Origin of the sequence: Nocardia sp. NPDC004604 (assembly GCF_040609795.1) — a bacterium.
GTDB lineage: Bacteria > Actinomycetota > Actinomycetes > Mycobacteriales > Mycobacteriaceae > Nocardia.
This window is the reverse complement of the sequence record NZ_JBEXLC010000019.1, coordinates 1-57,424: the sequence shown is the minus strand read 5'-3', so window position 1 is coordinate 57,424 and position 57,424 is coordinate 1. Positions and strand designations below refer to the sequence as shown.

The window sequence follows — 57,424 nt, the reverse complement described above, 5'->3', positions numbered from 1 at the left end:
CAGGGTGCGCAATTGTTCGCACAGCTCGGCATCGGAGATCGCGGTGCCGTCGGCATAGCTGGTCGTGAGCAACATATCGAGAATGTCCGTGCGCACCGCGCGGCCGTCGGCCACCGCACGTCGGCATGCGATATCGGTCAGGATCAGCTCGTCGAGTCGCTCGCGCGCCGCGCGGAACCGGTCCCACGGCGCATGGCCGAACACCCCGTGGCGCAGGGCAGGCACCAGCATCAGCGGTCCGGAGAAGGCGGTGAGGAATTCCGCGACTGCGGCGGTGTATTCGGCGCGCCGCTGCTGGCTGTCCACTCCGAATACCGCCTCCAGAATGACCCGCAGTGTGATCGCCCTGGCCGCCGCGCGCGAGTCGATGCGGCTGCCCGGGCGCCAGGCGGGGCGGGATTCGCCTGTGCTGCCGGACATTTCGGCCATGACAGAGTCGCGGATGAGCTCGCCGTAGGCCCGGATCCGGGCGCTGTGGAACGCGGGCACAAGCAATGCCCGGTCGCGTCGGTGCCGTTCACCGGCGGCCAGAATCAACGAGGCGGCGCCGACGAGTGGTTCGATCGGATTCGGCCGCGGCGGTTCCAGCAGTTCGATCGGCGCGCGAAAGATTTCCCGGGCGCCGATCGCGGTGCCGGTGAACAGCACGGCGCCGAAGCCGGGAAACCGGACATAGAACGGATCCCCCTCGTGGCCACGCCGCCACCGGAAGTACCGCTCGAAATCGATGCCAGCGGCCAGCGCGTGCGCGAGCACCATCCGGGGTGCGCGCGGCGTCGAATACGCGCCGTCCAGCGCCGTTTCGGGTGGTGCGTCCGCCTGCTCCATATCTATAGCTACGAATTCACCGCTCGCCGGGTTCGACCGCCCGCTCCGATTTCGCTCTGCGCGCGATGTTGCTGGTAATGGCGGCCAGGCGCGCGAGGCGGGCATCCCCGAGCGCGGTCACCGCATTGCCGAGGCGATTGGTGACGAAGGCGATCGACATGCCGAGATCCGGATCGGCATAGGCACCCGAACCGCCGAGACCGTAGTGGCCGAAGGCATTTCGCGGCTGCTGCTTGGACATCACCACCGGTCGGTGATAGCCGAGGGTGAATTTCAGCGGCAGCCCCAGCACATAGTCGCGGCTGTCGGCCCGCTGGGTCTGGTTGACGAGCTCGATCGTCTCCGGTTTCAGAAATTGCACCGCGCCGATGCCGGGTCCGCCGCGTCCCGGGGCAAGCGCCTCGACCCGGCCACCATTGGCAAGCGCCCCATACATCCTCGCCAGTGCGCGCGCCGAGAAGACGCCGTTCCAGCCCGGCATCACTGCATCGTGCACGCGCGGATCGCGGACCAATTCGTCGAAATTCTCCGGCATACCCGCCTCGGCGAGCCCGCGCACCGGCCGCACCCAGGACAGCACCGATGACGCGGTATTCCAACGGATTCCGGGCGGGCTCAGATGCGGAAAGATCTTGGCGATCCGGTAGCGCTCGGATGCCGGTACCTGGAACCAGAATTCGTCATAGCCGAGTGGCTCTGCGATCTCGCGCCGCACCAGATCGGTGAACCGATCGCCGGTAGCGCGCTGCACGATCTCGGCCACCAGCCAGCCGAAGGTGATGGCGTGATAGCCGGAGGTGCGGATCCGCCGCGGATCGGCCGGGCTCTCGGCCAGTGCCGCGACGACGGCGTCGTAGTCGAGGATGCCCTCGCGGCCGGGGACCAGGCCGCGGACCCGATGCAGTCCGGCGCGGTGCGAGAGCACATCGCGCACGGTGATGTCTTCCTTGCCGTGCGCGCTGAACTCCGGCCAATACGTCGCGACCGGGGTGTCGTAGTCGATCAGCCCCCGCTCGGCCAGCCGGTGCACCACGGTGGTCGCGACGCCCTTGCCGGTGGAGAAGGTGAGTGCCACATTGTCGCCGTTCCAGCGGCGATCCTTGGCCGCCCAGCCCGCCCAGATATCGACGACGGGCCGACCGTCGAGATAGATGGCGAGTGCGCCGCCGCCGCGCGTCGGCTGGGTGAACATGCCGAAGAAATGGTCGGCGAGCCGGACGAACCTCGGGTCGACGAGCATTTCCCGCGGCGCGGCTGGTCGCCGGTCAGGTGCCGGGATGGCAGAAACCACGGTCGCACCTCCTGCTGGTCAGCGGGACCGAAATATCAGCCTAGCTCGGATCTCGGGGTTTGCCAGCGCCCGAAAGGCGTGGTCAGACACGTCCTACCGGTCGCCGAATTCCAGGCGAAGGCCGCCGTGCCGAGGCACACCACCGAACTGTCGGCGGTCGCGACCTGAGCGCGCGAGCCCTCGAAGGCGATCGATATCGCGAACAGCGGTATGGCCGCCTGTGCTCTGCCGATCTCGGAATCGGTTGCCGGAGCGGTGATCGTGGTCAGTGCAACCGCATCCGGGCCGTAGCCGAAGGCGATCGGGATGCCGCCGACCCCGTCGCTGGCGCCGACCCCGCCCGCCGCGCCGACACCGAGTGCCGCCGCGCCGGAGGCGGCGTGCGCGTAGCCGACCCCGTCATATCCGGCCGACAGCGCCCGGCCGGAGGCTTCCGCCGCGGCCCGGCAAGCGGTGTTTCCGTCGATTACGGTCACATCCGTGCCGGTGTCGGATGCGCAATACACATCGGTTGCTGATGCCACCGCGGGCAGTATGAGCGAGGTGCCGACCGCGGCGGTGGTGTAGGCGATTGCGCTGATCAGCTTCACGGACGGTCTCCTTTCACACCGGAACCCCAACCATACCCAGATCGGTTGCTGGACCGCTGATTCCGCTGGTACGCCGTCCCGCCGGGGCGATCGAGCAGGTATCTCGGCGCGCACTGTGCCGCTGCGGCGTCGAAGCTGTCGACTCGACGCATGCGCGGTCGGTGGTGTAAGCATGGCGTGGTTATCTCACGCATTGCTAGATCAACTTCGGATTCCCACGGGGGTATGAGTTCGGAGCGTTACAGCCGGGAGGACTGTACGTGTCTCGTCAACTGATCTCGGGTCGCCTCGCGATGGCGGCCGTCGCCGCGGTTGCGGTGGTCGCCGCGCTCTCGCTCGCGGGCTGCGGCAATAAAATCAGCGGCACCGCCCAGCCAGCGATAGGGAACGGGACCATTGATGCGGTCTCGTCCACCAATACTCCGAAAACCTCACCGGCCAGGCCCACTTCGGGTCGGCCGACGACCACCGCCCGCCCGTCCTCGGGCAAGCCGACCGCGACCACCTCGGCGACCAAGGGCGGTAGCACCGACTTCCAGGCCAATGTCGGTGATTGCGTAACTCTCGGCGGTACGACCGATAACGCCACCATCGCCAAGGCGTCCTGCGGCAGCCGGTCGTCGAACTACAAGGTGATCGGCAAGGCGACGACCAGTTCGCAGTGCGTGGCCGACCGCGACTCCGCCTACTTCGAAACCCTCAACGGCACGCAGCAGGGCGCGATCTGCCTGGATATCGACTGGGTTGTCGGCGGCTGCATGGATATCAGCGGTGAGGACCCCAAGCGCATCGACTGCACCGAACGCGCCAGCCAGGGTGTCAAGGTGACCAATATTCAGCAGGGTGCCGACGATGCGAGCGTCTGCGGCAGCAGCAGTGGGTTCGAGTACCCGACGCGGCACTTCGTGGTCTGCGTCCAGAATCTCTGACCTGACCGAAAACCGGCCCGCGAAGGTTACGTTGGGCCGGTGAGTACGCAAGAACTACCCCGGCTGAGTTCGGCCACCGGCCGCTGGATTCTGTTGGCCACCATCCTCGGTTCCTCGGTGGCGTCGCTGGACGCCACCGTCGTCAATATCGCGCTGCCCCGCATCGGTGCAGCTCTCAATACCGATGTCGCCGGATTGCAGTGGACCCTCAATGGCTACACGCTGACGCTGGCCTCGTTCATCCTGCTCGGTGGTTCGCTCGGCGACCATCTCGGTCGCCGCAAGGTCTTCGTCTGGGGTGTCATCGGTTTCGCGCTTGCCTCGGTGCTCTGCGGTGTCGCGGTGAATATCGAGATGCTGGTGGGCGCGCGAATTCTGCAGGGGGTGGCGGGTGCCCTGCTCACACCGGGCAGCCTGGCCCTGATCTCATCGTCCATCGATCAGCGCGATCAGGGTGCGGCGATCGGTCTGTGGTCCGGCTTCGGCGGTGTCGCCGGCGCGCTCGGGCCGTTCCTCGGCGGCTGGTTGATCGAACTGGCGGGCTGGCAGTCCATCTTCTTCATCAACGTGCCGCTCGCGCTGGTCGTCGTGCTCGTCACGCTGAAGCACGTGCCGGAGAGTCACGACCCGAATGCCGCTGTGCGACTGGATATTCCGGGTGCGGTGCTGGTGGCACTGGCCTTGGGCGCGTTGACCTTCGGTCTGATCGATAAGATGCCGCTGCTGGTGGTCGTCGGTCTGCTGCTGCTCGCCGTCTTCGTGGTGATCGAAATGCGCAGCGATCATCCGCTGGTACCGCCGGCACTGTTCGCCTCCCGGATCTTCACGGCGGCCAACTTCGTCACCCTCGCGGTCTACGCCGCACTCGGCGGGGTCTTCTTCCTACTCATCCTGCAATTGCAGCTGGTGGCGGGGTATTCGCCGCTGATGTCGGGGATGGCGACGGTTCCGGTGACACTGATCATGCTGGTGCTCTCCGCGCCTGCGGGCCGCTGGGCGCAGGTGCACGGTGCGCGCATTCCGATGACGGCCGGTCCGCTGCTCGCCGCAGCCGGGCTGGTGCTCCTGCTGCGCATCGGGCCCGACACCACCTATCTGACCGATGTCCTGCCCGGTGTGCTCGTCTTCGGGCTCGGTCTGTCGGTGCTGGTCGCCCCGCTCACCGGCGCCGTACTCGGCGCGGTGCCGTCGAGCGAGGCGGGTATCGCGTCCGGGGTGAACAATGCCGTCGCCAGGACGGCCCAGCTGCTCGCCGTCGCCGCACTGCCCGGACTCGCCGGAATCTCCGGATCCCTCAGCGATCCGGTCGAATTCGACCGGGGCTTCGGTGTCGCGATGTGGATCTGTGTCGGCCTGCTGGTGACCGGGTCACTGCTCGCCGCCGTATTGCTGCGGGCGCCGCGGCACACACCGACGCTGGACAATGTCGACTGCATGCCGCAGTGCGGGGTGGCGGGCCCGGCGCTGGCCCCACTCCACAAAACAGAGTGAGCGGGTCGTTCGACCCGCTCACTCGGCGTTTCACTGATCCGGCAGTCGGCTAGATCGGATTGAAGCCAGCCCCGATGCTGCCGCGGGCATTGATATCACCCATGATCGAGCTCATATTGGTGCCGACCTCGGGGCCGAAGCAGGCGATGGCGAGATAGGCGTTCACCATGCCGACCAGGGTGGTGCCGACGACGACCGGCGCGCCGGAATCACCCTCCACCACGCACATCTGCGCCCAGGTCTCCATATTCGTGCCGAAGAGATCGCCGTAGGCGAGGCCGCAGGTGTTGCCGGTGGTACGGCCTTCCTTGCAGACGATCATCGGGAACTGGGCCGGGCCACCGATCCCGGTGATGGTGACGTTGCCGATCCGGTTGACCGGGACGATCTTGGCCGGATCGAACTGGATGATGGCGTAGTCGAGATCGTGGTTGGAGTAGACGAACTTGCCGATCACGCCAGCGCCACGGTCGGCCTCGGCCCATACCTGAGCGCCCGGGTCGCCGCAGTGTCCGGCGGTCAATCCGACCAACCGGCCCCCGCCGTCGTAACCGACCGTCGTGACAGTGCATTCGAACTGATTATCGATGATGATTCCCGACCCACCGCCGACAACGGTGGGTCCCGGCGCGGCATGCGCGGCCCCTGACCCCGTTGCGACCAGCGCCGCACCGAGAGCTACGGCGAAGGCGGCATTGGCCACCTTGGCGAGTTTGCTGAACATGTCCCTCCAGACGTCGGAAGTCCGCACGATATCAATCTGTCGCACCCATCGTGTCAGTATTCGGTTCCGGGCGCGTGTCGTATCCGTCGCGATCTGCTCGCGAGTCGCTCGAGAGGGTCCCTGGCGATCGCTCGCGGGTCGCTCGAATGGATCTGCTCTTCGATGTCGATCGCGTCGGCGAGGCCTCACTTTTCGACATTTCGGATGCAGCGTCTCATTCTGCACAATAGCGAATCTCTATAACAGTGTGCATCAGAAAGCGCGCAATGGTGTTTCAGTTCTGTCGAACGGTGATTGCGCGAGCTATTCCAATCGGGACTTATTTTACATGAATATCGTCCGCGCAAATAGTCGAACATGTCATATGCGGGGCATATAGGACCTGGTCAAACTGTAACTTGTTCCAGAAGTATCACGGTTAACTTTGGGACCTGTCCCAAGCTTCGAGCCGCTGCTCATAGCGTTTCTCCAACAGTGACTCCGATCTATGACTGCAATCACACGAGGATGGTGTGTTCTGCACTACTCCGTAGTAAGGTGCGTCAAGCAAACAAGTCGTCGGGGTTTGGTTACCGGCGTCGAGAGGGGTTAGCCAGTGCAGTCGACCACGAGTCCACCAGCACGGTCACGGATGAGTGATGCGGTCGATTGGACGAAGGCCTACTGGGAAGACCATCCGAAGCGCTCATTGGAGACCTTCGGTAGACAGATCACGATGGGGTTCGCGGCAGTCGCGGAGTTGTTCATCGCGATATTCCGCCGCCGCTTTCCTTATCGTGAGTTCATCCGTCAGTGCGCCTTCATGTCGAGTGTCGCCGCGGCGCCGACGCTACTGGTCGCGATCCCCATCGGCGTAATCGTTTCCATCCAGGTCGGCGCGGTCGCCAGCCAGGTCGGGGCTACCTCGTTCATCGGTGCCGCGAACGGCCTCGGCATCATCCAGCAGGGCGCGCCGCTGGTCACCTCGCTGATGATCGCGGGCGCGGTCGGTTCGGCGATCACCGCCGATCTCGGTTCCCGCACCATCCGCGAGGAGATCGACGCGATGCGGGTAATGGGCGTGGATCCGCTGCGCCGCTTGGTCGCGCCCCGGCTCGGCGCGGCCATGCTGGTCAGTGTGCTGCTCTGCGGCTTTGTCGTTTTTGTCGGATTCTTGACCGGTTACATTTTCAATATTTTCGCGCAGAACGGCACCCCGGGTTCCTATGTCGGCACCTTCTCCTCGTTCGCCGTCACCATCGATCTTCTTGTCGCACTGGTGAAATCGTTGATCTTCGGGTTGCTCGCCGCGATCATCGCCTGCGATACCGGACTCAATACCCGTGGCGGTCCCGGTGGTGTCGCCAACTCGGTGAACTCGGCGGTCGTCAGTTCCGCGATCATGTTGTTCGGCGTGAACTTGATCATCACCCAGATCTACAACGTTCTTCTCCCCCCACAGGTGGTCTGAGCCGGTGTCTTCAACCTATATACCGCCGCTGCTGCGGCCACTTCAGCAAATAAAGAAGTCCGCGCAGGCTCCGGTCGATATGGTTGCGCGCCTGGGCCACCAGGTGTTCTTCTTCCTGCGGTCGGTCGGTTCGATCCCGTTGGCGCTGCGGCACTATCCGAAGGAAGTCTGGCGGCTGCTTTCGGATGTCACCTGGGGCAACGGCAGCCTGGTCGTCGGTGGCGGCACCATCGGCGTCATTCTCATCCTCAGCGCGTTCGGCGGGATGACGGTCGGCATCCAGGGCTATACCTCACTGAACCTGCTCGGCCTCAGCCCGATCACCGGCGCCATCTCGGCATTCGCGACCACCAGGGAATTGGGGCCGCTGCTCGCGGCGCTGGCCTTCGCGGCACAGGCCGGATGCCGATTCACCGCCCAGCTCGGTGCCATGCGGATCTCCGAGGAGATCGACGCGCTCGAGTCGATCGCGATCCGGCCGCTGCCCTATCTGGTCAGCACCCGGATGTTCGCGGCGATGGTCGCCATCGTCCCGCTCTACTGCCTCGGCCTGGCCATGGCCTACATCTCGTGCTCGCTCACGGTGCAGCTCATCGGCAACACCTCCAGCGGTACCTACGCGCACTACTTCTATCAGTTCCTGATTCCAGGAGACGTCCTCTACTCACTGCTCAAGGCGATGGTGTTCGTCGCGATCACCACCTTCATCCAGTGCTACTACGGATTCTTCGCCTCGGGCGGTCCGGAGGGTGTGGGTGTCGCGGCCGGTCGAGCCATCAAAATGTGCATCATTGTCGTGGTATTCGCTGACCTGTTCATGACATTGGCGATCTGGGGCGTCAATCCCGGCATCCGGATCTCGGGGTAGGACGAGATGATCATCGATCCCAGTGGGCGCGGGCCCACCATGCGGCAGCTGCTGATCGCGGGCGTCTGCGGACTCGTTGTCTTCGCGCTGATCCTCGGCTTCCTGATGGCCAGGTACCGCGGCTATTTCGTGCCCAAGGTGCATGTGGTCGCCGATCTGCGAACCACCGGCGACGGGCTGCCCAGCGAGGCGGATGTGAAGTTCCGCGGCGTGCTGGTCGGCGCGGTCAAGGAGGTCGAGGTCGCCAACAAGGGCGAGCTGCAGAAGGTGCAGATCGACCTGAAGCCGGAGTTCGCGGGCGACATTCCGTCGAATGTGACCGCGCGGGTGGTGCCGAGCAACCTGTTCGCCGTCACCTCGGTGGAACTGGTCTTCAACGGTCCCGCGGACCAGTACCTGCACGAAGGATCGGTTATCCCGGAGGATCAGAGCCAGGGCACCATCGCGCTGCAGGACACCCTCACCACCGTCCGGAGCATCCTCGCCAAGCTCGACCCGGTGCAGTTCGGCCGGGTGCTCGGCACGCTCTCGCAGGCATTGGACGGCAGCGGCCGGATGCCGGGCTCCACCATCGAGCGGTTGGACAAGTGGCTGACCTCGGTGGACGAATCCATTCCGAATCTCGGTGTGCTGCTCGATGATTTCTCGGCCTCGTTCCGCGCGCTCAACCAGTCCGCGCCCGAACTGCTCGATGTGCTGGGCAGTTCGGTGAAGACCGCACAGACCATTGCGGATCACCGCGCCGCCCTGGTCGCCTTGATCAGTGGCACGGCGGGCACCGTGGATACGGTCAACGGCCTGTTCGCCCGCAACGGTGATATCGGCAAGCAGGTCACCGCGGGCACCAGCGATATGTTCGGCGCGCTCGCCGCGGATGCGAACTCGATCCCGGAAACCATCGCCTCGCTGAACAACTCGCTGCGCAAGCTGAGTACGACCTTCCACTGGGGTCCGCAGCGGCAGATGGTCTGGAACGCGGGCGTCACGCTCACCCCGTACCGCCCATACGAACAGGCGGACTGCCCGCGCTACGGCGACCTGCCCGGTCCGAGCTGCGCCACTGCACCTGCGGTCTCCGATCCCGGATATCTGCCACAGTCGATGATGCCGCGTTCGCTGGAAACGGCGCAGGGCCTGGCGAAACTGCCACTGCCCGCTGGCTTCCCGGAGATCCCGGGTCTGACCTCGCCGGGTGATCCGCTCGCGCCGACGGCCGAGCCGATGCCGGTCAGCCCGTTCGCCGGTACCCCGCTGGAGGGTCTGTTCCCGAATCTGGTGCAGCCAGCACCGGGGGCGCAGCCCTCCGCCGGTCAGCCCGCGGCTCCGGCCACGCCCGCGCAACCGGCAAGTGCGCCGGTGACCGCCGGTCCGATTTCCTACCAAGGGGATGCCGCGATCGTGGCGCTGCTCGGTCGTCGGCCGACAGCGGCCGAATATCTGCTGCTGAGCTCGGCAATGCGCGGCGGCACCCTGCAGGTCGGCGAAAGCGGTACTGCCAAATGAGCATTCGTAAACCACTGATCGGCTTCGGCCTCTTCGCGATCGTCTCGATCCTGGTCACCGTCGTCGTCTGGAATACGCTGGCGCGGGTCGTGGAGGGTGATACCAACACCTACACCGCGACCTTCAGCGATGTGCTCGGCCTGCGCGAGGGCGATGATGTCCGGATGGCTGGCGTGCGGGTCGGCAAGGTCGAGAAGATCGAGCTCACCCGCGATTCCAAGACCAAGAAGTCCGTCGCCAATGTGACGTTCATCGTGCAGCGCAACCAGACGGTGTACGACGACACCAAGGCACTGGTGCGCTACCAGAACCTGATCGGCCAGCGCTATATCGCGCTGTCGCCCGGCAAGGCGGCGAGCCCGGCGGCCTTGAAGAACAAGGCCACCATTCCGCTGGAGCGCACCGAACCGTCGTTCGACGTGTCCGGACTGCTCAACGGATTCCAGCCGCTGTTCCAGGTGTTGCAGCCCGAACAGGTGAACCGGCTCTCGGAAACCTTCATCCAGGCATTGCAGGGCGACGGTGTTTCGTTGAGCGCGTTCATCACTCAGGCTGCGACCCTGGCCACGGATTTCCAGCGCAGGGACGCGATTCTCAGCGATGTGATCACCAACCTCAGCGGCGTCATGTCCGGGTTGGCCAAGCGAGGTGATGAATTGGAGACCCTGGTTACCCAGACCCGGGCACTGATCGGCGGCCTGTACGACCAGGGCCAGTCGCTGCAATCGTCCACGGTGCAGATCGCGGATGCGACCAGTGGCCTGGTCGACATGTTGGCCAAGATCAAGCCGAAGCTGGCGACCGCACAGGATTCGACGAGTGCGGCGCTGACGCTGTTGATCGCCAACGGCGCGAAGCTGGATCAGGCCGCGATCGACCTGCCCTCGGTGCTGGCCGACCTCGGCAGGTTCACCCAGGACGGCGCCTACGCCAACGCGTACTTCTGCAAACTGGATGTCTCGCTGTACGGCATCCTGCTCCCCCGCGGCCTGCTCACCCAGATCGGCGGCAACGGACAGTCGGCGGTGTGCCGCCCATGATGACCAAGATCAAGGACAGGTTCAACAGCAACCGGTACTTCTGGTTGGGTGTCATCGGCGCCGTCGTCATCATCGCCCTGCTGATCGGCTCGAGCGTGTACAAGCTGATCGGCGTCGGTGAGCAGACGGTCAAGGCCGAGTTCGCGCAGACCGCCGGGGTCAAGGTCGGTGACAAGGTCAATGTGGCCGGTGTCCCGAGCGGCCATGTGGCCGGTGCGAAGCTCGAGAACGGGCATATCCTGCTCACCCTCAGCGTGAACAACGACGTCGAGCTCGGGCCCGATGCCAAGGCCTCGATCAAGATGGCGACGCTGCTCGGCGCGCGCTACGTCGATCTCGACCCGGGTGACGGATCGGGACTGAAGGGCAGCCGAATTCCGTTGTCCAACACCTCGGTTCCGTACAACCTGGCCGATGTGGTCGAGTACGGCACCCCGAAGTTCGAGGCGCTCGACACCAAGCAGCTGGCCACCTCGCTCGACCTGATCAACAAGCAGATGGGCGATTCGCCCGCGCTGACGGCGCAGGCGCTGGACAGCGTCGGCGCGCTGGCGAAGGTGCTGGATTCACGCAAGGCGGAGGTCGACAGCCTGCTCAAGGATCTCGACCGGGTTACCAGGATTCTCGGCGACAACCGCAACAGTGTGCTGTTGGTGATCACCCAGGGCGAGGCCATCGCCAACCGGGTGATGGAACGCCAGAACCTGCTGCGGCAGCTGCTCGACAATGTATCGACGCTGAGCCGTCAGTTGCAGGCGATCGGCGCGGCCAATAACAACCAGCTCGGTCCGACCATCGCGCAGTTGAACACCATGGCCGAGGGTCTGCAGAAGAATAAGGACAACCTCGACCGGCTGCTGCAGATCATGCCGGTGTCGGTGCGCTACTTCAACAATGCATTGGGCAACGGTCCATACGGTGAGGTCGGCACGCCGTGGGTCTTCCCCGACAACTGGTTGTGCTTCGCCCACATGATCGAGGGGTGCCAGGGATGAAACTGACGCGAATCAACCTGCGGCGGCCCAAACTTCGGCATTTGGCCAAACCGTTGATGATCAGTGCCGCGGCCTTGGCAGTCGGCAGTTGCTCGCTGGTGCCGAGTTCGGTGAACAGCGCACTGGGCAACACGATGACGATCACCGCGGACTTCGAGAACATCGCGGGCGTATTCGAGGGCAACCCGGTCACTGTGCTCGGATTGCAGGTCGGCAAGGTCGACAAGATCATTCCCAAGGGCACCCTGGTCGAGGTGCACATGACGATCGATAAGGACGTCAAGATCCCGAAAGACGCGATGGCCGCGATCGTTTCGCCGTCCATCGTGACCGACCGGCACGTCGAACTCACCCCGGTCTACACCCAGGGCGCGACCATGTCCGACGGCACGCATCTGCCGAAGGCGAAGACCAAGACGCCGGTCGAGCTGGACACCATGCTCAAGACCATCGATCAGTTCGCCGCGGCGCTCGAGCCGAAACCGGGCACCGAGGGTATCGGCCCGCTCTCCGGCCGGGTGCTCTACCCGATGCTGAACGGCAATGGCGAGAAGATGCGCGACACCCTCAATGCGCTCTCCGGTGCGTTGAAGGTCGGTGTCGACAATAAGGACGCGGTCGCCAATATCATCGTCAAGCTGAACGAGCTGACCACGATGCTTGCTGAAAACGACCAGTCCGTACGCGATTTCAGCAATCGGGTGACGCAGATGACCGGGCTGCTGGCCGATCAGGCCCCCGGGCTGCAGGCCACGCTGCAACAGCTCAACGACTTCCTGTCCAATACGAGTTCGGTATTCGTGCAGTACCAGGATCAGCTGGGGAGTTCACTCGCCGGTCTGACCGCGGTGACAGATCAGTTGCGCGCCAACGCCCGCGGTATCACCGAGGTCGCCGACTTGACGCCGCTGCTGATGCAGAACCTGGACCGGTCGATGAACCGGGAGCTGGGCTACGTCCGGCTGCACGGCAACCTGCCGACCTTCCTCAACGGCGAACTGCTGAGCGTGTTCTGTGAACGGATTCAGATGCGCTCGGATGGCTGCCGGACCGGCAAGATCGAGGACCTTGGCCCTGACCTGGGGATTACGGCGGCACTGCTGGGGATGACCAAATGAACGCACGGTTCACATGCAAAGCCCGCCGCGCGCTGATCGCACTGGCCGCGGCATCCGGGGTGGTCGTCACCTCCGGATGTGGTCTCACGGTGGAGAATCTGCCGCTGCCCAAACCGGGCATGGCCGGTGAAACCTACACCATACAAGCGAAATTCGAGAACGCGCTGAACCTGCCGGATCAGGCGAAGGTGAAGATCGGTGGCTCCGATGTCGGTGTGGTCTCCAATATCAAGACCAAGAACTTCGAGGCCATTGTCGATCTGAAGATCAGCAAGGATATCGAATTGCCGGTCGGCAGTACGGCGGAACTGCGCCAGGCCACCCCGCTCGGCGATGTGTTCGTCGCGGTGTCCAAGGCCAAGGCGGAGCCGGGTACGCCGATGCTGCACGACGGCGACGTCCTCGGCCGGGACAAGACCTCGGCGGGCGCCACCGTCGAGGAACTGTTGATCTCGGTCTCACTGCTGTTCAACGGCGGCGGCGTGGCCGCGCTGACCAAGCTGACCTCGGAGTTGGATTCCATCGTCGGCGGTCGCGGTGATCAGATGGCGCATTTGATCACCGAAATGACCGGCGTGGTAGGCAGTTTGAACGACAACAGCGCGCGCGTGGACAGCGTGCTCGCCCAGTTCAGCTCGTTGGCCAACACCATCGAGGGCAGACATGCGGAATTGGGTCAGGTCGCCGATACGCTGCCGCAGATGATCGGCGCCATCGCGGAGAACAACCGCGCCATCGGCGATCTGCTGCAGAAGATTTCGGTGACCAGTGCGGCGCTCGGTGACTATGCCAACACCTCCAGCGATAAACTGGGCGACCTACTCGACAATGTGCACAAGCTGATGAACGCACTGTCGCAGACCGAGCAGAACTTCGGTCCTGCCTTGGATGCGCTGCATGATATCCGCGGCGGGGTCGACGCGTCCTTCCGCGGTAACAGCCTCGCGGTCTACGCCACCATCACCAATCTCCACAACCTCAGCTTGTTGTCGGATCCGGGGCAGGGCAAGTTCTTCGATGGCCGCGATCTCAGCGACTTCGCGGGCAGCCTGATCACCGTCCTGCAGGCGATTCAAGGACGACTGCAGGGGGGTCACCGATGAGTTGGCTCGGCAAATTGATGCAGCGCAAGATGCTGTTGTCCACCGTCGGCCTGGTGCTGGTGTTCATCGTCGGGGCCAGCTATCTGCTGGTGAGCGTCATGCGGGTGAATCCGCTGAAGTCGACCTATGCCGTGACAGTCAACCTGGACCGTTCCGGTGGTCTGCAGCCGGGCAACGATGTGACCTTGCGTGGCTATCGCATCGGCAAGGTGACCTCGATCGAGTTGGTCGACCGCGGACAGTCGATCGCCGCGAAGACCGAAATCGATTCGAAGTACAAGATTCCCTCCGACACCAATATCTCGGTGGGCGCGCTGTCCGGCGCCGGTGAGCAGTACCTCGACTTCCGGCCGAATGTCGAGCAGGCACCGTATCTGCGCGACGGTTCGGTCATCAAATTCGATGCGGCCAAGATCAAGACGCCGACCCCGATCTGGGCGGTGCTCGACAACTCCAGTGCGCTGATCTCCCAGATCGATCCGGATAAGTTCAGTGTCATTCTGACCAATCTGGATATCGCGCTCAGCGGTGGCCCGGACCAGTTGCGCGGCATGGTGAACGGCATCAGCCTGGCCATGGCAGGTTTCGACAATCTGCTGCCGCAGACCAAGAATCTGATCTCCAACCTGCGCACCATCGCGAACACCACCTCGAACGCGCAGCCCGATCTCGCGACGCTGACCCGCAATTCGGGCCAGCTGTTCGACCAGTTCAACAATGCCAACGCCGAATTGCTGGCGGTGCTGGAGAAGGCACCGGGACAGCTGACCAGTCTCGGTGCGGTGCTGGACAAGACGAGCGACCCGATCACCAGTCTCGCGGCCAACTTCGCGGCGATGACCAAGGCCGCGCAGCTGCGGATTCCGGCGCTGCAGGCGCTGTTCCCCTCCCTGAACATCGGGTTGTCCGCCGCCGGTGTGCCCGCGCACGACAACGAGTTCTACGCTGTCGCGGATATCTGGATTCGGCCGATCTGCCAGTACAAGCACACGCCGATTCGCAATGAGGTGGTCCAGGACGGCTCGCTGCCCAAGTGGAACTACTGCGAGAATCCGCCGCCCGGACTGCAGGTTCGCGGTTCGGCGAATGCGCCGCGGCCGAATGTGCCGGATAACGGTGCGCAGATGCCGCCGGGCGCGAATCCGAATGACATGACCCCGCCGCCGCTGCGGTGAGTCAGTTGACACAACGAGCGGTACGTATTCGACGGTGCGTTACCCCGGCCCGGCAGTGAAATCCGAGGCCGGGAATACTGCCCCGCAGAGTGCGAACGGTTCGTTCGACGCGGGCCGACAACGCAATATCGGTGCGCTCGGGTGCGCCGGGAAAGTGCAGGATTGTATCGATGTCCACTGATGATGTCGGCGCCGAGAACCAGGACTCGGACGCCCCGAAAGAGGACGCCAAGGCCGACGTGCCCGCCGAGGACAAGACCGTCGAGATCGGGAAGTCCGGCGATGCGGCTGCCCCGAAGTCCGAGCCGAAGCAGACGGACACGCTGGCCAAGGGCGCGGCGCAGCCGGGTCCACCGAATGGCGGCAGGGAACGGGGCACGATGGTGCCCATCGTCGCCGCATTCGTCGCCGGCGTGCTGCTGGTCGCGGCGGTGACCGCCGTTATCGTCTTCTACCGGCAGGCGAGCAATCGTGGCGACCAGTTGGACGCGCACGCGGCGGCCACCACGGCCGCGTGCGAGTACGGCAAGCTGATCTCCACCTACGATCCGCAGACCATCGACGGCTACCTGAAGAAGGTGGACGCCGCGTCGGCCGGTGAGTGGAAGGACCAGTTCGCCAAGCTCGGTCAGGATCTCAAGGGTGTGGTCGTCGACGCCAAGGCCTCCTCGTCCACCTACGACATGCAGTGCGGCCTCCAGTCCGGCGATACCGAAAGCGCGAAGGTGCTGGTGGTGATCGGTCAGACCACCACCAATGTGAATATCGCCGCCGCGAACAAGCCGCCGAGCAAGGTCGAACTCGTGGTGGTCGCCGGTCTGCAGAAGGTCGGCGACAAGTGGCTCGTCGACAAGTTCGACCTGCCGATCCTCAAGCAAATGGGCAACTGAGTTGCTGCCGAGCTGGCGCTAGGCCCCGGAGTTGGGCGGACCAATAGCGGCCCTGGTTCGGAGTTGGCCACGATGAGTTCGCGAAGGACTCCTACCGATAGCCCTGATGAAACGCCTCCGGGCGGGTGGGAATGGCACCACCCGCCCGGAGGTCTTTTCCGGCGGTCTTGCGCCCGGTCGCGCCGGCGGTCTCAGAACAGGGTCAATGCCTGAGGTGCTGGCGCGACCGGCTTCCCCGCGGACCGCGGCCGGGAGGTCTTGGCTGCCCCGGCCGAATTGCCGAGAGCGGTGGTCTTTTCGGTCTTGTGCTCGACTACCGGCGGCAGTTCGGGGAGTTCCGCGGTCGGCACCTCACCGGCGGCCGCGGAGGCCGCGGCCTGTCTGGCCGCCTCGCCGGCGAGGGTATCGGCCATCTCGTTGAAGTAATTGCCGACATGTCCACGCACCCAACGGAACCGGACCGGTCCCGGCCGGGAGGCGATGGCCCGGTCGATCTGCTTGATGAGTTCGACGTTCTTCACTGCGCCGCCGGTGGCGGTGCGCCAGCCATTGATGCGCCAGCTGGCGATCCATTCTGACGCGCACTTGATCGCGTATAGCGAATCACTCTCGATGAGCAGCGGCTCCTCGCTGGGATGGGCGACTATCGCCTCCAGCAGCGCGCGCAACTCCGCGACCTGATTGGTTCCGGTGGCGGCTCCCCCGCTGCGCGAGCCGCCCTGATGATTGACCCAAGCCCAGCCGATGGCGCCGCCGGGATTACGGAGGCAGGATCCGTCGGTGCTCACGATGATCATGGCTGGCACCCTACGCAATCCGACCGACAAGATCGGTACCGTGGAATTCCTCTATCTCCCTTCGCAACTGAGACTCGGTGCGGCGCAGCGCCGAGCGCACGGCGGAATCCACCAGGCGCAGGCACAGGCGGCCGAAGAGTCCACTCGGTGGAGCGTACTCCGCCTCCGACGTCAGCACCGAGCGTCCATAGCCGAGTGGGTCGAAGCGCAGCCGCAAAGTTCCTGACAACCGTCCGCGTAGCGTGTAGCCGATCACCACATTGCGCCGGTATTCGGTGATCTCGCATGTCATGGTCGGCCGCCACGGCCCGAACCCGGCGCGGGTGCTGAAGACTGCGCCGAGCCCCTGGTCGAGCTCGCCTTTCGGCTCGAACGCGGCGACGCCGAACATCCAATCCGGCACGAACTGATGGTTTTCCGTATAAGTGAAGGCCACCTCGACCGGGGCTCCGACGTCGCTCGCGTACTTGATGTGGCCCATAGGCCCTCCCTGTTGGCTGTCGCTAAAAGTACTACAGCTTTCCTCTTTATTGGAGTGGTTGCCCGCAATTTGGTTGGGCCGCTTTCCACATCGGCGACCGGTTGGTCGCTTGGTTTGCTGGGATGGGCGACTCAGCTACCGAATCGGGTCAGAGTTGGTCGACGATGTATTCGGCGATCGGCATCGCGGAGGTGGCCGCCGGGGACGGGGCATTGAGCACATGGACCGAGCGCGGCGTGCGCTCGATCATGAAGTCGTGCACCAGGGTGCCGTCGCGCAGTACCGCCTGCGCGCGGATCCCCGCCTCGCGCGGCCGCAGGTCCGCGACCGTCAACTCGGGGCAGTACCGTCGGCATTCGGCCAGGTAGCCGTGCTTGAACAGCGAGTTGCGCAACTCCCGCAGCCCGGTCCGCATATGCGCGCGAGCGACCCGGTGGAAGCCGGGAAAACCGAGTACCGCACGGGCGTCGCGGGCGTCGAAACTGCCCTTGCGATAGCCCTCCCTGGCCAGGCCGAGCACCGCATTGGGGCCGACGGTCAGCGCGCCGTCGATCGTCGGACTCAGGTGTACGCCGAGGAAAGGCAGTGCGGGATCGGGGATCGGATAGATCAGCGTGCGCACCAATCCGGTTCGGCTGGACGGTAGCTGGTAGTACTCGCCGCGGAACGGCACGATGCGAAAATCGGTTTGCAGGCCCGCCAGCGCGGCCATCCGGTCGGCCTGCAGACCCGCGCAGACCACCAGGGTGCGCGCGGTCCAGGAGCCCGCGGGGCCGGATGCGGTGACCGCGTCGGTGGTCTCGGTGAGTTCGGTGATCTCCGCGCCGAGCACGATATCGCCGCCGGTGGCCCGGACCTCATCGGCGAGTGCCGTGGTGACGCGGGTGAAATCGATAATGCCGGTGGCGGGCACGAACAGGGCGCCGACGCCGGTCACATGCGGTTCCCTGCGGGTGAGTTCGGCGGCGTCGATCAGTTCGACGTCGACGTCATTGGCGACCGAGCGTTCGTGCAGCGCGAGCATTCGCCGGTGCTCGGCGGCATCGGTGGCTACCAGCAGCTTTCCGCAGACCTCGAACGGTATGCCGTGCGCGGCAGCGAAATCCTTGGTCCAGGCGGCGCCCTGCCTGCACAGCCGTGCCTTGAGACTGTCCGGCGGGTAGTAGATGCCGGAATGGATGACACCGCTGTTGTGCCCGGTCTGGTGCGTGGCCAGGGCGCTGGCCTTGTCGACGAGCACGAGGCTCGCGCCGGCATGGCGTTGCAGAATCCGATGCGCCGTCGCGACTCCGACGATCCCGCCCCCGATGACACAGAAGTCGTACATGGGACGCAGAGTAGGCGGACTACACCGCGATGGTGCGGTTCGCCGGCATCGTGGCGGGATTCGGTGCCGCGTCGGCCGTGGTCGGCGCGTCGGTGGCGGGTGCGGTCGAGTCGTCAACGCTGGGCGCGTGTTTCGTGGTGGGCGCGGGATAGCGCTGCAGCCGGAGTTCGTGTTCACCGAGGGTCGGATCCGAGAAGGCCAGTGTCACTTCGCCATTGTGTGTATCGACCTCGGCGCGCAGCAGGGTGATACCGCCGGGATCGGCGTGGATGCCGAAACGCTCCCGGACCGGTTCGGCGAGTACGAGATCCGCCAGTGTGGTCAGTGCATCGGTATCCACCGTGACGGCGACGGAATTCGTGCGGCCGGTGGCGACCTGCGCGCCGACATATGCGGTGCCGACCCGCAGTTTGCCGCCGATTCCGGCGGGCACCGCGGTCGGCGAATCGGTATTGGTCGCTGTGGTTTTCGCGGTGTCGGCCACGGACTCGGCGGGAAAGCGGGCGAACAGTGCGGGCAGATCGCGACTTCCGCCGCTCAGCAGTGCATCCGGGAACTCGGGTCCGGAGTCGGTGCCGATAGCCGGGATGGTGCGCGCCGGTGCTGCCGCGATTTCGCCGGTGGTGTGCCGGGTTTCGGCCATCTGATGGACGATATAGGCCCCGGAGGCCACCGTGAGGCTGAGGCTGGCGGTGCCCGCGAGGACGATGGCAGCGTGCCGCGCGATTTGGGCAGGCTTGCGTGCTGTGTTGGATCGGCGGCGCTCGCGGTGCCCTCCGTGCGCGCGTATACCTTGCGGGGTACCGTCTCGACGGCCCCCACCGCGTTCCTCCGGGCCCGTCGCTCCCACCGCTGGCACGATGCGTTCCTTTCCCTCCGCCCCTGGTCCCCTCGTCGGCACGGCCCGCATCGTTGAAAGCCGTACAGGTGTCCAGGTTACCGCGGTGGCGGCAGGTGACGCCGCGTGGGGGAGATCAGCATCACAATCCCCAGGTGGCCGGCACGATGGTGAACTCGAGCCGATCGGCGTCGTTCATGTTTCCACCAGCTGACAACGGGGTAAATAGACATAGCTGGCGAGCGTCATTCTCGACTGCCACATCGAGACACCCGGCCAACGGCGTCCGGCCGACACGAACGGCGCACCCAAGTGTGGCGCTCGCCCGCTCCGCCTCCATCGGTGGACCGGGTGTTTCGGATTCGGCGGGTCAGTCGAACTGGCCCGCTGCCCGTCCGGTTCCCGTCGGTCCCGCGAAAGCCTGTGCGATGGTGAGCCATTCGGCAGCGTCCGCACCTTCGGTTTCGAGTGCGAGGTCATCGCGGTGGCGGCGCTGCGTCACCAGCAGACAGAAATCCAGGGCCGGACCGGTCACGCGTTGCGTGGCGTCCTCGGGTCCCCACGACCAGATGTCACCGTCGGATGCGGTGAGTTCGACCCGGAATTCCTCGGCCGGTGCGTTCTTGCCGTGCACCGTGTAGGCGAAATTCCTGGTCCGCACGCCGATATGGGCGACCGTGCGCAGCCGGGCGGTCGGTGTTCTGGTCACCCCGAGTGCGTCGGCGACGTCCTGGCCGTGCGCGAAGGTCTCCATAATGCGGGCGCTGACCATCGAGGCCGGGCTCATCGGCGGTCCGAACCACGGCAGCTTGGTGCCGGACGGGACCGCGCGCAGGGCATCGATCAGATCGTCGCGGCCCCGGCGCCAGCGGTCGAGCAGTTCGGCGGCGGGTGTGCTGGCCGCCTCCTCGGCGGCCGCGTCGACGAAGGTCAACACCTTCGGGGCGGCATCCTCGAGCAATTTCGCGAAGCCATCGGCGTCGGCGGCGGCCATCGTGGCTACCTCATCGGTCCAGGCCAGATGCCCGATCTGATGGGCGATACTCCAACCGGGGGCTGGCGTGGGCTGCGACCAGTCCGCCGGTGCCAGTGCGGCGACGATTCGTTCCAGTTCGGTGCATTCGTCGGAGAAATCGCGCAGCAGCGCGTCGAGGTCAGCCATCGGTTTCCTGTCTCGTTCGCGGCGTGCTCGAATCCCTGCGCAGGCTGCCTCCTCCTGGCCCATCGCTTGCGCCGGGCCCGGCGAGGCGCACTACTTCGTACGCCGTCGCGGTTCAGCATCGCAGCGGCTCCAAAAAAATGCAAGCATGCGTGCTTGTATTTGCGACGGACCGCTCTACTGCCGGCACAAACGCGACCCCGCCCTCGAAATCCAGCTCATCGACCACGTGGACATCGCCTTGATGCAGGTGAATCGCACGGCACCAATCCCGGCTGGACGACCTGTGGGGCCCGCTACCAGCCGAAAATCGTCAGGTGGGCGGCGCCGACCAGCAGGCCGAGCAGCGCTCCGTGCAGGTACAACAGCCAGGCATCCTGTTCGACCGAGGCGTAGAACATCTCCATGAACTCCCCCGGGGTGAGGTCCTGGAGCTTGCGCGCCGCGAACTCATCGATCTTCTTCGCCTGTTCGAGGGTGAACGCCTCGTCCTCGACCAGACTCGGGGCCAGACCGACCGCGGCACCGGCCGCACCGACCTTGAGATTGTCGAACTGGCGGCGGCCGAAGGCGACGCGCACGATCGAGGTGGTCGGGCCGAGCTGGCGATGGATCTCATCGGAGACCAGCCGCTCGATCAGCTGCCGGGTCTTATCGCCATTGGGGCCGTCGAGCAGTTCCTTGGACAGGTTCGGCAGCGTGAGCACCTGGTAGGCGAGGATGTGCGCGAGATCGGTGGCGGCCTGCGGCTGCCGCTTGGCCAGCAGCGCCTGCTTCCACAGGTATTTGTAGCGCGGCTGCGGATCACCCGGTTCGAAGACCATTTTGACGGCGATGACATTGACGATCACGCCGATCGCCGCGGAGGCCAGCAGCACGATCACCCAGCCCGGCACCCACCCGAGCACCGGAATGGTGTGGTGCACATGCATATACAGCGCGAGCAGCAGGCCGAACGGCGCGCCGAGCAGGCCGATCCGCACCATGAATCGCAACTCCGGTGCGGCGATGGTGGTGGTCAGATCCTTCAGGATGTACGGGTTTTCCCGCAGATAGCGGATGACAAAGGATTTGATATCGATCAGCTGGTCGACATTGTCGCCGAGCGATTCGAAGGCCCGCTTGGTCAATGCGGGCAATTCCCGATCGACCCGTTGATAGATGATCTGTTTCATGGTCTTGGGCACGCCGCGCCACAGATCCGGATTCTCCCGATACATCAACTCGTCGACCAGGGGCTGCACCTGCTTGCTCGCGAGTATCGCGAGGTAGTCGGCAATACCTTGCAGATCCAGTTCGTGTATGAAATCGCGCGGACTGCCGATGCGCATGAGCGCCTTGTCGACACAAATACTGGCCATCTTCTCGGCACGCGCCGGAATGAAGCCCTGGAATCCGAACCGGCGGCCGTCGCCGGAGAATGTCGGCAGCACCTGGACCCGGCGCGGAAAATACGGATACAACACCTGCAGGCCCGGAATCCGGATGCCGCGGAATATGATGGGCCAGAACAGCATCAGCACACCGGTCCAGTTCGTGAGCCATCCGGCGAGCGCACTGAAGATCGGGAAGGTGATCAGATCGACGCTGAACTTGGACAGGCCGGTCAGCTGTTCCCAATCGATGAACACTCCGGAGGCGAGTGTTGTCATCGTGGGATCCCCCTAAGCCTTAGCGACTGCCTACCGGTCGCTAGATATCCCGGTTCTGAGATATCTAGTTGCCAACATTCTCATCGGCTCGGACGGGGTGTCAATGCTGGCCCGTCGCTGGTGGTGTCATCGGGCCTGTTCGAGTGGGCGGCCGGTATCCGCCTGCGCATCGGATTCCGCTGGGGCGGGCGACGCGCTGTGCCACTCGATGCACCCAGGTGACCCGACTCACTCGATGAGGCCCGCGCGAAGAGGCCGCTGACGTGGGGGTTATTCGCCGAGAGCGAACGGGCGGGGAGGGCCGGAACAAACGCGATCACTGCGGGGTTGACTGGGCATCGCTCAACTTTTGGAAGGGTCGAACACGTGACTACACCACAGAACCTGCCGGTGCTGTTCCTGACCGATCCGATCGTGCTGCCGGGCATGGTCGTGCCCATCGAACTGGACGAATCGGCGCAGGCCGCCATCGACGCTGCGCGCGCCGCGAATACCGACGCGGTGCTGCTCGCACCCCGCTTGACCGAGGGCTACGCCTCCTATGGCGTGGTCGCCACCATCGAACAGGTCGGCCGGATGCGCGGTGGCGCCCCCGCCGCGGTGCTGAAGGCCGAACGGCGCGCCAAGATCGGCCACGGGGTCACCGGGCCGGGCGCCGCGCTGTGGGTCGAGGCCGAACCGGTCGAGACACCCGCCGCCGACGGGCGCACCAAAGAGCTTGCCGCCGAATACAAGAAGCTGGTCGTTTCGGTGCTGCAGCGCCGCGAGGCCTGGCAGATCATCGACGCAGTCAATCAGCTGACCGATCCGTCGGCGATTGCCGATACCGCGGGCTACGCCCCGTACCTGACCGCCGACGAGAAGCGTGAGCTGCTCGAAACTCCGGATACCGCACAGCGTTTGACCAAGCTGATCGAGTGGACCAAGGCGCATATCGCCGAGGCCGAGGTCACCGAGAAGATCAGCGAGGATGTCCGCGAGGGCATGGAGAAGAGTCAGCGCGAATTCCTGCTGCGCCAGCAGCTCAACGCCATCCGCAAGGAACTCGGCGAGGACGAGCCCGACGGCGCCGACGATTACCGCACCCGGGTCGAGCAGGCAGATCTGCCCGATAACGTGCGCGCCGAGGCGCTGCGCGAGGTCGGCAGGCTGGAGCGGGCCAGTGATCAGAGCCCGGAATCCGGCTGGATCCGCACCTGGCTCGACACCGTGCTCGAACTGCCGTGGACGGTGAAAACCACCGACAGCACCGATGTTTCGGCCGCTCGCGCGGTACTCGACGCCGATCACCACGGGCTGGACGAGGTCAAGGACCGCATGGTCGAGTACCTGGCCGTACGCTCCCGGCGGGCCGCGCGTGGACTCGAGGTCGTCGGCGGACGCGGCTCCGGCGCGGTGCTGGCGCTGGTCGGTCCGCCCGGTGTCGGCAAGACCTCGCTGGGTGAATCCGTCGCACGGGCCATGGGCCGCAAATTCGTTCGCGTCGCGCTCGGCGGTGTGCGCGATAAGGCGGAGATCCGCGGTCACCGGCGCACCTATGTCGGCGCACTGCCCGGCCGGATCGTGCGCGCCGTGAAGGAGGCGGGTTCGATGAATCCCGTTGTCCTGCTCGACGAGATCGATAAGGTCGGCTCGGACTTCCGCGGTGATCCGGCCGCGGCGCTGCTCGAGGTGCTGGATCCGGCGCAGAACCACACCTTCCGCGACCACTACCTGGATCTGGATCTGGACCTGTCCGATGTGCTGTTCATCGCGACCGCGAATGTCATGGAGACCATCCCCGGCCCGCTGCTGGACCGGATGGAGCTGATCACCGTCGACGGCTACACCGAAGACGACAAGGTGGCCATCGCCCGCGACTTCCTGGTGCCCCGGCAGCTGGAACGCAATGCGCTGACCGCGCAGGAGGTTTCGATCACCGACGAGGCGTTGCGCGAGGTTGCGGCCAACTACACCCGGGAAGCCGGTGTCCGGCAGATGGAGCGGTTGATCGCGAAGGCGTTGCGCAAGGCCGCGACTCGGCTGTCCGAGGACGGCAGCGGTTCGGCCGCCGACGACACCGAGGTGTCACTGGGCTACGACGCCGGGCTGGGCTACGACTCGTCGGTGGAATCGGAGTCGTTGACCATCGATCTGGGCAATCTGAAGGATTACCTGGGCCGTCCGCGCTTCACCCCGGATTCGGTGGAACGCACCGCCGTCCCCGGTGTGGCAACGGGTTTGGCGGTCACCGGTCTGGGCGGCGATGTGCTCTACATCGAGGCCAATGCCGCCGAGGGCGAGCGCGCGCTCACCCTGACCGGTCAGCTGGGCGATGTCATGAAGGAGTCGGCGCAGATCGCCCTCACCTACGTGCGCTCGCACCTGGAGGAGATCGGCATCGAGCCGTCGGTGCTGGATCGCAATATCCACATCCACTTCCCGGCGGGCGCGGTGCCGAAGGACGGTCCTTCGGCGGGCGTCACCATGGTCACCGCCCTGGTTTCGCTGGCGCTGGGTCGGCAGGTGCGTGCGGATGTCGGCATGACCGGTGAGGTCACGCTGAACGGCCGGGTGCTGCCGATCGGCGGTGTGAAGCAGAAGCTGATGGCCGCCCAGCGCGCGGGTCTGAAGACGGTGTTCATCCCGGCCCGCAATGAGCCGGATCTGGACGAGGTGCCCGCGGAAGTGTTGGCCGCCTTGGATGTTCGCCCCGTCGCCGATGTGGCCGACATCCTGGCCTACGCCATCGAACCGGTTGCCGAACCGGTCCTGAACGCTCCCGTCTTCGCGGCGAGCGCCTGATATTCGGCCGAAACGGGCCGTGCACCTGTGCACGGCCCGTTTCGCGTGCATGGTCACCGTGACCGCGGCGCAAGGGCAGTGCAAGCCCGGGCGCACAGGATCGGGACATGACTACTACAGAGCACACTCCCGTACTCGTTGTCGGCGGCGGCCTGGTCGGACTGTCGGCCGCACTGTTCCTCGAGTACCACAATGTCCCTTATGTTCTGGTCGAGCGCCGGGCCAAGGCGTCGGTGCTGCCAAGGGCGCGCGGTCTGCACACCAGGACCGCCGAGCTGTTCCGCCAGGTCGGCGTCGAGGATCGGGTCCAACAGGCCGCCGCGACCGCATTGCGGGCGGGCAGCTTCGGCGGTGCCAGCATGGGCACCAGTCTGATCGCGGCCGAGCCGCTGGATATCAGCCATTTGGGGCGGGCAATGGCGGCTGCCGATCCCAGCCCATCGCGGTTCTGCTTCCTGCCGCAGGTGCTGCTCGAGCCGGTGCTCGCCGAGCAGGCCCGCGAGCGCGGCGGGGACCTGCGATTCGGGGTCGAGCTGGTCGAATTCGAGGCCGATGATGCTGGCGTCACGGCAACCCTGCGCGACGCGACGGACAATACCTCGGTGATCCGGGCCGACTACCTTATCGCCGCCGACGGTGCGGCCAGCCCGATTCGTCGGGCATTGGGTATCGAGGGCTGGGAGGTGCCGCCGACCCACCACTACATCAATGCCTTTGTGCGGACCGATCTCACGGGCTTACTCGGTGGTCGCACCTTCAGCCAGTGCGAGATCAGCAACGACACGGTGCGCGCACTCGTCCTGTCCAAGAACAACACCGACGAATGGTCGTTCCACCTGGAATACGATCCCACGCGCGAGAGCGCCGCGGACTATTCGGACCAGCGATGTGTCGAGCTGATCCGCGCCGCGATCGGCGTGCCCGAATTCGCGGTCGAGCTGCTGGCGCGAAGTGCTTGGGACACCGGCAGTTTCGTGGCAGACGAGTACCGGCGCGGCCGGGTGTTCCTCACCGGCGACGCGGCGCACCGGCACGCGCCGTGGGGTGGTTACGGCGGCAATACCGGTGTTGCCGATGCGCACAATCTGGTGTGGAAGCTGGCGGCGGTGCGCTCCGGTACGGCCGCGCCCGCACTGCTGGACTCCTATCAGGTCGAACGCTGGCCACGTGCGATCATCGGCGCCGAACAGGCCAACCTCGGCGCCGACTTCCGTGCCCGCTACGGCATCGAAACCCCGGACAATGCCGACCGGATCGCGCGCATGGTGGAGTTCGGGGCGGTGATGTCGCGCTTTCGCTACTCATCGGATGCGGTATCGCACCGGGCCGTTCGAGGCGTCGAATGGGTCGAGCCGCATGTCGATCGGCTGACGGGGCAGGTTGGCACGCGGTTGCCGCACGTCTGGATCGATGCCGAGCAGACCACCTCGACCCTGGATCTCTGCGGGCCCGGCTACGCGCTTCTGATCGCGGGCAGCGCCGCGGCCTGGCGTGATGCCGCCGCGCATGCGCAGCGGCAGACCGGAATCGAAATCGCCGTGCACGGTTTGGCCGCCGACTGGCGTGCCTGCACCGGTCTGCCCGAGGGCGGTGCGCTGCTGGTGCGTCCGGACGGACATGTGGCGGCGCGCTCGGATGAGGGTCTGCATCCGAGATTGCTGACCGGAACCTTGCGGGCGCTCACGGGCTGGTCATCGGATACCGCGTCGGTGCTCGACATCAAGGCGACTGCTTGATTTCGAAGCGGGTGCTGCACCGGAGATCGTGCAGCACCCGAAGTCGACTGTGCTGCAACATGATCCGCGGCATCAGGCCGCGTGGCGCGCTCGGCTGCCTTGCGGGCCCAGTCGCGTGCGAGCAGGCGGCGGCCGAGCGCGCGGCCGAGGCCTGGACGAGACTGCCGTGGCGCGATTCAAATCGCGCTACCGCTCACGCATTGCCGTTCGCCCCCAGTTCGCGCTCGACCGAGCGTGCGGTGCCCTGGGCGACCACGCACAGCACCGGCTCCGCATCCGCGCTCTCGGCATAGATTTCGCAGGAGACGACGGCTTGGCGGCGCGTCGATCCGGTGATGGTGGCCTCGGCGCGCAGCCGGGTGCCCGCGGCCGGGCGCAGGTAGGTGATGGTGAAACCGCCGGTGCGGACATTGGCGCCGACACCGTACCGGCCGCGAAGGTGAGTGCGTTATCGGCCGCATAGGACACCACGCCGCCGTGTTTTGCTGGCTCAACTCGGGCCGGATGGGAATGATCAGGGTCGCGGCGCCGTCGCCGAATGCGGCGATCTCGGTGCCGACCAGCTGTGCGAACGACTGTGCGGCGAGCACCTGTCGCGCCAGGTCCAGGTCGAGGGTGATCGTGGGCCTGAGGTCTCCGTTGGCGAGTGGTTCAGTCGTTTGTGGTGCCCAGTGCCTGCCAGGCGGCATCGGCGAGTTCGCGCGCGACAGCAATGGGGGCCGTGGCGCAATGCCCGAGTGGTCGCTATGCAGTGGTCAGGCGGTCGGACGGGGCCGACGCAGCAGCCAGGCCAGCAAGGATCGCCGCGGCGGGCGCGGATACTTCGCGACCACCGTCCCGGACCCGATCTCGCCATCGACCCGCAGCAGCGGCGCCCCGGGCAGACCGCCCTCGGTCACCTTGTTCTTGATGCTGCCGCTCTTGGTCCGTAGCCGATCGAGATCGACCCGCCAGCCGCGCGGCACGATCAGCTGGACGGTGCCGGACCGAGCGGATATGTGCACCGCGACCTCGCGATGCGGGCACAGTGCCCGGGTGAAGTCGAATTTGATATCGCCGGAACTGCATTCGGCCGTGATCTCGGCCGGGACGATCCACTCACCGTCCTTCACCCGCGAGCCACTTCCGGTGCGCAATTCGATCGGTTCGCGGGCCACGGCGACCACCGGCAGGTCGGCGGTGACGGCGACGAGTTCGGTCGACGTCTGCGCCGAGTACACCGCGACCAGCCGCTTATCCAGCTCGATCAGGTCGAGTTGACCCTCGTCGACGGCGAGCTGCAGCTGCCGGGCCGCCACCTCGCGATCGATATCGTCGACCCTGACCGCGGGCACCGCGGGCAGGTTGTCCTTTGCATCGGTCATCGGAAGTATTCCCCTTGCTCGTCTGCTGCGATCGTACGGCCGGAGTAACGTCCGATCACAACAACGCAAGAGCTGATTTCGTTCGTACATGGGTAGCTCGTCGGGGATGTCCAGACCGAGACCGGACAACCTACTGTCGGCCCGCGACGCGACTTCCCCACCCACCCACGACCGGCAAAAGTTTCGGGGAGGCGGAATTGCCCAGGTGGCTGCTGCACGTCGATCTCGACCAGTTCCAGGCGGCGGTGGAGTTCCGCCGCCATCCCGAGCTGCGCGGCCTGCCGGTCATCGTGGGCGGCAATGGCGATCCCGACGAACCGCGCAAGGTGGTGACCTGCGCGTCCTATCCTGCCAGGGCGTTCGGGGTGCGCGCGGGGATGCCGCTGCGCTCGGCCAAACGCAAATGCCCCGACGGTATTTTCCTGCCGCTGGATATGGCCACCTACGAGGAGGCCTCCGACGAGGTCATGGCGCTGCTGCGGACCTTCCCCGGCCGCGTCGAGGTATGGGGCTGGGACGAGGCCTTCCTCGCCGCCGATACCGACGATCCCGAGCAGTTGGCGCGCGAAATCCGAAGCGCCATTGCCGAATTGGATCTGACCTGCGCGATCGGCATCGGCGACAATAAGCTCACGGCCAAGCTGGCGACCGGTTTCGCCAAATCCGCGGGCAAATCCTCGGCCGCACCCGCCGATACCGACGGCGCGGCGGCGGGAATGTTTCGGCTCACCGCCGCGAACTGGGTCGAGGTCATGGCGCATCGTCCGACAAATGCGTTGTGGGGCATCGGAAATCGGATCGCGGCCCGGATGGCCGAACTCGGCATCGAAACCGTCGCCGACCTGATGGCCGCGGACCGGCATCGCCTCGCCGCCGAATTCGGCCCGAATACCGGGCCGTATCTGTGGGTCCTCGGTCACGGCAAGGGCGATACCGACGTGACGACCGAACCGCGAGTTCCGGTGGGGCGCAGCAAATCCGAAACCTTTCCGCACGACCTGACCGATCCGGCGGAGATCCGGGCCCAGGTCGCGCGCCTGGCCACCGAGGTGGCCGAGGAGATGGCCGCCGCCGGTCGCATTCCGCTGCGCGTCGCGGTGACCGTCCGCACCAATACCTTCTACACCCGCAGCAAACAGGAAAAGCTGCCCGCGCCGACCACCGATATCGCGACGATCGTCGAAACGGCCCTGCGCATTATCGATCGCTTCGAACTCGATCGCCCGGTCCGCCTTCTCGGCGTCCGACTCGAACTGGTTCCCGAATGAGGCATAACGCCTTCGTATCGACACGGCGGTGGGGTCGATGTGGCCGCGGGATCTGTCCCGGGCGGCGGCCGCGCTCGTATGCTCGTCGGCATGGAGTTCTTGGCGATGGTGGCACACGAATCGGACAGCGGGATCGTGCTCATCCGGCAGCAGGTCGACGAGGACTTCCTCGGGCCGGGCGAAGTCACGATCAAGGTGCATTACTCGAGCGCGAACTATAAAGACGGCCTGGCGATCACCGCGGGCGGTGGCGTGGTCCGCAACTATCCGATCATTCCCGGCATCGATATCACCGGTGAGGTCTTCTCCTCTGAGGTCGACGATTTCGCCCCGGGCGACCTGGTGGTGGCGCACGGCTACGATATCGGCGTTTCGCACAATGGCGGTTTTGCCGAATATGCCAGGGTGCCCGCCGACTGGGTGGTCAAGCTGGACGGTCTGGACACCCGCGACGCGGCCGCGCTCGGCACCGCCGGTTTCACCGCCGCACTGAGCGTGCAGGGCCTGCTCGATCACGGACTTACCCCGGAGACCGGCGCGGTGCTGGTCACCGGCGCGACGGGCGGCGTGGGCAGCGTGGCCATCGATATCCTGTCCGGTCTCGGCTTCGAGGTGATCGCCTCCACCGGCAAGACCGATGCGGGCGACCTGCTCGCCGAACTCGGCGCCAACGAGGTGATCGGCCGACTGCCGCAGGATCCCGACGCCAAACTCCGCGCGCTGACGAAGGCCACCTGGGCCGGTGCGGTGGACAGCGTCGGCGGCAAATCCCTCGCCTATATCCTCAGTGCCATCGGCTACGGCGGCTCGGTCGCAGTGAGCGGACTGACCGGTGGCTCGGATCTGCCCACCACCGTCATGCCGTTCATCCTGCGCGGCGTATCGCTGCTCGGCATCGATTCCGCCTATGTCCCGATCGAGAAGCGCCGCGCCCTGTGGTCCCGACTCGCCAATGAGCTTCGGCCCCAGCACCTTTCGACGATCGAGAACTTCGCCCCGATCACCGACGCCGAAAAGGTGCTGCGCGCCATCCAGCGCGGCGCCCATTCCGGCCGCACCGTCTTCGGTGTCGCTGGCGAATTCTGATCGCAACCGAAAGGCCCGGCTCGATGTGATCGAGCCGGGCTTCCGATCACCGCGGAATCGGCGTGTTCACGCTGGCCGACCATCCCGATCAATACGGCCGACGAGGGCGTGGCCCGCATCGCGTTCCTACTGCTCGCGCTGTTCGCGGAGATGGAGCGCACCTTCACCGCCGGGCGCACCGCCCGCGCCCGCGCCATCGCCGAATCCAAAGGCCGCCACATCGGCCGACCCACCACCTGGCCCGACGACAAGATCGACTATGCCCGACTGCTCCGCGAACAGGGAAACAGAATCGGCGAAATCACGAGCAAGACCGGCATCCCAAAAACATCACTGCACCGCTACCTCACGCTAGTGACCGGACAGGAGTGATCCCGGCGGCTACCTGGCCGAACGGATGACGTATACAAGGCGGGATGAGTTCATTCGTCGCAGATCTGAATCATCTGAAATCGAAAGGTCTTACATGCCCATCGGTTCGTTGTCACGTGTCCTGTCTTGCGTTTTTGCCAGTGCGGCGCCACTGCTCTTGATGGCACCGGAGGCCGTTGCCACCCCGGATAGCCCTTACAGCTGCATGGGCCCCTATCTGTCGAATGATGGCTCCGCGGAGGTGGAGTCATGTGTCTACGTCGAGAATGGCGTACCCAGGGCATTTGGCGGCCTCACGATCAAGAATGACACCATCACCCGCGAAAATTGCACCATGGTTGTGACCGTGGTGGATAAAGATGCCTATGCCAGCGGGGCGAGCGATGAAATGGTCGCCACCAGTGGCGAATTCCCTTGCCTGAACGGAAGGTATCCTTCCCCGCCGTTGACTGTGGACGCGGCACTGGCGAAGGCCGGTCATCGCTATGTCAGTTTCACCGAAGTCACCAAAAACGGCCAGGGGATCGCTCGTATCTACAGCCCGGAACTGGTTTTGCCGTAGACCTGAATTCGAGGTCGGAACTGCTGGACCAGACCTAGCGCGCTAGGCCTGGTCCAGCACATCTTGCCGCCACCATCGCCGTTGCCGAATAGCAGGCACCCGGTGAGTGATCCGGCCGTCGGGTCCGCGCGCACAGCCAAAGAACCTGCTGCGAAATGGTTCTCGCGGCCCACCGGGTATCGACGCAGACCACACCTGCAGAAGGATTGCGCTGCAACCAGACTCAAATCATGGCCACCTGGCCTGCCGTGGCCGATCATTCCGAGATTGCTCGAGGCATTCCACCGGGACATCCGAACCAAGCTGCGGGTGGCTCCGACCGACGGCCCGGTCCTGCTGGAGCGGGCCGACGGGTCTGTGCGAGGTAGGCGAAGACGGTTGGCCCGACGACTACGGTGACTCCGACATAGTCGACGCAATCGATTTCGAGCCAACCGACCAGACGGACTGAGCCGGTCAGGCCGCCACGGTGACCGGTTCCTCCGCGAACTGCGTGCGGTACAACTCGGCATAGCGGCCGTCGGCGGCCAGCAGCTGGGTGTGCGTGCCGCGTTCCACGATTCGGCCGTCCTCGAGCACCAGGATCTGGTCGGCGGCGCGAATGGTGGACAGGCGATGGGCGATCACCAGTGCCGTGCGGCCGTCCAGTGCCTCCGAAAGCGCCTCTTGCACAGCGGCTTCCGAGGTCGAGTCCAGCGATGCGGTCGCCTCGTCGAGGATCACCACGCGCGGTTGCTTCAGCAGCAGCCGGGCGATGGTCAACCGCTGGCGTTCACCGCCGGAGAGTCGGTAGCCGCGCTCGCCGACGACGGTATCCAGACCGTCCTGCAGTGACTCGACCAGATCGCGCAACCGGGCCCGCTGCAACGCATCCCACAGTTGCGCCTCGGTCGCCTCCGGGCGGGCCAACAGCAGATTGGCGCGAATCGTGTCGTGGAACAGGTGGCCGTCCTGGGTGACCAGGCCGACAGTATCGCGGATCGAAGTTGTGCTCAGTGCGCGCACATCGGTCCCGTTCAGCCGAACCGCACCGCTGTCCACGTCGTAGAGCCGGGAAACGAGTTGGGCCACCGTGGATTTTCCGGCGCCCGAGGAGCCGACCAGCGCGACGAGCTGACCGGGTTCGGCCCGCAGCGACACATTGTGCAGTACCTCGACCCCGCCGCGGGTGTCCAGCGTCGCGACATCCTCCAGCGAGGCCAGCGATACCTTGTCGGCGGAGGGGTATCCGAAGTTGACATTGTCCAACTCGACCGCGACCGGGCCCGCGGGCACCGCGACGGCATCGGGTGCGTCCTCGATGAGCGGCCGCAGATCGAGCACCTCGAAGACCCGCTCGAAGCTCACCAGCGCGGACATGATCTCCATCCGCGCGCTGGCCAGTGCGGTCAGCGGTGTGTAGAGCCGGGTCAGCAGTAGCGAAAGCGATACCACCGCACCGGCATCCAACTGTCCGCGCAGCGCGTACCAACCGCCGAGTCCGTAGACCAGGGCCAGCGCCAGCGCCGAAACCAGGGTCAGCGAGGTGACGAAGACGGTCTGCAACATCGCCGTGCGCACCCCGATATCGCGCACCCGGCGCGCCCGCAGCGCGAATTCCTCGGACTCCTGCTGCGGCCGCCCGAACAGCTTCACCAGGGTCGCGCCGGGTGCGGAGAAGCGTTCGGTCATCTGGGTGCTCATGGCCGCATTGAGTCCGGCCGCCTCGCGCTGCATGCCAGCGAGCCGATTGCCCATCCGCCGCGCCGGAACCACGAATACCGGCAGCAGCACCAGCGCGAGCAGGGTGATCTGCCAGGAGATGCGGACCATGACGGCGAGCGTGAGCGCGAGGGTGACCAGATTCGTGACCACCCCGGAGAGGGTGTCGCTGAATGCGCGCTGCGCCCCGATCACATCGCTGTTCAACCGACTGACCAGCGCGCCGGTGCGGGTCCGGGTAAAGAACGCGACCGGCATCTTCTGCACATGATCGAAGACGGCCGTCCGCAGATCCAGGATCAGCCCCTCACCGATGCGCGAGGACAGCCAGCGAATCAGCAGCCCGAGTGCGGCATCGACCACCGCGAGCCCGCCGATCACCATCGCGAGGACGACGACCACCCGCGGCGCGGCCCCGCCGACGATGTCATTGACGACCCGACCGGCCAGCACCGGCGTGGCCACCGCCAGCAGTGCGGATATCACGCTGAACAGCAAGAACGCACCGATCCGGCGGCGATGCGGCCCCGCGAACCGCAGGATGCGCTCGGCCGTCGCGAGCCGGAACGGCCGCTGCTCCTGCGGCGCGTTGGCCCGCCGGTACATCTGGCTCCACGCCACCGATTCGATACTCACCTGGTACTCCCTCTCGCTCCCCACCCATCGAACACCTGGGCACCGACACTAAGACCTCAACAAAGGTTGAGCACAAGCCCATTCCGCGCCGATTCCGCGCACAGCGAAACAGCCATACGCTTTCGCGGCATCCGCACAGAGCCGTCGCCGAATCGACTGTCGCTCCGAAGTCGTCGGAGTCGCCGAAACCACCGTGTCGCCGAAACCGCCGGAGTCCGCCGTGCCGCCGGAGTTCCGAAACCGCCGTGCCGCCAGTGTCATCGTGTCGTCGGAGCCGCTGTGCCGTAGGAGTCGCCGTGTCGCTAGCGTCGTTGTGTCGCCAGAGTCCCCGTTACGCCAGAGTCGCCGCAGCTGCTGTACCCCCGGAGGCGTTGTGTCGCCGTGCCGTTGTGTCGGCGGAGTCGCTGTGCTGTCGGTGTCGCTGGGGCCGTTGTGTCGGCGGAGTCGCTGTGCTGTCGGTGTCGCTGGGGCCGTTGTGTCGGCGGAGTCGCTGTGCTGTCGGTGTCGCTGGGGCCGTTGTGTCGGCGGAGTCGCTGTGTCGTCGGTGTCGCCGGGGCCGTTGTGTCGCCGCGCCACCGAAGCAGCCGCGCGCGGATCTCGCGGCGGCGGTGCGGGCGTGCATAGGCTGGCAGAGTGGACGAGGAGCGGGTATTCGAGGGGTTGCGGCGCGCGATCATGGGCGAGGTCGACGCGTCCGCACGCAGGCGGGCCGAATACTCCTCGGATGCGTCGAACTATCGGGTGCTCCCCACTGCCGTGGTGTTCCCACGCGTGGACGAGGATGTGGCGCGCACTCTCGAGTTCGCCAAAAACAACGGGCTGTCGATTACCGCACGGGGCGCGGGAACCTCGGTGGCGGGCAATGCCATCGGCCCGGGGATCGTGCTCGACTTCAGTCGATATATGAATGCCGTCCGCGAGCTGGACCCACAGCAGCGGGTGGCGCGGGTCCAGCCGGGTGTCGTCCTTTCGGAACTACAGCGTCGGGCGGGGGCGTACGGACTGCGGTTCGGGCCCGATCCGTCGACGCAGAATCGGTGCACGCTCGGCGGGATGATCGGCAACAATGCGTGCGGACCGCATGCGGTGGCGTGGGGGCGCACCTCGGACAATGTGCGTGAACTGCGGATTCTCGATGGTACCGGTGCGGCGCGGACGCTCGCGGACGATCCGTCGGCAATCCCCGGGTTGCCCGAATTCACCAGGGCGAGTCTGGCCGTGCTGCGCACCGAACTCGGCCGATTCGATCGGCAGGCCTCCGGCTATGGGCTCGAACATCTAGTGCCGGAACGTGGTTCCGCGGTCGCCAAATCGTTCGTCGGCAGCGAGGGCACCTGCGGGATATTGCTCGAGGCCACGGTGGCATTGGTCCCGCTGCCACGGGCCACGGTGCTCACGGTGCTCGGCTATCCCGATATCGCCAGCGCCGCGGACGATATCGCGGCCGTTATGGCAGGTGATCCGATCGCGGTCGAGGGCATCGACGCGCGACTGGTCGATATCGTGCGGGTACACCGCGGCGCAACCAGCGGCGTACCGGAACTGCCGCGCGGCAGCGGCTGGCTGTTCGTCGAATCCGCCGCCGACACCGCCGCCGAGGCATATGCCGCGGCCGAAAAGCTCTGCCGGAGCGTCGGTGCGCTCGATGCCAAGATCGTCACCGATCCCGGTGTCGCCGCGGCGCTCTGGCGGATTCGAGCCGAAGGAGCCGGATTGGCCGGACGCACTCCGGCGGGTCATCCGGCGTGGCCGGGCTGGGAGGATGCGGCCGTCCCGCCGGAGCACCTCGGCGCATATCTGCGCAATTTCGCCGCGCTGACCAGCGACCACGGCGTGGACGGCCTGTTATACGGCCATATCGGCGACGGCTGTATCCACGTCCGGCTCGATCTGCCCATTGCCGATGCGCCGCAACGCTTTCGGACCTTCCTGCACGACGCGACCGAACTGGTGGTCCGCTACGGCGGATCACTGTCCGGTGAGCACGGCGACGGCCGGGCCCGCTCGGAATTGCTCTCGGCCATGTACTCCCCGGATGCACTCGACGTATTCGCCGGGTACAAGGCACTTTTCGATCCGGACGAGGTACTGAATCCGGGCGTACTGGTCGCCCCGCGTCCGATCGATGCGGATCTGCGGCTGGTCGGTGTGCGTCCGATCGAACGTGCCGGTGGTTTCGCGTTTCCACAGGACAGCGGTGATCTCGCCGCGGCCGTACATCGCTGTGTCGGTGTCGGCAAATGCCGTGCCGACACCCGGGCGACCGGTGGTTTCATGTGCCCGTCCTATCTGGCCACCGCCGACGAGAAGGACAGCACCCGCGGCCGGGCCCGGGTGCTCCAGGAGGTAGTGCGCGGCGCACTCCCCTGGTCGTCCGAGGCGGTCGCCGAATCGCTCGAGCTGTGCCTGTCCTGCAAGGCATGTCGCTCCGACTGCCCCGCCGGGGTCGATGTGGCGACCTATAAGTCCGAGGCGCTCTACCGCCGGTACCGACACCGCCCGCGCCCGATCGATCACTACACGCTGGGCTGGCTGCCGCGCTGGCTGGCTGCCATGAGCCGAATGCCGCGCGCGGTGAACGCATCGGCGGATATCGGATGGCTGCGTCGAATTGGTTTGCGCGCCGCCGGAATGGATCCGCACCGCGCGGTTCCGCGGCTGGCGGACCGCAGCTTCCGCCGGATCTGGCGTGAGCTGAACGAGCAGGCGGATTCGTCGAACCATCCGCGCGCAGCGGAGCCCGCGACCGGTCGAGCGCCGGCAACCGATATCGCCCGATCGCCGGCGGGCCTGCCATTGGCGGACGCCGCGCACGGGCAGGGTGTTGCGGCGCAGCAGGTCATGCTGTGGGTCGATACGTTCACCGACGTCTTCGACCCCGAAATAGGCTTGGCCGCAGTGGCATTGATCGAGTCGCTCGGCTATCGCGTGCGCATCCCCCGGCGACGCGTGTGCTGCGGACTCACCTGGATCAGCACCGGTCAGCTCGACGGCGCCCGAGCCCGCTTGCGGGCGACCCTGGATGCCCTGGATGAGCATGTGCGCGGCGGCGGCATTGTCGTCGGCCTCGAACCGTCGTGCACGGCCGTGCTGCGCGCGGACCTGCCGGAACTGCTACCGGAGGACCCCCGTGCGGCCGCGACCGCCGCGGCCGTGCGCACCCTCGCGGAGTTCCTCGCCGAACAGCCGAATTGGCGCCCGCCACCGCGGACCGGACAATCCGTGGTGGTCCAACCGCATTGCCATCACCATGCCGTACTCGGCTTCGATACCGATCGCCAACTGTTAGCCAGCATAGGGATAAATGTGACCGAAGTCACCGGATGTTGCGGCCTCGCGGGAAACTTCGGAATGCAGTCCGGGCACTACGACATTTCGGTCGCGGTGGCCGAGAATGGCTTGCTCCCCGCGCTGCGAAACGCGCAGGACGATTCGATCTTGATCGCGGACGGTTTCTCATGTCGCACCCAGGCGGCGCAGCTGAGCGGCCGCCGCGGGCTACACCTTGCGCAATTCCTGCTCGGCGAGTGAGTGTCAGCTGCCGAACGGCAGGGTGCCGGGCGGAATCTGGTAGCCCGAGCTGCCCGCGGAAACCGCACCCCAGGCATTGAGCAACCAGTTGAGCACAGTGGTGATCATTCGAAACCTCCGTTTTGGCGACTGCCAGCTATTTGCCGAACGCAACAATATCGCCACACCTATTTGTCACGTTACTAAATGTCGGCGTATCTGGGGTTATGTCGAATCTCTATCAAGAATCGCACACTCGGACCGAAACTCCGGTTTGCCACGCAACATTCGCACGCGGCAACGGTGGGCGAGAGGTCCGCGCACAGGTCCGGCGGGCACAATAGATCGGTGCGCAATCAGACGGCCGAACCGGACCAGAGCCGGTCCGGTCTGACCAGGACGGTCACCGCCGAGGGCCCGATCGACCTCGCGCCAACCCTCGCGCCGCTTTCCCGCGGTCGCGGTGACCCGTGTCATCAAGTCGCCACCGACGGTGCGCACTGGCATGCCTCCCGGATGCCGACCGGCCCGGTCACCTACCGCCTCAGCCAAGCCGGTAGCCATGCGGTCGACGCGCGCGCCTGGGGCCCCGGCGCCGCCGAATTCCTCGACGGTCTCGACCATATGCTGTGCCTGGACGAGGATCTGTCCGATTTCGTCCCGGAACATCCGAAGATCGTCGACGCGCACCGCCGCTTCCCCGGACTGCGCATGCTGCGCACCGGCCTGGTCTTCGAGGCATTGGTGCCCGCGGTACTCGAACAGAAGGTGCACACCGTCTCCGCCCGCGCGTCCTGGCGAAAGCTGGTGCGGCAGTTCGGCTCGCCCGCACCGGGGCCGGCACCCGACGGATTGCTGCTGCCGCCGGATGCCGATACCTGGCGCCGGATCCCGTCCTGGACCTGGCATCGCGCCAATGTCGGGCCGCAGCGCGCGCAGACGATCGTGCGCGCGGCCCGGCTGGCGGATGCGCTGGAGCGGGCGGTCGCCGAGGAACCCGCGGTGGCCGCACGGCGCCTGCGGACGGTGCCCGGTATCGGTGTATGGACCGCAGCGGAGATCGGCCAGCGCGCCTTCGGCGATGCGGATGCCCTATCGGTCGGCGACTACCACCTCGCGGCCATCGTCGGCTGGACCCTGCTCGGAGAGCCCATCGACGATGCCGCAATGGTCGAATATCTGGAACCGCTACGGCCACACCGTTATCGGGCCGTCCGCCTGCTGGAGATCAGCGGGTACGCGCACAAGCCGAAGTTCGGCCCGCGCACCCCGCTCACCGATCACACCTGGCACTGACCGGAGCCCTTGCCGGACAAAATGTTTCGGCAGCTCATCCGGCGGTCGGGCGGCAGCATGCCGACGATGGGCCACCGATTCGGCAGTCACCCACCGCAGCACCCGAAGGCAGTCCAGCAGCACATCCGGAACGCCGTGCTGGCGTGTGGTCGAGACAATGGCTGTCGGCTCGGCGGCGCTCATAACGGCAGCGCGCGCTCGTCCAACACACATTTGCCCGCCTCGACCAGTGTCGTGCGAGCCGCTCGGCGGACCCGGCACCGGTCGACGGTGCAGTCGATATGCAATTGCATTGCGGCGTGGGCTTGTTCGGTTGTCAGCACACCGGGGTCGCTGCCACAGGCCAGTAGCGAGGCGACATGCATATTCAGGTTGGTGAGTTGCATCAGACCACCTCCGCCCGGCGGCGGACCGAGCGGACATATCGGCTGTATCGGGAGACCGGCCCGTCGTCCCATGGGGCCTGCTGAATTGCCATCCCCAGGGCCTCGAGTGGGGTGAGTCCGATCCCTTCGGCGAGATTGCCGACCGCGCCGAGCAGTGCTGGCACCACCTCAGCAACCTGCAGGGCGGCAACCGCCTGGGGGCAGGTCAGGGTGCGCCCGGGCAAATAGGAAACCACCCAGCTCTCCTGCCCGACGCTGCGGGCTCGATGCGGGGTCAAATCGCTGGTCATCAACGACGACGCTATGACACTTACAGCCATGACTCCTCGTTCCTACGTGCGATTCCTGCGACGCTTGCGACGCGCCCCGGCGGCGGTAGCTTGCGTGACCACGGAGGGCGCCGCGAGTGTCGCCACCGAATCTGCGACGCTTGCGACGCGCCCGGAGGCGGTAGCTTGCATGACCACGGAGGGCGCCGCGAGCGTCGCCATCGAATACTGTGCGTGCCCGGAGCTTTCACCAAGCGAGGGGAACGACGCCTGTTCACTCCGGGCACATTTCCAGCACACCACCGTGACATGTCACGAACGACGTCCTTGGGGGATATCCGAAGATTTGGCGCGAATTCCCAGCACAAAACCCAACCGGGAAGGGAGGATTCTCCATAGTGGACGAAACAACCCGCTACCCAAGCGAAGTGACGGGGAACCGAGCTTGTGGGGTCGCCCCGGAGCAAACCTTTGGGTCTGTATCCGAGCCCGCGGTGTGCGCCGTGGGTCCGGAGGCGGAAGCCTGCGTGCTGACGTAGGGACCCGCGAACGTCGCAATTGAATACAGAACGGAGCGTGCTGTGTCAGCGAGTTCGGCAAGAGCGTCAGACAGTTCCCGGGATGCCGCGCGCGGGACCGAACCTTCGGACCGACTATCCCCGGACAGCACCGCCTCTACCCTACCCAGACGCCAACTCGGCCGATATCTTCGGGACTGGCGCACCCAGGCGGGCCTCACCATCGCCGAAGCGTCCAGGCTGATGGAGTGGGGCGCAAGCACCCTGCAGCGCTTGGAAAAAGGCCAGGCAGACCGCATTCGCACCATCGATATCCAAGAGCTGTGTCACATCTACGGCATCCCGGACGAACTGTCCGACGGCCTGAAGGGCCTGGCCCAGCAGGCCGCGGCCAAGAGCTGGTGGCACGCCTACGGCGACCTCATCCCGGAGAACTTCGACGTCTACGTCGGATTGGAGGCATCGGCCCGGCGACTCGCCTGCTACCAATCCGAACTCGTACTCGGCCTGTTCCAGATCGCCGACTATGCCCGAGCCCTCAATCGCCTTGGCTATCCCGATGATTCGGATGCCGAAATCGAGCGACGTGTCCAATTGCGGTTGCAGCGCCAGGCTTTGATCACCCGCAAGGCCATACCGGCGACGGTGGATGTGGTGTTGCACGAATCGGTCCTGCGCCGGGTGGTCGGTGGCGCCAAAGTGATGGCGGCGCAGCTACGTCATCTTGCCGATATCAGTACCCAACCCAATATTTGCCTGCGTATCCTGCCGTTCGCGGCCGGTGCTCCACTCGGGGTTTCCACCGGACCGTTCACGGTTCTGGCATTCGGAACCGATAGCAAGGGCCAGCCGGTCGAGCCGCCGGTGGTGTACGCCGAGGGCTTGACCGGGGATCTCTACCTCGAAAGACAAGCCGATGTCCAGCGGTACGATCGTGCGCACGAGTGCCTCCAGCGCAGTGCGCTGGATATTCAATCCAGCAGACATCTGCTTCGGCAGGTGGCGAAGGAGTATGTGGCATGAGTACGGATTTGGTTGGCGCGCAGTGGCTCGAGCTCACCCGCAGTGGCGCGGGTAAGGACTGCGTCGCCTTCCTAGAAGGCGGTCGGGTCGGCGTGCGCGACAGCAAGAATCCGAGTGGATCCGCCCTGGTCTTCACCCTGGGCGCATGGAATGTCTGCACCGCCGGTGTGGCGGGTGGCGAGTTCTGAGGGAGTTGCGAGGCGTGAGCATCAACAAGGGTGCGAATGTTGATCTGTCCGATGCTATCTGGCGTAAGGCCGGTGATGGCACCGGAAAGGACAGCGTGGAGGTGGCGTTGCTAGCGGAGGGTCACGTCGCATTGCGCGACGGTAAGAATCCCGATGGCCCGGTCCTGGTCTTCACGCCCGGTGAATGGACCGCCTTCACCGCGGGTGTGCACGATGGTGAGTTCGACCGGCCCGAGTAGTGCGATCGGCCCGGCGGAGTGCCCGCCGGGTCCAGTCACCTGACGGCCGTGCGATGCCCGGTGATCAGATGTGATCGAGGAGATCACGAAACAGTGCAGATTCGACAACGAAACTGTGTTTGCCGCTGGCGATTACGGGTAGACAACAACTTGTGGACCGTGGGCTCAAGAGTTCCCATCCCCGGTACAAGAAGTTGCGACCGGGCGATTGGGTGGAATGGCTGATCGTGGCACTGCTTTTCGCGGTGTCGGCGGTGGGTGTCTTTGTCCTCACCGGCTCATTTCTATCGTCGCTGTTCGTCGGCGTGCTGGTATGGATGGTCGCCGTCGGAGTCGTCGCGTTGTTATAAAGGGTGCGCCGACCGGCCGGGCATCGAATCCCGGCCGGTGGTCGCGAGGGTGGGTCAGCGCCGGAAGAGCTTGTTGCCCAACCAGACCAGCGGATCGTACTTCTGGTCCGCCACCCGTTCCTTCATCGGGATCAGGGCGTTATCGGTGATCTTGATGTGTTCCGGGCAGACCTCGGTGCAGCATTTGGTGATATTGCAGAGTCCGAGTCCCTGCTCGTCCTGCGCCAGATTGCGGCGGTCGGCCACATCGAGCGGATGCATCTCCAGCTCGGCGATTCGCATCAGGAACCGCGGGCCGGCGAAGGCTTCCTTGTTCTCCTCGTGGTCGCGGACCACGTGACAGGTGTTCTGGCACAGGAAGCATTCGATGCACTTGCGGAACTCCTGGGAGCGTTCCACATCGACCTGCTGCATCCGATAGTCGCCGGGCTTGAGATCGTCGGGAGGCGTGAAAGACGGTATCTCCCTCGCCTTCTGGTAGTTGAACGACACGTCGGTCACCAGATCCCGGATCACCGGGAAGGTACGCATCGGCGTGACGGTGATCAGTTCATCCGGCTGGAACGTCGACATCCGGGTCATACACAGCAGCCGCGGCCGACCGTTCACCTCGGCCGAACACGAACCGCATTTGCCCGCTTTGCAATTCCACCGCACCGCGAGATCGGGCGCCTGGGTGGCCTGCAGGCGGTGGATGATGTCGAGCACCACCTCACCCTCGTTCACCTCGACGGTGAAATCCTGCAGTTCACCGCCGTCGATATCGCCGCGCCACACGCGGAATTCGGCGTCATAACCCATTTTCCCTACGCCTCGCCTTCCGTGGCTGATACCGAACTTGCCGGATGGGAGGCGAGTTCGGCTGGGTTGTAATACTTTTCGAGCTCACCGAGATCGAAGAGCGAGAGCAGGTCGGCCCGCATCGGGATCTGGTCCTCGGAAACGACCTGAACGCCCGGCACCGGTCCGTCCGCGTCGGCGGGATCGATCGAGCACACCAGCAGCTTGTTGCGCCAGGCCGCATCCATGGTCGGGAAGTCGTCGCGGGTGTGTCCGCCCCGGCTCTCGGTGCGCAAAAGCGCTGCCTGCGAAACACATTCGCTGATCAGCAGCATATTGCGCAGGTCGAGGGCGAGATGCCAGCCCGGGTTGAACTGCCGATGCCCCTCCACCGTCATATTGGCGAAGCGTTTGCGCAGGTCTGCCAGGCGCGTGATGGCCTCCTGCAATTCGTGTTCCTTGCGGATGATGCCGACGAGATCGTTCATCGCCTGCTGCAGATCGGTGTGCAGGGTGTACGGGTTCTCCCCCGTCCCCTCGACAGGCGGATCGAACGGCGCCACCGCAGCTTTCGCGGCGGAGCTGATATCGGTGTCGGATACCGTTGGCCGCTCGGCCAGTTCCTCGACGTAGGTCGCGGCGCCGAGTCCGGCCCGCCGACCGAATACCAGCAGGTCCGACAGTGAATTGCCGCCGAGCCGGTTCGAGCCGTGCATACCGCCGGAACACTCACCCGCGGCGAACAATCCGGGCACGGTGGCCGCGCCGGTATCCGGATCAACCTCGATGCCGCCCATGACGTAATGGCACGTGGGGCCGACCTCCATCGGCTCCTTGGTGATGTCCACATCTGCGAGCTCTTTGAACTGATGGTGCATCGAGGGCAGTCGCCGCCGGATCTCCTCGGCGGGCAGCCGCGAGGCGATATCCAGATACACCCCGCCGTGTTCGGTGCCGCGCCCCGCCTTCACCTCCGAGTTGATGGCGCGGGCCACTTCATCGCGGGGCAGCAGATCCGGGGTGCGGCGCGCGGAGTCGTTATCGCGCAACCACTGATCGGCTTCTTCCTCGGTTTCGGCATACTGCCCCTTGAAGACCGGCGGGATGTACTCGAACATGAACCGCTTGCCTTCGCTGTTCTTCAGCACGCCACCGTCACCGCGCACACCCTCGGTGACGAGGATGCCCTTCACACTGGGCGGCCAGACCATGCCGGTCGGATGGAACTGCAGGAATTCCATATTGATCAGCGTCGCCCCGGCCCGCAGCGCAAGCGCGTGTCCGTCGCCGGTGTACTCCCACGAGTTGGAGGTGACCTTGTAGGACTTGCCGATGCCACCGGTCGCCAGCACCACCGCGGGCGTTTCGAACAGGACGAAGCGCCCGGACTCGCGCCAATAGCCGAACGCGCCCGAGATCCGGTCGCCGTCCTTCAGCAATTCGGTAATGGTGCATTCGGCGAAAACCTTGATGCGCGACTCGTAGTCGCCGGTCTCCGCGAAATCCTCCTGCTGCAGCGAAACGATCTTCTGCTGCATGGTCCGGATGATCTCGAGTCCGGTGCGGTCGCCGACATGCGCCAGTCGGGGGTAGGTGTGGCCACCGAAGTTGCGCTGGCTGATCCGACCATCGGCGGTCCGATCGAACAGCGCCCCATAGGTTTCCAGCTCCCACACCCGGTCGGGCGCCTCCTGGGCGTGCAATTCGGCCATGCGCCAGTTGTTGAGGAACTTGCCACCGCGCATGGTGTCCTTGAAATGGGTTTGCCAGTTGTCCTTTTCATTGGCATTGCCCATCGAGGCGGCGCAACCGCCCTCGGCCATCACGGTGTGCGCCTTGCCGAACAATGACTTGCACACCACCGCGACGGACAGACCGTGTTCGCGTGCTTCGATCACCGCGCGCAGTCCGGCGCCACCGGCACCGATGACGACGACGTCGTATTTGTGCCGTTCCACTTCTGGCATGGCCGCGAAACTCCTGGTTTGTGAGGGCGGTTAGTTGATGAACCGCAGATCCGAAATCGTGTCGCTGGCAACCAACATCACGTAGAAGTCGGTCAGCACCAGCGTGCCGAGGGTGGTCCAGGCCAGTGCCATATGGCGGGTGTTGAGCTTGGAGACCTGGGTCCAGAACCAGTACCGCACCGGGTGCGCGGAGAAGTGCTTGAGCTTGCCGCCCATGATGTGCCTGCAGGAATGGCAGGACAGGGTGTAGGCCCAGAGCAGGATCACGTTGCCGAGCAGCACGATATTGCCGAGGCCGAAGCCGAAGCCGCCGGTCTTGCCGTGGAATGCGTAGATCGCGTCCCAGGTATTGACCAGTGAAACCAGCACGGCCACATAGAAGAAATAGCGGTGCGCGTTCTGGATGATCAGCGGCAGTTTGGTCTCGCCGGTGTATTTGGCGTGCGGTTCGGCGACCGCGCAGGCGGGCGGCGAGAACCACACCGCGCGGTAATAGGCCTTTCGGTAGTAGTAGCAGGTCAGCCGGAATCCGAGCAGGAACGGCAGGACCAGGAAGCCCAGCGGCAGGATCGCCGGGATATGGCCGAACCAGGCGCCGAAGTGACGGGCGCCCTCGACGCAGTCGGTGCTCACGCACGGTGAGTAGAACGGCGTCAGGTAGTGGTAGTCGGCTACCCAATATGCCGTTCGCACATACGATCTGATCGTCGCGTAGATGACGAAGGCGGCCAGTCCTGCGGCCGTCGTTAGCGGTGGGATCCACCATCGGTCGGTGCGCAGTGTGCGCGCGGAGATGGCGGCCCTGGTCTTGCTGAAGACGCCGGTGCCCGTTTCCGGGGTGGCGGTCGGTGCGGCACTCACAGGTGGATGCCTCGCTGATCTGCTGTGCGGACGGTCCCCGTGACCTCCGCAATCGAATGTGATGCTGAGCACCATACGACAACCCGGCTATCGAGTGAGCGAGGTCCCGCCAAACATGACCCACCCTCAGGTCCGTGATTTCCGCCACATTCGATCGAGGTCTGCCTCCCGCGGGCCGCGGCGAGCCGACCGCGAAACCGCCGAACTCTCCTAAAACGGAACAGGATTCGAGCGAGTCCGCCGGCAAGGAAACCGCAGGTCGATTCTTCGGCCGCACGAACGTCACGCGGCGGCAACAAACGTGTGGTCACCTGTCTGGAGATTCAACCGCTGACGTGGGCTGATGCGACCGCTGCTCGCGGACAGCCCGGCCGGGGAAGGAGAGCCCAGATGAGGAGAGCCGCGATCGTGGCCCCGGTCCGGACCCCGAGCGGGATCGAGGGTGGCGCACTGTCCGGTATGCCGCCGGAATGGCTGGCCTCGACCGTCCTTTCGGCGGTGATCGCCCGCGCGGGCATCGATCCGCTGCGCATCGAGGATGTCGCGATGGCCAGTGTCGACAACCGGGCCAGCGCCCCCGAGCTGAGCCGGCTGGCCGCACGGGTCGCCGGACTGCCGTTCGCGGTGCCCGGATTCCTGACCGACCGCCGCTGCGGCAGTGGTCTGCAGGCGGTGATCACCGCGGCGATGATGGTGCAGACCGGTGCGGCCGATGTGGTGGTCGCCGGTGGGATCGAATGTTCGGCCGCCAGCGATTGCCTTTCGACCGATCCGTACCGGACCGGCGATCTGGCCAATGCCGAAGAGTTGGCGAATGTCGAAGAGCTGGCCCGCTATTACGGCATCAGCCGGGAGGCGGCCGACGAGTTCGCCGTCGCAAGCCATCGCAAGGCCGCCCGCGCCTGGCGGCAGGGCACCTTCTCCGCCGAGGTGATCCCGGTCGGGGTCGTCGACGATGACACGGACTGGAACGAATTCGATACCGCGGTGCGCCATCGGATCATGCGCGACGAAGGTGTGCGCGAGGACGTCTCCACCCGTACCTTGGCAATGCTGCGCCCGCTGATTTCCGACGGTGTGGTCACCGCGGGCAATATGAGTTCATATCGGCACGGTGCGTCGGCCTGCCTGGTCGTGGCCGAGGACCGGCTCGACGAACTCGGCCTGGTGCCGATGGCCTATCTGGTCGGCTGGGCCGCGGCCGGATGTGATTCGGACACCGCGACTCTCGGCGCCGCCCCGGCCGTCGCCAAACTGCTCGGCCGCACCGGATTCACCCTCGACGATCTCGATCTGATCGAGGTCAATGAGGGCTTTGCGGTGGAAGTGCTCGCACTGGCACGGGAATGGGAGCTGGATCCGCGTGAGCGACTCAACGTCAACGGTTCGGCGATCGCGCTCGGTCATCCGGTCGGCGCGACCGGCCTGCGGATCATGACCACGATGCTGCACGAGCTGGCCCGCACCAACGGCAATTACGGTCTGGAGGCGATCGCACTCGGCCCCGACCACGGCATCGCGGCTCTCTTCGAATCGGCGGGCGCCGCCCAGATCCCCGAGACTCCCCGCGGCGCCCGCTTTCACGGCGTCCGCCCGTCCCGCAGGTCCGGTCGGCACCGCGCCTCTTGAGTCGGAGGATCAGATCGAGGCCGCGCACGCGCTGTTCTAGCGGCCGCTGAGCAATCCGGACGGACCGCGGCAGCAGTATCGCGGGGGGAGAGCGCGAGCGAATATGCCAGGGGCGCAGTACATCCCGAGCTGCGGGGCTGCCACACATGGGGGTTGTTCACCGCACACGTGCGATTGCGCGTGTGCGGTGAACAAAGCGCGTATGCCAGCTTGCGTGCCGACCGGTACGGACGGCGCGCGGAACCGGGGGAGCTACTTCGTGCGCGGGCGGGAGTGGAAGCCGAGGCCCTCGTCCTGCGCGCCCATCCACGCCGCCTCGTCGGACTTGCTGTCCGGGACGTAGATGGTCTCCTGCGGGCGATGCGTGAGCTGCTGCGGCGGTGACTGCTCGAGTTCATCGGCATCGATCACGAGCCGCTCGAGGTCGTTTTCCAGTCGGCGCACCGAATTGGCGTCGCCATAGTGAGTGCGCAGTGCGCCGATGGATTGCCGGAGCTGCCCGACCGCGTAGCGGAGTTCAGCTATTTCGCTGCGTGTCATCGATACCTCCTGTGTTCCTTGGCGGGCAGACGAACTCGGTGGGTAGTGGATGCCTCCATGGTCTGCCTGGGAGCGCCCTGCACCAAGTCGTGTGACTCACCACACAACGTGATCTACAACACAGTACGTGAGGAATTGCGATCTGGCTCGTCGGACCAACTTTTCGGATGTTTGCCCAATCATTGCCAATGGGCGTGGCAAGTCATCCGTGCGCTTCGACGAACGCGAGCTCAGCTGGCAGTGGCGTATCCGGGACCCTGACCGCGCATGGCGATGATGACCCGATCGACCAGGTCGACTATGTAGGAGGCCACCTCTTCGGCGCGTTCCAGGTGCACGCTGTGTCCCGCGCCCTCGAGCCGGACCAGCTGTGAGCCTGCCAGTTGCGAGGCCAGCACCACCGAATGCGTGAACGGCACGACAATGTCGGCCGAACCGGCCAGCACCAACGCCGGAATGTCGCCGAGGCGCTGCAGCGACGCGCTCTCGTCGAAGGTGATCAGCGAGGCGAGGAAACTCGACATGGTGAGCAGCGGGGTGTCGTTCATCATCGCCGCGGCGATCGCGACCATGCGACGGTTCGTCGTCTTGGTGCCCATATTTGCCTCGCGGGCGATCGGCTCAAAGATCCGGCGGGACAGCCGCTTGGAGGCATGCATGAGCCGCGGTGCGCGCAGCACCGCAGTCTGTAGCGAGTTCACCGCGCGCCGATTCAGCAACCGGCCGAGTCCCACCTCGGTGAGGCCGTTGGCCGCGCCCGCGATCAGGCCGATGCCGACCACTCGGGTGCCGATCGCCGCCGGGAACAGCCGGGAGTAGGCCAGGGTCACCATCGCGCCCATCGAATGTCCGACCAGGATGATCGGGCCGGTCGGCACGACCGTGCGCAGTACGGCGTCGAGGTCGTGGCCGAGCTGATCGATGGTGTAGGTCGAGGGGTGGGCAACGCCGGACTCGCCGTGGCCACGGTGGTCGTAGAAGACCATTCGGGGGTCGGTTCCCCGATAGTCGGCCACGTCGACTTCGCCGACCGCTCCGTCGCTGTACTTACCCGGCCCGTCGGCTTCGCTGACCGCCAGCCCGCTGTGCCAACCCGCCCCGTCGACTTCGCCGACTGCCAGCCCGCTGTGCCAGCCCGCGCCGTCGGCTTCGCTGACCGTCAGCCTGCTGTGCCAGCCCGCGCCGTCGGCTTCGCTGACCGTCAGCCTGCTGTGCCAACCCGGCCCGTCGGCTTCGCTGACTGCCAGCCCGCTGTGCCTACCCGCGGCTTCGCCGACTGTCCCCCACTGTCGCCGCAGCTGATCGCGCAGGAATGACCAGGATTCGGTGCGCAGGCAGTGGCCGTGCACGAAGACGATGGTCAGGGGCGCGTCGTCGGCGCCGTGGGTGCGGACCGCGATCGGGACACCGTCGTCGGCCGACACCGTAATGCGATGGCCGTCGTAGTCGGCGGCCCGCCGGGCGATGGTCATGGACATGAAGGTTCTCCTGTGCCTCGGTGGACACCCGTACGGAGCGTTCTTGCCCGGTTGTCGAGTTGGATTCCCGAGCCGTTAGCACTCCATACCGGTCGTTATGTACGCGTTGTCCAACTGAGGCCGCCGATCGACATCGCGGGGTCGTCCGCTCGCCGCTCGGTGAATCTAAGAGCCAGTAGGTTAGACGCTAGATTCGGGTAGACAACCATGGTCGGCCGCAATTTGTCGGCCAATTGATCAGATTTGATCAGATTTCCTAGAAATCGCTATCGGGCGATCACGACTCCGAAGTATCGAAAATCTATCGGAATCTATCTATTTTCCAAGATTGTTAAATATTCATCGATTCAGTGCGGGCCCAGCTGCTCATGCACGAGCCGTCACCCCTGCCGCAGGTGACGGCTCGTACCGGCTCCGGCCTATTGCCGCGTCCAGATATCTCCTGCCATATCGCCCCTGGTCCAGGGGGCGGCCGAAGGTAGTCGAATGGCGGTCACCAAGGCCGTATTTACCGCCTTATGACTACGTTCGGCGAGCAGCCGAAGCGGGTAGTGCAGGGGCGGGGCAGTAGGTGGCCGCGTGACTGCGGGTGGACGGCAAGAACGGTTGCAGCAGATCGACCTCGGTCGACGGAGCCATCTGCCATTCCGCAATCCACGGTCCGATGCCCTCGCGCGGATCGAAGATGCCCTCCTCCAGCCATCGGTAGCGGCCGCTGGGCCGAGGCGTCATTTGCTCGGTTTCGCGCGGCGCTAGTTGACAGATAGGGGCGGGTCAGCGGCGGGAGCGGAGGTATTCGTCGTGGGCGAGGTCTTCGCGGTGGTAGCGCTGGGTGAGGGTGAGTAGGCGGTGGATTTCGGCGGCCATGGCGGGGGCGTCCATGGGGGCGGCGATGATGGGGTCGCCGGTTTTGACGTAGTAGCGGCCGTCGGGGTAGTCCATCCACCAGAAGCCGCGACCGGGGGTGGGGCGGGCGTCGACGGCCGGGCCCGCGTAGATGGTGATCTCACCCAGGCCGGAGCGGGTGCGCTGGAAAATGCGGTCCAGTTGTTCGAGGGGGCCGTAGTCGTGGGCGCGGCGGATATGGCGGTCGCGGTCGGCGGCGATCTCCTCGCGCCGGAACTCCAGTCGCGGTTGCGTGCCGGGACCGCGCTGCGGCAAGGCGGCGACGGCGTGGCTGCAGACCTGCTGGGCGGTGCAGTATGTGATGACCACATCGCCGCCGGTGTCGGCGGTGACGCCGGGCAATTGGGTCAGCGCGGCACCCATGCGGTCGCGGACCGCGCCGTGGAATCGGTAGGTCTCGGATAGGTAGGGGCCGCCGAAACCTTTCGACTCCACCCGGGCGTCCGGCTCGAGCAGCACCTCGATGGCGTGTTCGAGTTCGGGGGAGTATTTGTCGAGCAGGGCGGTGAGCGCGGCTTCGCGGTGGCGTTCCAGTTCGTCGAATTCGGTGATTTCCGTGCGGTAGTGCAGCGGGTACGGCAGCCGGTCGCGACCGTATGCGGCCCAGAGCATTTCGAACTCCAAGCCGGTGAGCCTGTGCTTGCTCACCCCGTCGGCTGCCATCCCCCTAGTACTGCTGTGCACCGTCGTGGTCACCGCCGATCACCGGGGGCACGGTCTTGGGTAGCGAATCCAGTCCGGTGGCTTCTTGTCCGTGCTCGGCGGTGATGAGGTAATCGGGAACACCCTTCTTGCGATCCTCATCGCTGCCCTTCCCCTGACCGGCCCCGCCCATGCCCGACATTCCGGATGTTCCGGCACGGCCTGATGCCGTGGTGCTCTGGCGCGCGGCCGAGGCGGCTGCGGTGGAGCCGGTGGTGGGTGTGCCCGCGACGCTGCGGCCCGGGCCGCCCGAGGTGGTGCCCGGACTACCCGTGCCGGTGCGGCCACTCGAGGGGCTGCCGATTCCGGGTGTCGCGGAGTGCGGGGTGCCCGTGGACGGACCGCTGGTTCCGGACGTGGTCGGTGTCGCGGTGGTGGGTGAACTGGATTGCGTTGTCGACGTGGTGCTTTGCGGATTCGTACTGGTGGGCGTCGTGGTATCCGACGTCACCGCCGATGGTTGCGTGCCCGTTTGTCCACCCGTACCGGATCCCGAGTCCCCGCCTGTCGGGCCGCCGTTGCCGTTGCCGTTGCCGGAACCACCACCCCCACCTGAATCGCCTGGTGAGCCACCGGGATTCGGCCCTGGTGTGACCGGGCCGCCGGGGCCGTCCGTGATCGTCGGCGCGGTGGGCATATACGGAAGCCCGACATCGGTCTGCCCCGCCACCTGGCCGTAGACCGTCCGCAGGATTCTGCGGCCCTCCTGCTCGGCCTCGGTCTGGGTGTATTCGCCGGACTTCATGACGCCGTCCTTGGGCAGCGTCTTACCGGTGATCTCCGGGCGTTCGGTGAGGCCGGGCATGAGTGCCTGGGTCTGCTCGAGGCCGGTCTTCATTTCGGAGAGCTTGAGGCTGGTCAGCGTTGCCGCCGTGGCGAGTGGGACGGATTTTTCGTAGTAGTTGTTCACCGCAGTCGTCGCGGCCTGTGCCGCCGCGCCCGTCCAGCCGGAGTGGCCGTTTTGGCCGGTGATGGTGCGTGCGAATTCGCGTTTGAAGGTTTCGAACGAACCCTGAAGTTCTAGACCGATATTCGCCCACGCGGTGACCGCTTCATCGACCAGTTTGGGCTTCATCGCCGAGACGGCGGTCTGCATTTCCTGGAGAGTGAGGTGGTCGTAGCTGTCCGGAGTGGTGATGTGCGGCGGTTGCGTCTCGCCGTCGAAGTTGTTGTAGCCGGATTCGGTCTTATAGATCCAGTCGCGATCCCGGTTCCACTGTTCCTGCGCTTCGATGATGCGGCGCTGGTAGTCCTCGTATGTCATTCCGGGGCCACCTGGTTGAACTGGGAGGCGCGGTGTTGGTCTTGGGCGACAAAGTTTGCGATCGCTTTGGCCACGACCTCTTTCGCGGTTTTGACGGACTCGATGTGCTGTTGGACCACGGTGTCCAGGGATCGATTGGTGCTAGACGCAGTTTCGGAGAACTTCTTCTCTAGAATCTTCCCGGAGTTGAACGTGCCGAGCCCTGTTATGTTGCTAATGAAATCGATCCGCTCGAGCACGGTGTTCAACCGGTCGATCTGATCGTCGCAGACCTTGTCCAGGTCCTTCCCGACTTCCGGGTCCAGCAACAGCTCACCGGCGTTGGCGCTGTCGAGCAGGCGGGTCCATTCGCCCGGGTTGATACCGCTGATCATTCCCCCTCCTTCAGCGTTCAGGCAGATACTTGGCCAAGGCTTCGCTGAGACGACTCACCTCTGCACATGGTTCACCCGCTCCGTCGACTCCGTATCGGTTGATCACATCGAATTCGACCATCCCGTGTGGCACCTCAACGGCGAGCCAGCACGTCATATCGTGCCTAGTGCCGGGCTGTCGAAACTGGAGTGCGGGACGGGAGCCGACGGTTGTTGACATGTAGTCGACATAGTCGGTCCGTTGTCTGGCCTCCTGGAGCGTGTGCTCGGACGACAGGACTCCGAGGGTGTATGTCTTGGGTACGGATAGCCAGCTGCAAACCTTCCAGCCGGTGAAGTCGACTCCCGCGACCTTGTTGTCCTTGGTGGAAGTGTTCAACCCAAGCGCAGAGATTGCGGAATCGGGGATGGTACACGGATCCCAGATCGCGGCTTCAGGATCGACCGATGCCGTCGCGGCTGCCGTTGACCTCGGTGCGCTCGACGTGACCACAGTCGGCTTCCCATCCGTCGAATCGCCGTTGCACCCGGCAAGCAGCAGTGCCGTGCCAAGGGCCAAGGCCGCAGTAGGCAGCACCTTCGCTCGACCAGTCATTCGCGAACCCCTTCGCCGCCACCGTATGCCGAGGGGCTACGCGATATCCCCCGATGCCCACGCACTTTACCGCCGGACGCTTGCGACCAGCAATGAGAGGGCAGGACCAACAAGATCGAGACCTCCCGCATCAGATGAGCGGGAGGTCTCGAAGCGATCGACTACGACCGGTGGAATTCCCCATCAGCGATGGCGGCAGCGAACGCATCCCACGCGCCGCCACCGAACACCAGCGCTGGGCCGTCCGGATTCTTCGAATCTCGCACCCCGACGACGCCACTGGGCAGGAAGGCGATCTCGACGCAATCCTTGGTTGCTGAGCTGCGGGTGCTCTTGAACCAGCGAGCTCCTGCAAGGTCGATCTGGTACTTGTCGCTCACGCGCCGTACTCCCTAGCTAGCTGCCGAAGCAGACTCCTGCTCGCAGTCTCATCCAACGCAGAGCGCCGGATGGACTCATGAGCCACATGGTAACGCTCCACATCACCCGGCGACTCCAGATATAAATCCCCAGTGAAGTTTTCAAGGTAGACAACCGGTGGCTCGATGGGCTGCATCTTCTTGTCCAGTCCGAATTCGACGACAGTGAACAGCCCGACCGGATCACCCAACGGGATACCGGCCGAGTACGGGAGTACTCGGAGCGTGACGTTCGGCAGTGTCGACATGTCCGCAAGGTGTCGACACTGTGCACTCATGACCCGCGGGTCGCCGACGACCCGGCGTACCGCACATTCAAGGAGAACAGCGTTCAATTCCGTAGCGTGCCGCTTGCGGGTCAAAATCCGCTGACGGCGTCGCTTCACTTCGACCCGACGATCGATCTCCCTGCTGGAGATACCTGGGAGCGCCGAACGCAGAAGTGCACGTGCGTAATCCGGTGCTTGCAACAGCCCGAGCACGATATCCGGCGCGTACGACGTCAGCCGTTGCGCCGCCGCTTCCAACCCCACGTACACGTCGAAGTCTTCTGGGACAAGCTTCCCGTACTCATGCCACCAGCACTTCCCCGAAGCCTCCTGCGCCAGCCCGAGCAGCCCTGCGGTGACGACATCGTTGGCGTCGTACACACTGCACAACTCCCGAATATCCAGCAGCCGTACCTTGTTCGTCTGTCCAGTCTCCAATCGCTGTAGCGTCGTCGTGCCGCGTTCGATCAGCCGCGCGGCTTCCGGCATGGTCATTCCGGCCTGCAAGCGCAGGTCTCGGAGGTGCCGTCCCAGCTGCCGTCGCGGCACCGTGCTTCCTGTTTCCGACATGGCCCCCTGCCTTCGGTCTCGGATCTGAAGAGATTCGTCCGTGGATGGATGTGTTCCACGCGAACGGATTTCGTCCTCGCACTTCGGTGCGAATGGCTGAAAAACCCCATGAAGAAGCTGACTCCTCCGCCTGTCGCGTGCTCTGCTGTTGCCGCGCCCGGCCGGTGAGCCGTAGGAAACCGAGAAGCCCATTGGATCACAACGGATCGCCGTTATCCGGAAATTCGGCCGGGCGCACCGGAATTCACCGATACGAACCGAGGCATCCATGACCCACCCAGCACTCGACACATCCGACTCACCCCGAGGGCTGCCATGCTGATCGACCCGCTGCCGACCAAAGGAGCGGTGCTGCGCGCCTGCCGCGGCGTCGAACACACCGAGCACCCACTGCTACAGGCGGCCTACGAACTCACCTGCCTGCACGAACGCCGCCGCACCCACCCATCCCCTGCCGCCGCCCGCAACGAACTCGCACCACAATGCTCGCCCGACCACGGCTGCCAAAACCCCGAAATAGACACCCGCAGAACACATCTGGTCCGCGAAATCGACCACTGGATCCACGCCAACCTACCCCCCGCCCACGGCTCCGCCTCAGTACACACCGAAACCCTCGGCACCGTAATCGACCGCCTAGCCGCCTACACCGCCACCGCCTACACCGCCCTCACCAGCCCCTCCGACCACGCCCTCGGCGAGGCCTGGGAGCGCCTGGCCGAACTGGCCATCGCCTACGAAGACCTGACCACCGACCTGACCACCGGCCGCCGCCGCCTCCCAGGCGGTCCCTAACCTGCGGCTGCCCACCATCGGTTGCCGACGCGCACTTGCCGACGCGCTGAGCAGCCTCGCATCCAAGCGGTCAGGTTGGCCCTGCTCCGCTCGTGCGCGACACGCGACCAGCCCTGCACGCAACCGCTTCCACAACGACAGCAGTACCGGCTCGAGCTCGGTCATGAATGCCCGGACGAGGAACTTCCGGCCAACCACCGCAAGCCTCATCACCTGGCTGTTGACTCGGGCAGCGCGCGGCGCAGGATGCGAGGGGGTAAAGACCACGATGTCATCCAAAGCGTCCCCCGCTCGACCACCGGCCGCCGCCTGCTCGGTGGCCCCTGAACCGACCCCCTGCTGCGGACCGCACCAAATCCAGGCTCGCACAGAGGTTCTGATTTTCGACTCGGTGTGTGTGCGGAGCGTCGATATGAGACCAGGTCGAAGGTATGTGAACTCCGTTGGCCCCCAACGCGAGTCCTAACCCCACCGTTGCCGATGACCTGCGTCGCCCACCGACTCGCACCGACAACACATGCGTCGCGGAGGCGCGCCGCCGCGCCGAGTCAAAATTGGTCGCCCAGCTTGCGACTGCTCCAGCTGATCAGGAACTGCGGCGATTACCCAGCGCTGCCGCCCTCTATGTCGGCAGCATGTCGCTGATCCGTTCGACGTGCCGCGAGGACAACGGCCAGCGCATTGCGACTATGTCGAGCATGGACTTGATGCGCGCGGAGTCCTCCAACAGTGTCGGTGGTATCGGGGGCTGCAACAGATACTCGATATCGTTGAGCAAGCGGGCCGAGTCTTCGTGATCCATATGAGCCGCCTCGCGGCTGATCTCCGCCAGCTGTGATTGATCGCCGACCCGATAGGCGACGATTCGAACTTGCGGTCCGATCTCCTCGTCCCGCCCGAATTCCTCAGCTAGAGCCAATATTTCGGCACGCGGGAGGTCACCTGTACGGCCCAGGGAGTCGATCGCATACCTCCGCACCGCGCCATACTCGTCGATATCGCGCACGCACTCGACCAAATCGGCGGTCCCATGCCCCGGGTAGCTTCCCAACGCCTCGGCAATGGAAGCGCGCACTATCCACGACGGGTCGGCGCGCAGCTGGTCCACAAGGACGTCGATCGCGGGGCCATACCGAACGAGGCCAAGCGACTCCGCCGCTTCGTTGCGAACCATCTCGTCGTCATCCGACAGCATCCGCAACAACACCGGCCCGACAACCGGAACCTGTGCTACACCGAGGTATCCGATTGCGCGCGCCGCTTCACTACGCACAGCGACATCGCGCGACTCGACGAGCGGCAGGATGTCGGCGACGGCTCGACCGTCGCCGAGCCTGATCAACTCGATCATCGCACGGACCTGCTCACCAGGATTTCCCGATGTCAGCGCCGAATTGAGCGGGGAACCTCCGCCGTCCACTTGTACTCACATCCTTCGATCGCTGTTTTCGGCGAATTCCCGTGCTTCCGAGATCGACTGCTGATCGGCCTCCGAATATGCCTGTGCGGCGATGCCTTCCACCCCCCGTGTCGCGCAGGGTCGCGATCCGCGTGTCGATCTCATCGAGGTGATCGGCGATATAGGCGGCCAACCCGGACAGCTGGGCCATGATCTGTTCGAGTTCGTCCAGGTCGTGACCGTATCAAAAGTGTGCACGAGCAGTGATTAACGATGGATTAGCTGTAAATTCTCGTGCCGCCCGATCCGTGCAACAACCCGTGCTGGCGCCACTACGGTGTTCTCGTCCGATGGATCCTCGCGGTCGACTCCAGGTCAACTTGTCGAACTATATCCGCAGGTAGGCATTGTGTGGGTGCGGGGCAGGTCCGCGGCAGTCTCTGTTTGCCCCCTTACTTCGCGCACGAAAGAGGCGCACAATGGTTCCGATATCCGGCTTCAGGGTTTGCGATTAACAGGTAGCTGAATGTCTGCTGACAATATTCGGGCGGGCATTCGCTGTGATGACAGCGTCCACATGCTGGGGCGCGGCGCCTGGATCCACTGATGGCATCGCGGCCGCGCTCCGCATCACACTCCGCGCCGGGCACCGCGAACGCTGCCTGTAGCGACTTGGCCGCACTCGCCAGTTCGGCGCCATCAATCGATAGGAGAGCCATGTCAGAACAGAACAAGGCCGCGGCAAGGCGCGTCTTCGACGCATGGAACGCGCGAGACCTCGCGGTGTTCGACGAGGTTATTGCAGCCGACTTCATCGACCACGATCCACAGAACCCATTCGCCGATGTCCATGGTCCCGACGGCTTCAAACGACTCGCGCAGATGTATCTCGCCGCGTTCTCGGACCAACGGTTCTTGGTCAACGAACAGATCGCCGAAGGCGACTTCGTCACCACCCGATGGACGGCGACGGGCACCAATGACGGCGAGATGATGGGCATGTCCGCGACCGGCAAACCAGTGGTGGTTCAGGGAATTACGATCAGTCGGTTCCGGGACGGCAAGGCCGTCGAATCCTGGGTGTGTTGGGACACGCTCGGGATGATGCAGCAACTCGGCGTCGTCCCATCGGCGCATTCCGCAACAACCTGACTCGCAACGTGGATGCGCACCGTGTCCTTGTTGAGCGAGAACACGGGCGGGATATGCGCACACGGTTCGGTCCGGAGTTCGGAGGGCCGAAACCGTGCACGAGCGATCATGCGCATGCTACGAGCCGTCACCCCTGCCACGGGCACCAATGACGGCGAGATGATGGGCATGTCCGCGACCGGCAAAC

Annotated in this window: 52 protein-coding genes and 2 pseudogenes (1 of these 54 cut by a window edge); 26 read left to right on the top strand and 28 right to left on the bottom strand. The window is 65.2% G+C overall.

What is annotated here, in order from left to right; translation table 11 throughout:
• The 3 genes from ABZW16_RS09940 to ABZW16_RS09930 form a co-directional block, all read right to left on the bottom strand.
• On the bottom strand, positions 1 to 828 hold the 5' portion of the coding sequence (locus ABZW16_RS09940; protein ID WP_354954169.1) for a cytochrome P450. It extends 573 nt beyond the left edge of the window; the window shows 828 of its 1,401 coding nt (coding positions 1-828); the start codon lies at positions 826 to 828; its stop codon lies beyond the left edge, outside the window.
• Positions 829 to 844: 16 nt separating this feature from the next.
• The gene (locus ABZW16_RS09935; RefSeq protein ID WP_354954211.1) at positions 845 to 2,068 is read right to left on the bottom strand and encodes a serine hydrolase domain-containing protein; all 1,224 of its coding nucleotides are present in this window, start codon (positions 2,066 to 2,068) and stop codon (positions 845 to 847) included.
• Positions 2,069 to 2,154: 86 nt separating this feature from the next.
• Positions 2,155 to 2,709, bottom strand: a complete 555-nt coding sequence (locus tag ABZW16_RS09930; RefSeq protein WP_354954167.1) for a DUF6764 family protein — start codon at positions 2,707 to 2,709, stop codon at positions 2,155 to 2,157.
• Between the two features lie 260 nt (positions 2,710 to 2,969).
• Here ABZW16_RS09930 and ABZW16_RS09925 point away from each other — a divergent pair, with 260 nt between their 5' ends.
• Together ABZW16_RS09925 and ABZW16_RS09920 are read left to right on the top strand one after the other, a co-directional pair.
• Positions 2,970 to 3,638: a hypothetical protein gene (locus ABZW16_RS09925; protein WP_354954165.1), complete on the top strand. Its 669-nt coding sequence runs from the start codon at positions 2,970 to 2,972 to the stop codon at positions 3,636 to 3,638.
• 39 nt (positions 3,639 to 3,677) lie between these two features.
• Positions 3,678 to 5,129, top strand: coding sequence for an MFS transporter (locus tag ABZW16_RS09920; RefSeq protein ID WP_354954163.1), 1,452 nt, complete (start codon positions 3,678 to 3,680; stop codon positions 5,127 to 5,129).
• 49 nt (positions 5,130 to 5,178) lie between these two features.
• Here ABZW16_RS09920 and ABZW16_RS09915 read toward each other — a convergent pair whose 3' ends face one another.
• Complete coding sequence (locus tag ABZW16_RS09915) at positions 5,179 to 5,853, bottom strand: S1 family peptidase (RefSeq protein WP_354954161.1); 675 nt, start codon at positions 5,851 to 5,853, stop codon at positions 5,179 to 5,181.
• A 631-nt stretch (positions 5,854 to 6,484) separates the two neighbouring features.
• Here ABZW16_RS09915 and ABZW16_RS09910 point away from each other — a divergent pair.
• The 9 genes from ABZW16_RS09910 (at position 6,485) to ABZW16_RS09870 (ending at position 15,995) form a co-directional block, all read left to right on the top strand.
• Positions 6,485 to 7,303, top strand: a complete 819-nt coding sequence (locus ABZW16_RS09910) for an ABC transporter permease (protein WP_354954159.1) — start codon at positions 6,485 to 6,487, stop codon at positions 7,301 to 7,303.
• A 4-nt stretch (positions 7,304 to 7,307) separates the two neighbouring features.
• The gene (locus ABZW16_RS09905) at positions 7,308 to 8,171 is read left to right on the top strand and encodes an ABC transporter permease (RefSeq protein ID WP_354954157.1); all 864 of its coding nucleotides are present in this window, start codon (positions 7,308 to 7,310) and stop codon (positions 8,169 to 8,171) included.
• 6 nt (positions 8,172 to 8,177) lie between these two features.
• Complete coding sequence (locus tag ABZW16_RS09900; protein ID WP_354954155.1) at positions 8,178 to 9,674, top strand: MCE family protein; 1,497 nt, start codon at positions 8,178 to 8,180, stop codon at positions 9,672 to 9,674.
• The gene (locus ABZW16_RS09895) at positions 9,671 to 10,714 is read left to right on the top strand and encodes an MCE family protein (RefSeq protein ID WP_354954153.1); all 1,044 of its coding nucleotides are present in this window, start codon (positions 9,671 to 9,673) and stop codon (positions 10,712 to 10,714) included. The genes ABZW16_RS09900 and ABZW16_RS09895 overlap by 4 nt, the downstream gene beginning before the upstream one ends.
• Entirely contained in the window at positions 10,714 to 11,709 is a 996-nt protein-coding gene (locus tag ABZW16_RS09890; RefSeq protein WP_354954209.1) for an MCE family protein, read from the top strand. The genes ABZW16_RS09895 and ABZW16_RS09890 overlap by 1 nt, the downstream gene beginning before the upstream one ends.
• A complete protein-coding gene (locus ABZW16_RS09885) occupies positions 11,706 to 12,827 on the top strand; it encodes an MlaD family protein (protein WP_354954151.1) in 1,122 nt (373 codons plus the stop codon). The genes ABZW16_RS09890 and ABZW16_RS09885 overlap by 4 nt, the downstream gene beginning before the upstream one ends.
• Positions 12,824 to 13,930, top strand: a complete 1,107-nt coding sequence (locus ABZW16_RS09880) for an MCE family protein (RefSeq protein ID WP_354954149.1) — start codon at positions 12,824 to 12,826, stop codon at positions 13,928 to 13,930. Before ABZW16_RS09885 ends, ABZW16_RS09880 begins: the two co-directional genes overlap by 4 nt.
• The gene (locus ABZW16_RS09875; RefSeq protein WP_354954147.1) at positions 13,927 to 15,105 is read left to right on the top strand and encodes an MlaD family protein; all 1,179 of its coding nucleotides are present in this window, start codon (positions 13,927 to 13,929) and stop codon (positions 15,103 to 15,105) included. Before ABZW16_RS09880 ends, ABZW16_RS09875 begins: the two co-directional genes overlap by 4 nt.
• A 170-nt stretch (positions 15,106 to 15,275) precedes the next feature.
• Entirely contained in the window at positions 15,276 to 15,995 is a 720-nt protein-coding gene (locus ABZW16_RS09870; protein ID WP_354954145.1) for a hypothetical protein, read from the top strand.
• A gap of 191 nt (positions 15,996 to 16,186) precedes the next feature.
• Here ABZW16_RS09870 and ABZW16_RS09865 read toward each other — a convergent pair whose 3' ends face one another.
• The 6 genes from ABZW16_RS09865 to ABZW16_RS09840 all read right to left on the bottom strand — a co-directional run bounded on the left by ABZW16_RS09865 (position 16,187) and on the right by ABZW16_RS09840 (position 22,249).
• Positions 16,187 to 16,792 carry a ribonuclease H gene (locus tag ABZW16_RS09865; RefSeq protein ID WP_354954143.1) on the bottom strand — a complete coding sequence of 202 codons (606 nt, stop codon included), beginning with the start codon at positions 16,790 to 16,792 and terminating at the stop codon, positions 16,187 to 16,189.
• 10 nt (positions 16,793 to 16,802) lie between these two features.
• On the bottom strand, positions 16,803 to 17,273 hold the full coding sequence (locus ABZW16_RS09860) for an SRPBCC family protein (RefSeq protein WP_354954141.1): 471 nt from the start codon (positions 17,271 to 17,273) through the stop codon (positions 16,803 to 16,805).
• 148 nt (positions 17,274 to 17,421) lie between these two features.
• The gene (gene lhgO / locus ABZW16_RS09855; protein ID WP_354954139.1) at positions 17,422 to 18,600 is read right to left on the bottom strand and encodes an L-2-hydroxyglutarate oxidase; all 1,179 of its coding nucleotides are present in this window, start codon (positions 18,598 to 18,600) and stop codon (positions 17,422 to 17,424) included.
• A gap of 19 nt (positions 18,601 to 18,619) precedes the next feature.
• On the bottom strand, positions 18,620 to 19,243 hold the full coding sequence (locus tag ABZW16_RS09850; protein ID WP_354954137.1) for a hypothetical protein: 624 nt from the start codon (positions 19,241 to 19,243) through the stop codon (positions 18,620 to 18,622).
• A 565-nt stretch (positions 19,244 to 19,808) separates the two neighbouring features.
• Positions 19,809 to 20,600, bottom strand: a complete 792-nt coding sequence (locus tag ABZW16_RS09845) for a TIGR03084 family metal-binding protein (protein ID WP_354954135.1) — start codon at positions 20,598 to 20,600, stop codon at positions 19,809 to 19,811.
• A 293-nt stretch (positions 20,601 to 20,893) separates the two neighbouring features.
• Entirely contained in the window at positions 20,894 to 22,249 is a 1,356-nt protein-coding gene (locus ABZW16_RS09840; protein WP_354954133.1) for a hypothetical protein, read from the bottom strand.
• Positions 22,250 to 22,615: 366 nt separating this feature from the next.
• Between ABZW16_RS09840 and lon the strand changes: the two genes are divergently transcribed.
• Together lon and ABZW16_RS09830 are read left to right on the top strand one after the other, a co-directional pair.
• Entirely contained in the window at positions 22,616 to 25,033 is a 2,418-nt protein-coding gene (gene lon, locus ABZW16_RS09835) for an endopeptidase La (RefSeq protein ID WP_354954131.1), read from the top strand.
• 107 nt (positions 25,034 to 25,140) lie between these two features.
• A complete protein-coding gene (locus ABZW16_RS09830; protein ID WP_354954129.1) occupies positions 25,141 to 26,769 on the top strand; it encodes an FAD-dependent monooxygenase in 1,629 nt (542 codons plus the stop codon).
• Positions 26,770 to 26,962: 193 nt separating this feature from the next.
• On the opposite strand, the pseudogene ABZW16_RS09825 reads toward ABZW16_RS09830, so the two are convergent.
• Positions 26,963 to 27,377, bottom strand: a pseudogene (locus tag ABZW16_RS09825) (PaaI family thioesterase).
• Positions 27,378 to 27,524: 147 nt separating this feature from the next.
• Complete coding sequence (locus ABZW16_RS09820) at positions 27,525 to 28,133, bottom strand: DUF1707 domain-containing protein (RefSeq protein WP_354954127.1); 609 nt, start codon at positions 28,131 to 28,133, stop codon at positions 27,525 to 27,527.
• Between the two features lie 197 nt (positions 28,134 to 28,330).
• Here ABZW16_RS09820 and ABZW16_RS09815 point away from each other — a divergent pair, with 197 nt between their 5' ends.
• From ABZW16_RS09815 to ABZW16_RS09800, 4 genes are all read left to right on the top strand, one after another.
• Entirely contained in the window at positions 28,331 to 29,401 is a 1,071-nt protein-coding gene (locus tag ABZW16_RS09815) for a DNA polymerase IV (protein ID WP_354954125.1), read from the top strand.
• Positions 29,402 to 29,491: 90 nt separating this feature from the next.
• Positions 29,492 to 30,487, top strand: a complete 996-nt coding sequence (locus tag ABZW16_RS09810; RefSeq protein ID WP_354954123.1) for an oxidoreductase — start codon at positions 29,492 to 29,494, stop codon at positions 30,485 to 30,487.
• Between the two features lie 108 nt (positions 30,488 to 30,595).
• Positions 30,596 to 30,859: a hypothetical protein gene (locus ABZW16_RS09805; RefSeq protein ID WP_354954121.1), complete on the top strand. Its 264-nt coding sequence runs from the start codon at positions 30,596 to 30,598 to the stop codon at positions 30,857 to 30,859.
• Positions 30,860 to 30,953: 94 nt separating this feature from the next.
• Positions 30,954 to 31,421, top strand: a complete 468-nt coding sequence (locus tag ABZW16_RS09800) for a hypothetical protein (protein WP_354954119.1) — start codon at positions 30,954 to 30,956, stop codon at positions 31,419 to 31,421.
• Between the two features lie 456 nt (positions 31,422 to 31,877).
• On the opposite strand, the gene ABZW16_RS09795 is transcribed toward ABZW16_RS09800, so the two are convergent.
• Positions 31,878 to 33,758, bottom strand: coding sequence for an ABC transporter ATP-binding protein (locus tag ABZW16_RS09795; RefSeq protein ID WP_354954117.1), 1,881 nt, complete (start codon positions 33,756 to 33,758; stop codon positions 31,878 to 31,880).
• A 675-nt stretch (positions 33,759 to 34,433) separates the two neighbouring features.
• Between ABZW16_RS09795 and ABZW16_RS09790 the strand changes: the two genes are divergently transcribed.
• On the top strand, positions 34,434 to 37,289 hold the full coding sequence (locus tag ABZW16_RS09790; protein WP_354954207.1) for an FAD-binding and (Fe-S)-binding domain-containing protein: 2,856 nt from the start codon (positions 34,434 to 34,436) through the stop codon (positions 37,287 to 37,289).
• A gap of 327 nt (positions 37,290 to 37,616) precedes the next feature.
• Entirely contained in the window at positions 37,617 to 38,564 is a 948-nt protein-coding gene (locus tag ABZW16_RS09785; protein WP_354954115.1) for a DNA-3-methyladenine glycosylase 2 family protein, read from the top strand.
• A 179-nt stretch (positions 38,565 to 38,743) separates the two neighbouring features.
• On the opposite strand, the gene ABZW16_RS09780 is transcribed toward ABZW16_RS09785, so the two are convergent.
• Entirely contained in the window at positions 38,744 to 38,950 is a 207-nt protein-coding gene (locus tag ABZW16_RS09780) for a hypothetical protein (RefSeq protein WP_354954113.1), read from the bottom strand.
• Positions 38,950 to 39,240 carry a hypothetical protein gene (locus tag ABZW16_RS09775; protein WP_354954111.1) on the bottom strand — a complete coding sequence of 97 codons (291 nt, stop codon included), beginning with the start codon at positions 39,238 to 39,240 and terminating at the stop codon, positions 38,950 to 38,952. The genes ABZW16_RS09780 and ABZW16_RS09775 overlap by 1 nt, the downstream gene beginning before the upstream one ends.
• A 560-nt stretch (positions 39,241 to 39,800) precedes the next feature.
• On the opposite strand from ABZW16_RS09775, the gene ABZW16_RS09770 reads away from it, so the two are divergent.
• The 4 genes from ABZW16_RS09770 to ABZW16_RS09755 all read left to right on the top strand — a co-directional run bounded on the left by ABZW16_RS09770 (position 39,801) and on the right by ABZW16_RS09755 (position 41,537).
• Complete coding sequence (locus ABZW16_RS09770; RefSeq protein WP_354954109.1) at positions 39,801 to 40,760, top strand: helix-turn-helix transcriptional regulator; 960 nt, start codon at positions 39,801 to 39,803, stop codon at positions 40,758 to 40,760.
• Positions 40,757 to 40,948: a DUF397 domain-containing protein gene (locus tag ABZW16_RS09765; protein WP_354954107.1), complete on the top strand. Its 192-nt coding sequence runs from the start codon at positions 40,757 to 40,759 to the stop codon at positions 40,946 to 40,948. Before ABZW16_RS09770 ends, ABZW16_RS09765 begins: the two co-directional genes overlap by 4 nt.
• Before the next feature lie 14 nt (positions 40,949 to 40,962).
• Positions 40,963 to 41,187 carry a DUF397 domain-containing protein gene (locus tag ABZW16_RS09760; protein ID WP_354954105.1) on the top strand — a complete coding sequence of 75 codons (225 nt, stop codon included), beginning with the start codon at positions 40,963 to 40,965 and terminating at the stop codon, positions 41,185 to 41,187.
• A gap of 152 nt (positions 41,188 to 41,339) precedes the next feature.
• Positions 41,340 to 41,537 (top strand): hypothetical protein, encoded by a 198-nt coding sequence (locus ABZW16_RS09755; RefSeq protein WP_354954103.1) that lies wholly within the window; start codon positions 41,340 to 41,342, stop codon positions 41,535 to 41,537.
• A 54-nt stretch (positions 41,538 to 41,591) separates the two neighbouring features.
• On the opposite strand, the gene ABZW16_RS09750 is transcribed toward ABZW16_RS09755, so the two are convergent.
• Genes ABZW16_RS09750 through ABZW16_RS09740 form a run of 3 tightly spaced genes read right to left on the bottom strand, consistent with a single transcriptional unit; the run spans position 41,592 to position 45,145 of the window.
• The gene (locus tag ABZW16_RS09750) at positions 41,592 to 42,338 is read right to left on the bottom strand and encodes a succinate dehydrogenase/fumarate reductase iron-sulfur subunit (protein WP_354954101.1); all 747 of its coding nucleotides are present in this window, start codon (positions 42,336 to 42,338) and stop codon (positions 41,592 to 41,594) included.
• 5 nt (positions 42,339 to 42,343) lie between these two features.
• Complete coding sequence (locus tag ABZW16_RS09745; RefSeq protein ID WP_354954099.1) at positions 42,344 to 44,284, bottom strand: fumarate reductase/succinate dehydrogenase flavoprotein subunit; 1,941 nt, start codon at positions 44,282 to 44,284, stop codon at positions 42,344 to 42,346.
• Between the two features lie 30 nt (positions 44,285 to 44,314).
• Entirely contained in the window at positions 44,315 to 45,145 is an 831-nt protein-coding gene (locus ABZW16_RS09740) for a hypothetical protein (RefSeq protein WP_354954097.1), read from the bottom strand.
• Positions 45,146 to 45,535: 390 nt separating this feature from the next.
• Here ABZW16_RS09740 and ABZW16_RS09735 point away from each other — a divergent pair, with 390 nt between their 5' ends.
• Positions 45,536 to 46,774, top strand: a complete 1,239-nt coding sequence (locus ABZW16_RS09735) for an acetyl-CoA C-acyltransferase (protein WP_354954095.1) — start codon at positions 45,536 to 45,538, stop codon at positions 46,772 to 46,774.
• Between the two features lie 252 nt (positions 46,775 to 47,026).
• On the opposite strand, the gene ABZW16_RS09730 is transcribed toward ABZW16_RS09735, so the two are convergent.
• The 9 genes and pseudogenes from ABZW16_RS09730 to ABZW16_RS09690 form a co-directional block, all read right to left on the bottom strand.
• Positions 47,027 to 47,314: a hypothetical protein gene (locus ABZW16_RS09730; RefSeq protein ID WP_354954093.1), complete on the bottom strand. Its 288-nt coding sequence runs from the start codon at positions 47,312 to 47,314 to the stop codon at positions 47,027 to 47,029.
• A gap of 230 nt (positions 47,315 to 47,544) precedes the next feature.
• Positions 47,545 to 48,792, bottom strand: a complete 1,248-nt coding sequence (locus tag ABZW16_RS09725; protein ID WP_354954091.1) for an alpha/beta hydrolase — start codon at positions 48,790 to 48,792, stop codon at positions 47,545 to 47,547.
• A gap of 522 nt (positions 48,793 to 49,314) precedes the next feature.
• A pseudogene (locus ABZW16_RS09720) lies at positions 49,315 to 49,506 on the bottom strand (hypothetical protein); the annotation flags it as partial.
• A gap of 60 nt (positions 49,507 to 49,566) precedes the next feature.
• The gene (locus ABZW16_RS09715; protein WP_354954089.1) at positions 49,567 to 50,361 is read right to left on the bottom strand and encodes an ESX secretion-associated protein EspG; all 795 of its coding nucleotides are present in this window, start codon (positions 50,359 to 50,361) and stop codon (positions 49,567 to 49,569) included.
• A 4-nt stretch (positions 50,362 to 50,365) separates the two neighbouring features.
• Positions 50,366 to 51,664 carry a hypothetical protein gene (locus tag ABZW16_RS09710; protein WP_354954087.1) on the bottom strand — a complete coding sequence of 433 codons (1,299 nt, stop codon included), beginning with the start codon at positions 51,662 to 51,664 and terminating at the stop codon, positions 50,366 to 50,368.
• Positions 51,661 to 52,038, bottom strand: a complete 378-nt coding sequence (locus tag ABZW16_RS09705; RefSeq protein ID WP_354954085.1) for a hypothetical protein — start codon at positions 52,036 to 52,038, stop codon at positions 51,661 to 51,663. The genes ABZW16_RS09710 and ABZW16_RS09705 overlap by 4 nt, the downstream gene beginning before the upstream one ends.
• Positions 52,039 to 52,048: 10 nt before the next feature.
• The gene (locus tag ABZW16_RS09700; RefSeq protein WP_354954083.1) at positions 52,049 to 52,633 is read right to left on the bottom strand and encodes a DUF3558 domain-containing protein; all 585 of its coding nucleotides are present in this window, start codon (positions 52,631 to 52,633) and stop codon (positions 52,049 to 52,051) included.
• A gap of 161 nt (positions 52,634 to 52,794) precedes the next feature.
• Positions 52,795 to 53,013, bottom strand: coding sequence for a DUF397 domain-containing protein (locus tag ABZW16_RS09695; protein ID WP_354954081.1), 219 nt, complete (start codon positions 53,011 to 53,013; stop codon positions 52,795 to 52,797).
• Complete coding sequence (locus tag ABZW16_RS09690) at positions 53,010 to 53,891, bottom strand: helix-turn-helix transcriptional regulator (protein ID WP_354954079.1); 882 nt, start codon at positions 53,889 to 53,891, stop codon at positions 53,010 to 53,012. The genes ABZW16_RS09695 and ABZW16_RS09690 overlap by 4 nt, the downstream gene beginning before the upstream one ends.
• A 315-nt stretch (positions 53,892 to 54,206) precedes the next feature.
• Here ABZW16_RS09690 and ABZW16_RS09685 point away from each other — a divergent pair, with 315 nt between their 5' ends.
• Positions 54,207 to 54,686, top strand: a complete 480-nt coding sequence (locus ABZW16_RS09685) for a DUF4254 domain-containing protein (RefSeq protein WP_354954077.1) — start codon at positions 54,207 to 54,209, stop codon at positions 54,684 to 54,686.
• 622 nt (positions 54,687 to 55,308) lie between these two features.
• Here the strand turns inward: ABZW16_RS09685 and ABZW16_RS09680 are convergent.
• Entirely contained in the window at positions 55,309 to 56,106 is a 798-nt protein-coding gene (locus ABZW16_RS09680) for a HEAT repeat domain-containing protein (protein ID WP_354954075.1), read from the bottom strand.
• A 651-nt stretch (positions 56,107 to 56,757) separates the two neighbouring features.
• Here ABZW16_RS09680 and ABZW16_RS09675 point away from each other — a divergent pair.
• Positions 56,758 to 57,237, top strand: a complete 480-nt coding sequence (locus tag ABZW16_RS09675) for an ester cyclase (RefSeq protein ID WP_354954073.1) — start codon at positions 56,758 to 56,760, stop codon at positions 57,235 to 57,237.
• Positions 57,238 to 57,424 lie beyond the last annotated feature (187 nt).

Bases quoted from the DNA above. Each gene is read 5' to 3' on its own strand.
- ABZW16_RS09780 (WP_354954113.1), bottom strand. From the start codon at position 38,950: ATGCAACTCACCAACCTGAATATGCATGTCGCCTCGCTACTGGCCTGT.
- lhgO (WP_354954139.1), bottom strand. From the start codon at position 18,600: ATGTACGACTTCTGTGTCATCGGGGGCGGGATCGTCGGAGTCGCGACG.
- ABZW16_RS09910 (WP_354954159.1), top strand. From the start codon at position 6,485: ATGAGTGATGCGGTCGATTGGACGAAGGCCTACTGGGAAGACCATCCG.
- ABZW16_RS09880 (WP_354954149.1), top strand. From the start codon at position 12,824: ATGAACGCACGGTTCACATGCAAAGCCCGCCGCGCGCTGATCGCACTG.
- ABZW16_RS09810 (WP_354954123.1), top strand. From the start codon at position 29,492: ATGGAGTTCTTGGCGATGGTGGCACACGAATCGGACAGCGGGATCGTG.
- ABZW16_RS09840 (WP_354954133.1), bottom strand. From the start codon at position 22,249: ATGACAACACTCGCCTCCGGAGTGTTCATCGATTGGGAACAGCTGACC.
- ABZW16_RS09685 (WP_354954077.1), top strand. From the start codon at position 54,207: ATGCTGATCGACCCGCTGCCGACCAAAGGAGCGGTGCTGCGCGCCTGC.
- ABZW16_RS09725 (WP_354954091.1), bottom strand. From the start codon at position 48,792: ATGTCCATGACCATCGCCCGGCGGGCCGCCGACTACGACGGCCATCGC.
- ABZW16_RS09890 (WP_354954209.1), top strand. From the start codon at position 10,714: ATGACCAAGATCAAGGACAGGTTCAACAGCAACCGGTACTTCTGGTTG.
- ABZW16_RS09775 (WP_354954111.1), bottom strand. From the start codon at position 39,240: ATGACCAGCGATTTGACCCCGCATCGAGCCCGCAGCGTCGGGCAGGAG.
- ABZW16_RS09900 (WP_354954155.1), top strand. From the start codon at position 8,178: ATGATCATCGATCCCAGTGGGCGCGGGCCCACCATGCGGCAGCTGCTG.
- ABZW16_RS09865 (WP_354954143.1), bottom strand. From the start codon at position 16,792: ATGATCATCGTGAGCACCGACGGATCCTGCCTCCGTAATCCCGGCGGC.
- ABZW16_RS09705 (WP_354954085.1), bottom strand. From the start codon at position 52,038: ATGATCAGCGGTATCAACCCGGGCGAATGGACCCGCCTGCTCGACAGC.
- ABZW16_RS09845 (WP_354954135.1), bottom strand. From the start codon at position 20,600: ATGGCTGACCTCGACGCGCTGCTGCGCGATTTCTCCGACGAATGCACC.
- ABZW16_RS09850 (WP_354954137.1), bottom strand. From the start codon at position 19,243: ATGGCCGAAACCCGGCACACCACCGGCGAAATCGCGGCAGCACCGGCG.
- ABZW16_RS09715 (WP_354954089.1), bottom strand. From the start codon at position 50,361: ATGGCAGCCGACGGGGTGAGCAAGCACAGGCTCACCGGCTTGGAGTTC.
- ABZW16_RS09735 (WP_354954095.1), top strand. From the start codon at position 45,536: ATGAGGAGAGCCGCGATCGTGGCCCCGGTCCGGACCCCGAGCGGGATC.
- ABZW16_RS09915 (WP_354954161.1), bottom strand. From the start codon at position 5,853: ATGTTCAGCAAACTCGCCAAGGTGGCCAATGCCGCCTTCGCCGTAGCT.
- ABZW16_RS09730 (WP_354954093.1), bottom strand. From the start codon at position 47,314: ATGACACGCAGCGAAATAGCTGAACTCCGCTACGCGGTCGGGCAGCTC.
- ABZW16_RS09700 (WP_354954083.1), bottom strand. From the start codon at position 52,633: ATGACTGGTCGAGCGAAGGTGCTGCCTACTGCGGCCTTGGCCCTTGGC.
- ABZW16_RS09745 (WP_354954099.1), bottom strand. From the start codon at position 44,284: ATGCCAGAAGTGGAACGGCACAAATACGACGTCGTCGTCATCGGTGCC.
- ABZW16_RS09885 (WP_354954151.1), top strand. From the start codon at position 11,706: ATGAAACTGACGCGAATCAACCTGCGGCGGCCCAAACTTCGGCATTTG.
- ABZW16_RS09710 (WP_354954087.1), bottom strand. From the start codon at position 51,664: ATGACATACGAGGACTACCAGCGCCGCATCATCGAAGCGCAGGAACAG.
- ABZW16_RS09895 (WP_354954153.1), top strand. From the start codon at position 9,671: ATGAGCATTCGTAAACCACTGATCGGCTTCGGCCTCTTCGCGATCGTC.
- ABZW16_RS09935 (WP_354954211.1), bottom strand. From the start codon at position 2,068: ATGCTCGTCGACCCGAGGTTCGTCCGGCTCGCCGACCATTTCTTCGGC.
- ABZW16_RS09830 (WP_354954129.1), top strand. From the start codon at position 25,141: ATGACTACTACAGAGCACACTCCCGTACTCGTTGTCGGCGGCGGCCTG.
- ABZW16_RS09765 (WP_354954107.1), top strand. From the start codon at position 40,757: ATGAGTACGGATTTGGTTGGCGCGCAGTGGCTCGAGCTCACCCGCAGT.
- ABZW16_RS09750 (WP_354954101.1), bottom strand. From the start codon at position 42,338: ATGGGTTATGACGCCGAATTCCGCGTGTGGCGCGGCGATATCGACGGC.
- ABZW16_RS09820 (WP_354954127.1), bottom strand. From the start codon at position 28,133: ATGACCGATGCAAAGGACAACCTGCCCGCGGTGCCCGCGGTCAGGGTC.
- ABZW16_RS09870 (WP_354954145.1), top strand. From the start codon at position 15,276: ATGTCCACTGATGATGTCGGCGCCGAGAACCAGGACTCGGACGCCCCG.
- ABZW16_RS09790 (WP_354954207.1), top strand. From the start codon at position 34,434: ATGGGCGAGGTCGACGCGTCCGCACGCAGGCGGGCCGAATACTCCTCG.
- ABZW16_RS09690 (WP_354954079.1), bottom strand. From the start codon at position 53,891: ATGTCGGAAACAGGAAGCACGGTGCCGCGACGGCAGCTGGGACGGCAC.
- ABZW16_RS09875 (WP_354954147.1), top strand. From the start codon at position 13,927: ATGAGTTGGCTCGGCAAATTGATGCAGCGCAAGATGCTGTTGTCCACC.
- ABZW16_RS09800 (WP_354954119.1), top strand. From the start codon at position 30,954: ATGCCCATCGGTTCGTTGTCACGTGTCCTGTCTTGCGTTTTTGCCAGT.
- ABZW16_RS09860 (WP_354954141.1), bottom strand. From the start codon at position 17,273: ATGGGCCACATCAAGTACGCGAGCGACGTCGGAGCCCCGGTCGAGGTG.